This window comes from Rhodomicrobium udaipurense JA643 (genome assembly GCF_000636015.1).
Lineage (GTDB): Bacteria > Pseudomonadota > Alphaproteobacteria > Rhizobiales > Rhodomicrobiaceae > Rhodomicrobium > Rhodomicrobium udaipurense.
In genome coordinates this window covers 1-45,791 of the sequence record NZ_JFZJ01000012.1, presented here as the reverse complement: position 1 = coordinate 45,791, position 45,791 = coordinate 1, and the positions used below count along the sequence as shown (strand labels likewise).

47 protein-coding genes, 2 tRNA genes and 4 pseudogenes are annotated in these 45,791 nt (G+C 62.6%); 25 read left to right on the top strand and 28 right to left on the bottom strand.

Annotated elements, in window-relative coordinates:
- Positions 1-415: 415 nt before the first annotated feature.
- The 4 genes and pseudogenes from T281_RS19480 to T281_RS19720 all read right to left on the bottom strand — a co-directional run.
- A pseudogene (locus tag T281_RS19480) lies at positions 416-490 on the bottom strand (ATPase); the annotation flags it as partial.
- Positions 491-726: 236 nt separating this feature from the next.
- Positions 727-1,041, bottom strand: a pseudogene (locus T281_RS19835) (zeta toxin family protein); the annotation flags it as partial.
- A 131-nt stretch (positions 1,042-1,172) separates the two neighbouring features.
- Positions 1,173-1,379: a hypothetical protein gene (locus T281_RS03650; RefSeq protein ID WP_037234338.1), complete on the bottom strand. Its 207-nt coding sequence runs from the start codon at positions 1,377-1,379 to the stop codon at positions 1,173-1,175.
- Positions 1,380-1,567: 188 nt separating this feature from the next.
- Positions 1,568-1,702, bottom strand: coding sequence for a hypothetical protein (locus tag T281_RS19720; RefSeq protein ID WP_276324616.1), 135 nt, complete (start codon positions 1,700-1,702; stop codon positions 1,568-1,570).
- 82 nt (positions 1,703-1,784) lie between these two features.
- Here T281_RS19720 and T281_RS03645 point away from each other — a divergent pair, with 82 nt between their 5' ends.
- Entirely contained in the window at positions 1,785-1,955 is a 171-nt protein-coding gene (locus T281_RS03645; protein WP_013419498.1) for a hypothetical protein, read from the top strand.
- A gap of 1,221 nt (positions 1,956-3,176) precedes the next feature.
- Here the strand turns inward: T281_RS03645 and T281_RS19275 are convergent.
- Entirely contained in the window at positions 3,177-3,473 is a 297-nt protein-coding gene (locus tag T281_RS19275) for a toxin-antitoxin system HicB family antitoxin (protein WP_037234330.1), read from the bottom strand.
- Positions 3,470-4,096 carry a ParA family protein gene (locus T281_RS03630; protein WP_037234327.1) on the bottom strand — a complete coding sequence of 209 codons (627 nt, stop codon included), beginning with the start codon at positions 4,094-4,096 and terminating at the stop codon, positions 3,470-3,472. Before T281_RS03630 ends, T281_RS19275 begins: the two co-directional genes overlap by 4 nt.
- Before the next feature lie 344 nt (positions 4,097-4,440).
- Here T281_RS03630 and T281_RS03625 point away from each other — a divergent pair, with 344 nt between their 5' ends.
- Together T281_RS03625 and T281_RS19830 are read left to right on the top strand one after the other, a co-directional pair.
- A complete protein-coding gene (locus T281_RS03625) occupies positions 4,441-4,641 on the top strand; it encodes a hypothetical protein (RefSeq protein WP_037234324.1) in 201 nt (66 codons plus the stop codon).
- Between the two features lie 47 nt (positions 4,642-4,688).
- Positions 4,689-5,630, top strand: a pseudogene (locus T281_RS19830) (tyrosine-type recombinase/integrase); the annotation flags it as partial.
- Positions 5,631-5,798: 168 nt separating this feature from the next.
- On the opposite strand, the gene T281_RS03615 reads toward T281_RS19830, so the two are convergent.
- The 5 genes from T281_RS03615 to rfbC all read right to left on the bottom strand — a co-directional run bounded on the left by T281_RS03615 (position 5,799) and on the right by rfbC (position 10,021).
- A tRNA-Glu gene (locus T281_RS03615) sits at positions 5,799-5,873 on the bottom strand.
- Positions 5,874-6,583: 710 nt separating this feature from the next.
- A complete protein-coding gene (gene rfbA / locus T281_RS03610) occupies positions 6,584-7,477 on the bottom strand; it encodes a glucose-1-phosphate thymidylyltransferase RfbA (protein ID WP_037234318.1) in 894 nt (297 codons plus the stop codon).
- Positions 7,474-8,373, bottom strand: a complete 900-nt coding sequence (gene rfbD, locus T281_RS03605) for a dTDP-4-dehydrorhamnose reductase (RefSeq protein WP_037234314.1) — start codon at positions 8,371-8,373, stop codon at positions 7,474-7,476. Before rfbD ends, rfbA begins: the two co-directional genes overlap by 4 nt.
- Positions 8,370-9,434, bottom strand: a complete 1,065-nt coding sequence (rfbB, locus tag T281_RS03600) for a dTDP-glucose 4,6-dehydratase (RefSeq protein ID WP_037234308.1) — start codon at positions 9,432-9,434, stop codon at positions 8,370-8,372. Before rfbB ends, rfbD begins: the two co-directional genes overlap by 4 nt.
- Positions 9,431-10,021 carry a dTDP-4-dehydrorhamnose 3,5-epimerase gene (gene rfbC / locus T281_RS03595; RefSeq protein WP_037234305.1) on the bottom strand — a complete coding sequence of 197 codons (591 nt, stop codon included), beginning with the start codon at positions 10,019-10,021 and terminating at the stop codon, positions 9,431-9,433. The genes rfbB and rfbC overlap by 4 nt, the downstream gene beginning before the upstream one ends.
- 59 nt (positions 10,022-10,080) lie before the next feature.
- On the opposite strand from rfbC, the gene T281_RS03590 reads away from it, so the two are divergent.
- Positions 10,081-10,329, top strand: a complete 249-nt coding sequence (locus T281_RS03590; RefSeq protein WP_037234302.1) for a hypothetical protein — start codon at positions 10,081-10,083, stop codon at positions 10,327-10,329.
- 100 nt (positions 10,330-10,429) lie between these two features.
- Positions 10,430-10,837 carry an arsenate reductase (glutaredoxin) gene (gene arsC / locus T281_RS03585; protein ID WP_037234299.1) on the top strand — a complete coding sequence of 136 codons (408 nt, stop codon included), beginning with the start codon at positions 10,430-10,432 and terminating at the stop codon, positions 10,835-10,837.
- A 95-nt stretch (positions 10,838-10,932) separates the two neighbouring features.
- Here arsC and T281_RS03580 read toward each other — a convergent pair whose 3' ends face one another.
- From T281_RS03580 to T281_RS03570, 3 genes are read right to left on the bottom strand one after another with little or no spacing between them, the layout of a single operon-like run.
- On the bottom strand, positions 10,933-11,460 hold the full coding sequence (locus tag T281_RS03580; RefSeq protein WP_037234296.1) for an arsenate reductase ArsC: 528 nt from the start codon (positions 11,458-11,460) through the stop codon (positions 10,933-10,935).
- A 16-nt stretch (positions 11,461-11,476) separates the two neighbouring features.
- Positions 11,477-12,304: an arsenite methyltransferase gene (locus T281_RS03575; protein WP_037234292.1), complete on the bottom strand. Its 828-nt coding sequence runs from the start codon at positions 12,302-12,304 to the stop codon at positions 11,477-11,479.
- Entirely contained in the window at positions 12,301-12,657 is a 357-nt protein-coding gene (locus T281_RS03570) for an ArsR/SmtB family transcription factor (RefSeq protein ID WP_013421072.1), read from the bottom strand. Before T281_RS03570 ends, T281_RS03575 begins: the two co-directional genes overlap by 4 nt.
- 267 nt (positions 12,658-12,924) lie before the next feature.
- Here T281_RS03570 and T281_RS18625 point away from each other — a divergent pair, with 267 nt between their 5' ends.
- Positions 12,925-13,062 carry a hypothetical protein gene (locus T281_RS18625; protein ID WP_155955071.1) on the top strand — a complete coding sequence of 46 codons (138 nt, stop codon included), beginning with the start codon at positions 12,925-12,927 and terminating at the stop codon, positions 13,060-13,062.
- Here the strand turns inward: T281_RS18625 and T281_RS03565 are convergent.
- Positions 13,033-13,107 (bottom strand) — tRNA-Val (locus T281_RS03565). The two genes, T281_RS18625 and T281_RS03565, sit on opposite strands and share 30 nt — an antisense overlap.
- Before the next feature lie 187 nt (positions 13,108-13,294).
- Between T281_RS03565 and T281_RS03560 the strand changes: the two genes are divergently transcribed.
- The 3 genes from T281_RS03560 (at position 13,295) to cydB (ending at position 16,032) form a co-directional block, all read left to right on the top strand.
- On the top strand, positions 13,295-13,438 hold the full coding sequence (locus T281_RS03560) for a DUF3096 domain-containing protein (RefSeq protein WP_127077352.1): 144 nt from the start codon (positions 13,295-13,297) through the stop codon (positions 13,436-13,438).
- Between the two features lie 113 nt (positions 13,439-13,551).
- Entirely contained in the window at positions 13,552-14,946 is a 1,395-nt protein-coding gene (locus T281_RS03555; RefSeq protein ID WP_037234280.1) for a cytochrome ubiquinol oxidase subunit I, read from the top strand.
- Positions 14,947-15,018: 72 nt separating this feature from the next.
- Entirely contained in the window at positions 15,019-16,032 is a 1,014-nt protein-coding gene (gene cydB / locus T281_RS03550; RefSeq protein WP_037234277.1) for a cytochrome d ubiquinol oxidase subunit II, read from the top strand.
- Here the strand turns inward: cydB and T281_RS03545 are convergent.
- On the bottom strand, positions 16,026-16,637 hold the full coding sequence (locus tag T281_RS03545; RefSeq protein WP_037234274.1) for a cysteine hydrolase family protein: 612 nt from the start codon (positions 16,635-16,637) through the stop codon (positions 16,026-16,028). The two genes, cydB and T281_RS03545, sit on opposite strands and share 7 nt — an antisense overlap.
- Before the next feature lie 268 nt (positions 16,638-16,905).
- Between T281_RS03545 and T281_RS03540 the strand changes: the two genes are divergently transcribed.
- Positions 16,906-18,069: a site-2 protease family protein gene (locus T281_RS03540; protein ID WP_052036988.1), complete on the top strand. Its 1,164-nt coding sequence runs from the start codon at positions 16,906-16,908 to the stop codon at positions 18,067-18,069.
- 19 nt (positions 18,070-18,088) lie between these two features.
- Here T281_RS03540 and cpdR read toward each other — a convergent pair whose 3' ends face one another.
- Complete coding sequence (gene cpdR / locus T281_RS03535; RefSeq protein WP_037234271.1) at positions 18,089-18,448, bottom strand: cell cycle two-component system response regulator CpdR; 360 nt, start codon at positions 18,446-18,448, stop codon at positions 18,089-18,091.
- 663 nt (positions 18,449-19,111) lie between these two features.
- Between cpdR and T281_RS03530 the strand changes: the two genes are divergently transcribed.
- The 3 genes from T281_RS03530 (at position 19,112) to T281_RS03520 (ending at position 23,196) form a co-directional block, all read left to right on the top strand.
- Positions 19,112-21,352 (top strand): tetratricopeptide repeat protein, encoded by a 2,241-nt coding sequence (locus T281_RS03530; protein WP_037234268.1) that lies wholly within the window; start codon positions 19,112-19,114, stop codon positions 21,350-21,352.
- A gap of 121 nt (positions 21,353-21,473) precedes the next feature.
- Positions 21,474-22,388, top strand: coding sequence for a sulfite exporter TauE/SafE family protein (locus T281_RS03525; protein WP_037234265.1), 915 nt, complete (start codon positions 21,474-21,476; stop codon positions 22,386-22,388).
- Between the two features lies 1 nt (position 22,389).
- Positions 22,390-23,196, top strand: coding sequence for a TIGR02186 family protein (locus T281_RS03520; RefSeq protein WP_037234262.1), 807 nt, complete (start codon positions 22,390-22,392; stop codon positions 23,194-23,196).
- A 58-nt stretch (positions 23,197-23,254) separates the two neighbouring features.
- Here the strand turns inward: T281_RS03520 and T281_RS03515 are convergent, their stop codons facing one another.
- The 4 genes from T281_RS03515 to T281_RS03500 all read right to left on the bottom strand — a co-directional run bounded on the left by T281_RS03515 (position 23,255) and on the right by T281_RS03500 (position 30,125).
- The gene (locus T281_RS03515; protein WP_052036987.1) at positions 23,255-23,986 is read right to left on the bottom strand and encodes a metallophosphoesterase; all 732 of its coding nucleotides are present in this window, start codon (positions 23,984-23,986) and stop codon (positions 23,255-23,257) included.
- Between the two features lie 32 nt (positions 23,987-24,018).
- Positions 24,019-27,084, bottom strand: coding sequence for a hypothetical protein (locus T281_RS03510; protein WP_037234259.1), 3,066 nt, complete (start codon positions 27,082-27,084; stop codon positions 24,019-24,021).
- Between the two features lie 10 nt (positions 27,085-27,094).
- Positions 27,095-28,066, bottom strand: coding sequence for a hypothetical protein (locus T281_RS03505; RefSeq protein WP_037234256.1), 972 nt, complete (start codon positions 28,064-28,066; stop codon positions 27,095-27,097).
- Positions 28,067-28,193: 127 nt separating this feature from the next.
- Positions 28,194-30,125 (bottom strand): glycosyltransferase, encoded by a 1,932-nt coding sequence (locus tag T281_RS03500; protein ID WP_052036986.1) that lies wholly within the window; start codon positions 30,123-30,125, stop codon positions 28,194-28,196.
- Between the two features lie 86 nt (positions 30,126-30,211).
- Between T281_RS03500 and T281_RS03495 the strand changes: the two genes are divergently transcribed.
- Together T281_RS03495 and T281_RS03490 are read left to right on the top strand one after the other, a co-directional pair.
- A complete protein-coding gene (locus T281_RS03495; RefSeq protein ID WP_037234374.1) occupies positions 30,212-31,093 on the top strand; it encodes a transporter substrate-binding domain-containing protein in 882 nt (293 codons plus the stop codon).
- Positions 31,094-31,259: 166 nt separating this feature from the next.
- On the top strand, positions 31,260-32,036 hold the full coding sequence (locus T281_RS03490) for a 3-hydroxybutyrate dehydrogenase (protein WP_037234253.1): 777 nt from the start codon (positions 31,260-31,262) through the stop codon (positions 32,034-32,036).
- A gap of 35 nt (positions 32,037-32,071) precedes the next feature.
- On the opposite strand, the gene T281_RS19715 is transcribed toward T281_RS03490, so the two are convergent.
- Positions 32,072-32,398 carry a peptidoglycan-binding domain-containing protein gene (locus tag T281_RS19715; protein ID WP_276324617.1) on the bottom strand — a complete coding sequence of 109 codons (327 nt, stop codon included), beginning with the start codon at positions 32,396-32,398 and terminating at the stop codon, positions 32,072-32,074.
- Positions 32,399-33,293, bottom strand: a pseudogene (locus T281_RS18125) (lytic murein transglycosylase); the annotation flags it as partial.
- Between the two features lie 213 nt (positions 33,294-33,506).
- On the opposite strand from T281_RS18125, the gene T281_RS03480 reads away from it, so the two are divergent.
- The 5 genes from T281_RS03480 (at position 33,507) to T281_RS03460 (ending at position 38,710) form a co-directional block, all read left to right on the top strand.
- Positions 33,507-34,574: a type III polyketide synthase gene (locus tag T281_RS03480; RefSeq protein WP_037234250.1), complete on the top strand. Its 1,068-nt coding sequence runs from the start codon at positions 33,507-33,509 to the stop codon at positions 34,572-34,574.
- A gap of 5 nt (positions 34,575-34,579) precedes the next feature.
- A complete protein-coding gene (locus T281_RS03475) occupies positions 34,580-35,308 on the top strand; it encodes a class I SAM-dependent methyltransferase (RefSeq protein WP_037234372.1) in 729 nt (242 codons plus the stop codon).
- Entirely contained in the window at positions 35,257-36,423 is a 1,167-nt protein-coding gene (locus T281_RS03470; protein ID WP_052036983.1) for an NAD(P)/FAD-dependent oxidoreductase, read from the top strand. The genes T281_RS03475 and T281_RS03470 overlap by 52 nt, the downstream gene beginning before the upstream one ends.
- A 114-nt stretch (positions 36,424-36,537) precedes the next feature.
- Entirely contained in the window at positions 36,538-37,140 is a 603-nt protein-coding gene (locus T281_RS03465) for a GNAT family N-acetyltransferase (protein WP_081796569.1), read from the top strand.
- Between the two features lie 286 nt (positions 37,141-37,426).
- Positions 37,427-38,710 (top strand): O-acetylhomoserine aminocarboxypropyltransferase, encoded by a 1,284-nt coding sequence (locus tag T281_RS03460; RefSeq protein WP_037234247.1) that lies wholly within the window; start codon positions 37,427-37,429, stop codon positions 38,708-38,710.
- Between the two features lie 98 nt (positions 38,711-38,808).
- Here T281_RS03460 and T281_RS03455 read toward each other — a convergent pair whose 3' ends face one another.
- The gene (locus T281_RS03455) at positions 38,809-39,162 is read right to left on the bottom strand and encodes a hypothetical protein (RefSeq protein ID WP_155955067.1); all 354 of its coding nucleotides are present in this window, start codon (positions 39,160-39,162) and stop codon (positions 38,809-38,811) included.
- 157 nt (positions 39,163-39,319) lie between these two features.
- Positions 39,320-39,601 (bottom strand): hypothetical protein, encoded by a 282-nt coding sequence (locus T281_RS03450; RefSeq protein ID WP_037234242.1) that lies wholly within the window; start codon positions 39,599-39,601, stop codon positions 39,320-39,322.
- Between the two features lie 546 nt (positions 39,602-40,147).
- On the opposite strand from T281_RS03450, the gene T281_RS18620 reads away from it, so the two are divergent.
- Positions 40,148-40,642, top strand: coding sequence for a hypothetical protein (locus T281_RS18620; RefSeq protein ID WP_162173103.1), 495 nt, complete (start codon positions 40,148-40,150; stop codon positions 40,640-40,642).
- 257 nt (positions 40,643-40,899) lie between these two features.
- Positions 40,900-41,463: a hypothetical protein gene (locus tag T281_RS18615; protein WP_155955063.1), complete on the top strand. Its 564-nt coding sequence runs from the start codon at positions 40,900-40,902 to the stop codon at positions 41,461-41,463.
- 41 nt (positions 41,464-41,504) lie between these two features.
- Here T281_RS18615 and T281_RS03435 read toward each other — a convergent pair whose 3' ends face one another.
- Positions 41,505-41,741, bottom strand: a complete 237-nt coding sequence (locus T281_RS03435; protein ID WP_052036981.1) for a DUF2842 domain-containing protein — start codon at positions 41,739-41,741, stop codon at positions 41,505-41,507.
- 238 nt (positions 41,742-41,979) lie between these two features.
- On the opposite strand from T281_RS03435, the gene T281_RS03430 reads away from it, so the two are divergent.
- Together T281_RS03430 and T281_RS18610 are read left to right on the top strand one after the other, a co-directional pair.
- On the top strand, positions 41,980-42,660 hold the full coding sequence (locus T281_RS03430; RefSeq protein ID WP_052036980.1) for a hypothetical protein: 681 nt from the start codon (positions 41,980-41,982) through the stop codon (positions 42,658-42,660).
- Positions 42,661-42,671: 11 nt separating this feature from the next.
- Entirely contained in the window at positions 42,672-42,821 is a 150-nt protein-coding gene (locus T281_RS18610; protein ID WP_155955059.1) for a hypothetical protein, read from the top strand.
- Positions 42,822-42,838: 17 nt separating this feature from the next.
- On the opposite strand, the gene crtI is transcribed toward T281_RS18610, so the two are convergent.
- The gene (gene crtI, locus T281_RS03425) at positions 42,839-44,371 is read right to left on the bottom strand and encodes a phytoene desaturase family protein (protein WP_037234237.1); all 1,533 of its coding nucleotides are present in this window, start codon (positions 44,369-44,371) and stop codon (positions 42,839-42,841) included.
- Between the two features lie 18 nt (positions 44,372-44,389).
- Positions 44,390-44,683: a DUF1330 domain-containing protein gene (locus T281_RS03420; RefSeq protein WP_037234234.1), complete on the bottom strand. Its 294-nt coding sequence runs from the start codon at positions 44,681-44,683 to the stop codon at positions 44,390-44,392.
- 186 nt (positions 44,684-44,869) lie between these two features.
- Here T281_RS03420 and T281_RS03415 point away from each other — a divergent pair.
- A partial coding sequence (locus tag T281_RS03415) for a polyprenyl synthetase family protein (RefSeq protein ID WP_052036979.1) occupies positions 44,870-45,791 on the top strand: 922 nt, incomplete at its 3' end.

The window sequence follows — 45,791 nt, the reverse complement described above, 5'->3', positions numbered from 1 at the left end:
GGACACCCTTCGAGGCTATCCGGAAACTCAGCGAGGAAAAGCCAGACCTCTTCATCCGAAAGCCAGACCATCACAGTATGGGACTGAATAGCTAGATTTGCGCGTCCGTACATCTGGCGTTTGACGAGCTTGAGCTTGGTGATCTGGCCCTCAGTTTGGCCGTTGGACCATGACGAAGAGATTGCGGCACTGACTGCAGCTTTGTCATTGATGACGCCGTTGACGAAGGATGCGACGAGGCTGGTTCGAGCCATCTCGATGCGGTCGAGTTGGCCTCCGCCTTCTTGCGGACCATCGTATGGAATGTCGCAATGATCTCTCGCGCCTCGACGAGCAGAGGAACGTTTTTCTCTATCGCCGCCACGGTTACGGTCTCCGATTTCGAAAGCGTATCGCGGCCGGTGGTCATGAGCTGCGCCGTCGTCATCTTCGCGTCCCCGAACACGCTCAGCCATTCGCCGAAGGCGAGGTTCGTCGTCGAAAGAAACGAGAAGGCGCGGGGTTTGCTGCCGCATTCGCGAAGGTCGGCGCGGTTATGACAGCGTTCCTGTTTCCACTCCTTCTTGTGGATATCGGCACACAGGGCTGCTTTACATTCTCGTCGGAACGTCGCTTCTGGGCGCTTTGGTACCTGGCTCGCCCGTATCGAAACCACCGGCGTGAGCTTGGACAGCCGCGCTTTTCTTTTCCGGCCTCGTAGAGGTCTACGATCCGCGCTCGCGAGATCGATTCGGGGACTGCGATAGCCACAACCCTTGTGTCGTAATCGGCCTCGCGCGCCTGGCGGAGGACGTTGAGTGTCGCTTCCTGCCGCTTGAAAAACCCGTCGAGCACGATATTGCGGCGGCCCTCAATGGCGGCGAGAACAAGCCCTTCAGCCCATTTCTCCGCGTCGGCCTCCGTAGCCTGCATGAACGATTTTTCGTCCCTGGCGAGTAGCTCGGCCGCGTGAGGATGAAAGTGCCGCGCCTCCGCCTGACTGACGATGACGGGGGCTGGAGCCATGCCTTCTATTAATGCCGCACTTATTCTCCATCGCATCGCGCCCGGCTGGGCACCGATGATGGCGAGAACCGGCTTTGCGGCGGCTTGGGCGTTCGCGAGCGTATTGTGTTTTACGGTCTCGAAGATCTCGTCGTGGATCTCAGGAGAAAGCTTTTAAGAGCGGCTGTTCACGCATCCCTCCTGAAAGATTTTTTGAGCGCATCCAACTCAGCGACGCAGTGCTCAAAGACTTCCACGACCATGGAAGTGTAAAGAAGTTTTTGAAGCGTGATAGCCTCTTTTATTTTAGCTTCAAGAAATGCGATTTTATCCTGGTCGCCGCTACGCGTTACATCTTTATGCTTGAGATGCAGATCGTCTATATAGGAAAACATGTCGTCAAGAGCTTGTTCTCCCCTAACAAGACCCTCGCTGTTCCAACCGTCGTCCTAGCAGTCGGGCTCGCTCATGCCGGCTTTCCTCCCTGTCTGCGCCCCGGATGCTCATAACCTGCTCTCGATCTGACGCCAACCTATTTACTTAGGTATAAGTGGCATCCTTTCAAAAAGGTCCAAGCGAGTCCTCAAGACGACTGATCGGCCCGCTTCGGCTTCACCCCAGCTTCCCTGACCACTCTTTCCAGCCTCACAGCAAGAAACTGCAATCTGACGATGACCTCGACGAGATCGCTGGCGATCTGGCGGATTTCATTCTCCATCGGGCAACTCCGTGTTCACAACACTCTTATGATTATTTTGTACACGATGAATTCTTCGAGCACAATCGAATACAGCGTGCTCATGGACGAGAAGAAAACTGAAACCCTGACCATCCGCCTGACGCCTTCCCAGAAGGCGCTCCTCGTGCAGCTTGCCAAGGCTGACAAGAGACCGCCCGCTCAACTCGCGGCGATCGTCATCGAGGAATGGCTCGAGGCGAAGTCAGGGGTGCCGGACAAGACCGTTCGGTAGGCCTCTTTTCCGTCACCGAACAGCGGTTGCGGTATCCCGGCCGCGCCGCCCTCGCGGGCTGGATACGATGCTCAGCAGGCGTTCGAACAGGCCGGGATCGAGTTTCTGGACAACGAGGGGTTGCGGCTTAAGGGGTGAGGGCTGCGGCAGTCGCGAAAGGCAAAATGCCCGTCGAGGAGAGGCTTTGCTGACCTTCAGGAACGCCCAGCGCCGTCCTTTTTCAGGCGAACTTCGCGCCGCAAATAGCGCCGAACCTCGCCGAAATTTCGCGCATTACCGGACGGCGCTTTTGACATCTCAGCATGCTCAGTCGCCGACATGCAGACGCATGACCTGCACGTCAATTCGACGTCGTTCGCGTCTCCGCGTCGATCCGAAGGAGAGTAAGCGCGGCTGAAAGCGGCTCCCCTAGTGGGCCCGCTTTCACACATCTTGCCATCACTTTTGAGGGGAGGATGAGCGTTATCCCGACCACCCGTTTCGGGCGCAGAAAGGTGCTAGAACGCGTCTAGCATGTTGCTAGATCGAAATGACCCAAATTTCTAGCAAGATGCTAGACATTGGCTAGAACGGATCTATCACTTCAGCCTAACTTCCTTCTAGCAACATGCTAGAAGGAAGTTCATCCGAGGTGCTAGAACGAATTCGGCGTGAGGCGATAGAAGGAAGCGACGATTTTAGGGACCGCAAATGATCCTGGAATGAGGTCGACCTTTGCACCACCGGGATTGGCGCGGCCAAGCAAACTTGAGCATGCCTCCGGGGGTTGCAGCATGATGCGATCGCGAAAGTCTGCCACGCGTCGATCCACGCGCGCGAGACCGCTCACCACCGCTTGCGACGGATGGTGGCCCTTTTGCCGTCGATCCACGCGCGCAAGACCGCTCCCTTGATCGCATCGTTGCGTTCGGCCTCAGCAACGCCAAGCTCGATCAATCGCCGAGATGAACAGTTCCGCGCGCGTTGCGCCCGCCGCCTATGCAGTGAGCCCCGCGTTCGCCCGATCCGGTCGACGCAACTCCGAGAGGGCGTTGGTATCGAGGACGAACATCAGCCGAGGTCGGCAGGCGGCGCGAAGCCGTCGTCGAGGCGCGGCGGCTCGAAGACGGAATTGGCGTTCGGCCATCCTGTCGCAGGAGATGATCGAGAAGCGAGCCTTCATGCTCGCCGGAAAGGCTGCGGAACGCATCATATTTGATCAGGACGAAGGCCGCCGCCGCGTCAGCCGGATGCTTCTTCGTCGGCTTCGAGCGAGGCCCGGAAGCTCCGTTCGACCCACTCGACGAGGGACACGCCCTCTCGTTCGGCGGCCTTCGTCACAGCCTCCTTGAGGTCGAGCTCAATCCGCACATTGAACTGCGACAGCGGCCCCTTCGGCTTGGCGTCGCCCGCCCGCCTGATGAGACGGCCCGTTGCCTTCAGCGGCGTTTGAGCAGGCCTTCTCGGTGTCCCGAAGCCCTTGGCGAGCGTGATCTGCATCGCATCGCTCATCGTACGGCCGCTTTCACCCTCGCTCATTCCCCGCCTCCCCCAGCCGCAAGTTCCTTGACCTCGCACCAAAGCGCGGTCATTTCGGCTTGCGCCTTCGTATTCATCTCATGCCCGGCCTTGCCGTGGATCGGCGCTTCCATGAAGCAGCGGTCGAAGGTGATCTTCGTCCGGAAAACCGTTCCGAATGGAGACAGCGCGTCTTCGGTTTGCCGCGCAAGGTCATCGAGGCTCTTGTGGTAGCCGACGAAGACGAAGCCGAACGGCTTCTTGTGCTCGCGGCACAGATCGGACACCTGCTTTGCCGCCATCGCGTCGAAGAAACTCGTCCGTGTCGGGATCACGACGGCATCGGCGATTTTGATCGCCTCTTCGATAACGCCGAGGTCGTAGGGCGAGGTATCGATGAAGATCCAGTCGAAGATCGCCGCATAGCGCCTGACGTCGTCCGCAAGCGCGCCTTCCCGGCGAATGAGATAGGGGGCCGCCGGCTCGCCGCGAAGCGCCCACCACTGGCTCAAGGATCCGAGGCTGTCGTCGAGATCGACGATCCCGACCTGGCGCGTTTCCTGGGCGGCAAGCACCGATAGCCCTGCCGCAAGCGAGCTTTTTCCGACCCCTCCCTTTGTCGATGTGATCGTGATTGTCGTCATAGGTCTTTCCGGATCGCCGCACCGCAGATCGCACTCTTGCATCTGCTAGCAGATTTGATGCCTCTTGACCAGCGCGGGTCTTGTTCAACGGCGGGGCTTGACGTCAAAAGTCTGGGCTGCAATGGAGGTTGCCGAGGCTTTAGCCTTCCGCCGAGGTCGCCACCGAAAAAAAGGTGCTAGACAAGAAAGTGCTTGGCGCGACATGCGTGAACGCTATAATACATTTGATAGTCAGTATTATGCTAGCTAATAACGACGCATCACTCGGGGCACCCATGTCTCGGATCGGCGATTCCGCATCACCACTGGCGCTTCGAGCCAGCTAGGCAGCGGCGAGGCTCGGCGTGAGCGAAAGCCAGCTTCGCCAATGGGTGAGCGAAGGCAAGGTGCACAGGCCATATCGTCTCCGCAAAAACGTGGTCCTGTTCGACGCGGCGACCCTCGCGACCGATTGGGACCGGATGAAGGAAGAGGCGGAAGGCTCGTTTACGTTGAACCCTGCGCCGGAAATCGAACGCAATCCGTGGGATGAGGCGCTCGGATAAGGTGCCGGGAGCGGGAAACAGGGGATGTATTTCGAGGTTAGATAATTATGGCCTTTGTGAAATTCAGATATATTACGCGGGATCGTGATCGACACGGGACTGTGCGGTACTATTTTCGCCGCCCCGGAAAGCCAAAAATCCGACTTCGCGGGTTGCCCGGCTCGGAAGAATTTCTGTCCGCGTATAAGGCTGCTCTCGGCGAGCAAGGCCCCGCCTCCAAGGCCGAGAAGAGTTTTGAGTGGCTATGCGAGCGCTACTATAAATCGGCTGCTTTCCAGTCTCTCGAGGACGACACCAAGCGACGCAAGCGCACAGCCCTCACCGAAATCTGCGCCATCGTTGGCAGCAACGGCCAAAAACTCGGGGACGCCCCCTTCGCCGCCATGAAGAGAGCGCATGTCCGCAAGCTTCGAGACATGAAGGCAGATCTGCCGGAGGCGGCGAATTTCCGCCTTAAGCAACTCTCGGCCTTGTTCGCCTGGGCGCTGAAGAACGATCTCGTCGCGACCAACCCGGCTGAAAAGGTGGAAAAGCTGAAAAGCGGGTCGGACGGCTTTTACACCTGGACCGACGACGATGTGGACGCTTTCGAAGCGCATTGGCCCGTTGGCTCGAAGCCACGGCTCGCAATGGCGATCATGCTTTATCTTGGCGTGCGCCGCTCGGATGCCGTGCGGATTGGCAAGAAGCACGAGAGCAGGGACGGATTGTTTGTCACCTTCTCTCAGTTCAAGGGCCGGAAGAACGGCGCGAAAGTTCTGACGTTGCCGATCCTGCCGCCGCTGCGCGTCATCCTCGATGCGAGCGCGCTTGGGGCCGAGACGTGGCTTGAAACGGCCTACGGGAAGCCGCACAGCGCAGCGGGCTTTGGCAACATTTTCCGCGAATGGTGCAAAGGGGCGGGACTGCCGCAATGCTCGCCGCATGGGTTGAGGAAGATCGGCGCGGTGTGCGCGGCCAAAGCCGGGGCAAGCGAGCATGAATTGATGGCGATGTTCGGCTGGGACGACGCCAATATGGCGCGCATTTACACCCGCAAGGCCGCGCAAAAGAAGCTCGCCGCAAGCGGCGCGGCCAAGCTCAGCCTGGAGAGCATTGTCCCACCCTCTGCCCCACTGGACAGAAAGGGTAACAAAATCAATGACTTGGGAGAGTGTTGGCGCCCCCTAGGGGAGTCGAACCCCTCTTTCAAGATTGAAAATCTTGCGTCCTAACCGATAGACGAAGGGGGCGCTTTGCGGCCTTGCGGCCGGTTCGGCGATATAAAGCGGGTTTTGCACGGCTTGGCAAGGGCCAAGACGCATCTGGAAAGCGATTCCACGCAGGCAACCACGAAGGTTGCTAAAACAGGTTTCTGCCTCGAGAAGGCGGGGCGGTGCTCATGTGATTGGTGACACGAGGTGAAATTCGAGCGGGGCTTTCCCTGCTGAGCCCTGCGCCGTCGACCACAAGAACTGCTGCGTCTATCGCTTCCAGACTTTGTACTCGATAGGATTGCGGGCGAGCGCGAATGCTGATTCTCCGATTCCGGAAGGCTCGCCGCGTGTCGTAGAAGCAAAGCAATTACTGGCCTTCGGATGCGGTCGGTCGGCGATCGAACCGCATTTGCAGAGGGGACGTCGCGGGGTACATCGGGCGGAGGATCGCCGCATTATCGCCGACACCCGCACATAAGCTGAAGGATCGACCGCGGGAGCCGGCTTTTCGGGTTCGGTCAGCGCGAAACAGGGGCGGTGATCGTGAAGCAGCGTCGCGCGTCCATGCATAAATCCAATACCGCCCATCAAGGCGTCGGTTCCGGCAGGCGCGGCATTTGCGCGGAATGCATGGGCCCGGGCAAATTCGCGACGAGGCGGACGCCGTAAACGGAGGCGAGCAGACAGCCCCGACATGCCGTCGATCCGATCCGCGTTGAAGCCGAGGGGCGGCAGGGCCACAAGCCTCAGCTACCGAGTTTTCGCTCCCGAGTGGCTTCGCCCACGAGATCCGCGAGATAGAGACCGTATTCCACCTTGCCGAAGAGCCTGGCGCGCTCGGCGAGAGCGTCGAGCCCGATGAAGCCTTTCTGAAAGGCGATTTCTTCAAGGCAGGCGATGTGAAGCCCTTGGCGTTTTTGCAGCGTGCGTACGAATTCGGACGCCTCAAGGAGCGAGTGATGCGTGCCGGTGTCGAGCCAGGCATGGCCGCGGGTGAGACGCTGGACGTGCAGTTCGCCCCATTCGAGATATGTCCGATTGACATCGGTGATCTCGAGTTCGCCCCGTGGCGAGGGCCGAATGGATTTTGCTATGTCCACGACGCGATGGTCGTAAAAATATAGGCCGGTGACCGCCCAAGACGACGTCGGATTTTTCGGCTTTTCCACGATGTCGACGGGTTTGCCCTCCGCATCGAACACGATGACACCGTATCGCTCGGGGTCGTGCACAGGGTAAGCGAAAATGGTGGCGCCATTTCTTTTCGAAGCGGCGTCAGTCAGCAAGTCGGACAGGCCGCCGCCCACGAAGATATTATCGCCGAGGACGAGAGCTACATTGTCATGGCCTATGAATTTCTCGCCGATCAGGAAAGCTTGCGCCAGACCTTCCGGGCGCGCTTGTTCCGCATAGCTGAGGGATATTCCATAGGCATTGCCGTCGCCGAGAAGCTCCTTGAAGAGCGGCAGATGAGCAGGTGTCGAGATCAAAAGGATCTCTCGAATGCCGGCAAGCATAAGCACGGAAAGCGGATAGTATATCATCGGCTTGTCGTAGACCGGTAGCAGCTGCTTGCTTACCGATATCGTGGCGGGGTAAAGCCTCGTCCCCGAACCGCCGGCCAGAATAATGCCTTTCATGAAGTGCTTTCCTCCTCAAGACAGTGTTCGACGGTCTCCGCGACGGCGAGTTTCCATGGGCGCGGTGTGATTGCGTAGCTTTCGGTGAGGCGAGCAACGGACAGGCGCGAATTCGCCGGTCGGCGAGCCGGTGTTGGATACTCGGCGGTGGAGATTGGGGCCACGGCAGGTGCCGCATAGCCGTACCGGGTTGCCTGGGCGAAGACCTCGCAGGCAAGCGCGTACCACGTGGCCTCACCGCCGTTGACGAAATGGAACGTGCCCGTGGGTGCGGCAGGATCTTCGACAAGACGTATTGCGATCGTTTGCAGAGCGCTGGCGAGATCCGAGGCAGCCGTCGGGCACCCGAACTGATCCGCTACGACCCTGACGGAAGAACGCTCGCGCCCGATGCGAAGCATCGTCTTGACGAAATTGGTGCGATACGGGCTGAACAGCCATGCCGTGCGCACGATGACCGATCCGGGAAGAATGGCCCGGACCGCCTGCTCGCCGGCTTCCTTGCTGGCGCCGTAGACACCGAGCGGAGACACTGCATCGCTTTCATCATAAAAGCCGTCCCTGCTCCCGTCGAAAACGTAGTCGGTCGAGATGTGGATAAGACGGGAGCCATGGCGGCGGGCTGCTTCGGCAATGGCGGCCGGGCACATCGCATTCAGACCGAAGGCGGTGAGTGGGTCACTCTCGGCCCTGTCGACCTGCGTATAGGCACCCGCGTTTATGATCGCGAGTGGCCTGCAAGCATCAATGTAGGCGGCGATGCTCTCCGTGCTCGAAAGGTCGAGTTCCGATCTGTCCGGAGTCCGCAAACGCACGCCATCGGGCCACTGCAGCCGCGCCAGTTCGAGGCCCAACTGCCCGCTTCCTCCGGTGATGAGGATCTCCGCGGCGCTCATCCGTGGGCTCTCTTGAGGCCGAGCCGCTCACCCTTGTAATTTTGGGCGAGGATGTCCTCCCACCAATCTTCGTTTTCCAGATACCACTTCACCGTGGCTTCGATGCCGGCATCGAAACTCTGTTCAGGGCTCCAACCAAGCTCCGCGCGGATCTTGGAGGCATCGATTGCATACCGCGCGTCGTGGCCTGGGCGATCGGCAACAAATGAAATGAGGTCTGCATAATGCTTGCCGCCGTCTCTCGGCCGCAGAGTGTCGAGCACGGCGCAAATCCGGCGCACGACATCAATGTTACGCCGCTCTGCGTCGCCGCCGATGTTGTAGGTTTGGCAGGGGATGCCGCGCTCGAAGACTGTGGTCAGCGCGCGAACATGATCATCGACGTAAAGCCAGTCGCGAATATTCTCCCCTCGCCCGTAGATCGGCAGTTCTTCACCGGCAAGCGCCTTGATGATGCAAAGCGGAATGAGCTTTTCGGGGAATTGGTACGGGCCATAATTGTTGGAGCAGTTCGTGATCAGGATTGGGAGGCCGTATGTATGTCCCCAAGCCGAGACGAGATGATCGGACGCGGCTTTCGATGCGGAATAGGGCGAGCGCGGATCATAGGGCGTCGCTTCGTGAAATTTTCCGGTCTCACCGAGCGAGCCATAGACCTCGTCTGTGGAGACATGGAGGAAGCGAAAGCGGGCACGCCGATCGGTTGGAAGCCTTTCGACATGCGCTTGCGCAGCCTGAAGCAGCCGGAACGTGCCGTTGATATTCGTATCGATGAACGCGACGGGGCCGTCGATCGACCGGTCCACATGGGTTTCCGCCGCGAGATTGATAAAGCCATCGGGGTCGAACGTGGCCACCACCCGCTCCAGCAGAGCTGAATCGCAGATGCTGCCATGCACGAAGCTGTAGCGAGGATTGTGGGACACGCAAGCCAGCGACGCCAGCGACGCCGCATAGGTCAGCTTGTCAAGATTGAGAACGGTGTGCGTCGTCTCGTCGATGAGGTGTCGAACGAGCGCTGAGCCGATGAACCCGGCTCCTCCAGTGACGATGATTTTCATGGCCGCAATTCCCTGGGAGCCTCGGTGAGGGGCACATCGCCCGGTTGGAACATGAAGGGGCTGTCGATGGCGGCGAGCAGCGGAAGGCCGCGATCCTTGGCGGAAAGCGTGGGCGGCACGCCTTCGGGTAGCGGCCAGTTCACGGCAATTGCCGGGTCATCCCAACGAACGCCTGCGTCAGATGCCCCATCGTAGAAATCGGACACCTTGTAGATGACCTCGGCATCGGGCGTGAGCGTCAGAAAGCCGTGGAGAAAGCCAGCGGGGACAAAAAGTTGTTCGCCTCCCTCCGCTGATAGTTCGACCGAGGCCCACCCGCCGAAGCTTGGCGAGCCTGTGCGGATATCGACGGTGACGTCGAAGATTCGCCCTTTCGAGCAGCGCACCAGTTTTGCCTGCGCAAAAGGCGGCCTCTGGAAATGGAGCCCGCGCAGCGTGTATTTCTCGCGGGAAAGGGAGTGATTGTCCTGCACGAACCGCGATTGCATCCCTGCTTGCCGAAAATTCCGCTCGTTATAGGTTTCGGAAAACCAGCCCCGGTCATCCTCGAAGCGACGCGGCCTTATCAGAAGTACCTCGCCTGTCATTGCTGAATGACCTCAGTTGAAATGAGCCGTTATGGTAGCCTGCGGCATCGCCGAGCTGGATGCTGCTCTCCGTTGCTTGTGCCGGGCTGGCGTTGCGGTCGAGGTTCATCTCTGCGCTCTTGGGTGGCGCCGCCAAAGTCGGCAGGAACCCCGCTGCGGGCTCCGGCTACCGTTATTTCCGGGCGAGCCTGACCGTTCACGCGCTCGCGACCGTGGTGGGCGTGCTGATCGAGGTGCCGGTGATGTCGGTCGTGAAGATCGTGAACAGCTCAAAAGCGCGTGGAAGCCGACGCGGCCGCGGGAGATGAAGCGCCCCATCTCGCCAAAGCGCGTGGGTAAGAAGTGACCCCGGTTGCGGTCTTGGGTGCTCTTGAAAAGCACGCTCAACACAGCCTGGAGGCGCGTTAAATGAGCATCGTCATCTATCACAACCCCGCTTGCGGCACCTCGCGCAACACGCTGGCGATGATCCGCCAAAGCGGGGAGGAACCGGAGATCATCGAGTATCTGAAAACGCCGCCGTCACGCGAAAAGCTCAAGGAACTGATTGCGGCGATGGGTATTCCCCCGCGCGCGCTGTTGCGGGAAAAGGGCACGCCCCATCACGACCTCGGCCTCGACGATCCGAAATGGTCCGATGATGAACTGATCGAGGCGATGCTGGCGCATCCGATCCTCATCAACCGCCCGATCGTGGTGACGCCGAAGGGCGTCAAGCTCTGCCGTCCTTCCGAAGAGGTGCTGGTGATCCTGCCGAATCCCGACATCGGACCGTTCACGAAGGAGGATGGCGAAGTCATTGCGCCGAGGGGATAGCGCGCCTCGGCACCATCGCCTGACGAACCGCGATCAGGGGCCATCGGCAACTGATCGCGGTCATGGCGGTGGCAAACCCAAATCGGACGCGCCCGTCAGCTCGCCTGTTCGGTCTTCGAACTGGAGCCTTCCATGCGGCCGATTTCCCGCAACTTGTCGGAAAGCGCGAGCTTGCTGACAGTGCGAAGCGGCAGCGCCGTGAAAACCTGGATGCGGTTGCGCAGGAAGCGGAACCCATCGTTGAAGGCGCGCTGCTTTTCGATGTCCGTGCCTTCGACGGCCGCCGGATCTTCGATGCCCCAATGCGCGGTCATCGGTTGCCCCGGCCAGTAGGGACAGGTTTCGCCCGCCGCGTTGTCGCAAACGGTAAAGACGAAATCCATCTTCGGCGCATCGGGCGTGGCGAACTCGTCCCAGCTTTTTGAGCGGAAGCCGTCGGCGGGGTAGTCGTAGGCCGCCAGCGTCTTCAGCGCATACGGGTTCACGATGCCTTTCGGCTGGCTGCCCGCCGAGAAGGCGTTGAACCGGCCCGCGCCGTCCTTGCGCAGGATGCCTTCCGCCAGGATCGAGCGTGCCGTGTTGCCGGTGCAGAGAAACAGGACATTGTAAACGGGGTCGGTCATCTTCTCTCTCCTCCCTTTACGCGCAGCAGCGCGCCTTGGGCTTCACCGCGCGCACGAAGGCGCTCATCAGCTTGCCGTCGAGTTGCCCGGCGATGGCGTCCACATCGATGCCCTTGCCGCTCAGGAACTCGCGCGCGTCCTCGCCGCGATAGAGGCGCGTCGGCTCGATGCCGATGGCCTCGAAGCCTGCCGCCGCGAGCTTGCCCGCGTATTCGCCTTCTTCCAGCGCGCCCGCGATGCAGCCCGCCCAGGCGAGTACGTTCTTGCGGATGTCGTCGGGGATTTCGCCGCGCGTGACGATGTCGGACACGGCGAAGCGCCCGCCCGGCTTCAGCACGCGGAAAGCCTCGCGCAGCACTCTATCCTTGTCTCCCGACAGGTTGATGACGCAGTTCGAGATGATGACATCGACGGAATTGTCGGGCAGCGGGATCGCCTCGATCTCGCCTTTCAGAAACTCGACGTTCTCGACGCCCGCCTGCTTCTGGTTCTCGCGGGCGAGCGCCAGCATGTCGTCGGTCATGTCGAGGCCGTAAGCCTTGCCGGTCGGGCCGACGCGTCGCGCGGAGAGCAGCACGTCGATGCCGCCGCCCGAGCCCAGGTCGAGCACGGTTTCCCCGGGCGCGAGTTGCGCCAGCGCCGTGGGATTGCCGCAGCCGAGCGAAGCCAGCACCGCCGCTTCGGGCAGCATCCCCTTCTCGGACACGTCATAAAGGTTCGATGTGATCGGCTCGGAACCTTCGAGCGCCGCGTTGCCGCAACAGCTGGGACGCCCCTCACTCACGTGCCGCGCCGCTTGCGCATAACGCTCGCGCACGGCTTCCTTCACATTGGTGTCGCTCATGGTGTGTGCTCCTTACAGCAGGTGACTTCTTCCGGGCTGATGGCTCGGTTGCGCGTGCAGCATTCGGCGAAGAGGAAGGCGAGGATGTCTTGCAGCGCCTGCGTGTTCGCCGTGTAGCGAAGGAACGTGCTTTCGCGGCGGACCTTCACAAGGTCTTCGTTCTTCAGCTTTTCGAGATGATGGGAGAGCGTCGAGGCCGGGATGCCGAGTTCCGAGCCGATTTCGCCCACGACAAGGCCGTAAGGGTGCGCCGAAAGCAGAAGACGCACGATGCGAAGCCGCGTCTCGGTGCCCAGCGCCGCCATCATGTCGGCGAAGCGTGCGATGTCTTTTTCCTGCGGAGCGTCGGCCATTGGGCACCCCTTAATTTTATAATTCGAGTATTACAGAATTAAAGCTCTGTCAAGAAGTGGCCGCTGGCTTAGCCGAAAAGCTCTGGGGCTGGGATGACGTGATTTCCCTTATCGACGCCGCGAAGGATGAGACGAAGAAGCGCGGGCTGTACAAGAAGAACTGCGCATAGCCGCGACATATTGACGGGATCGCGATCGCCATGGTGCGCGCGACCGAAGCGGGCGCGACGAACATGAGTTGATGGCGATGTTCGGCTGGATGCCAAGATGACGCGCGTCTACATGCGCAAGGCGGCGAAAAAGAAGGTCGCGGCAAGCGGCGCGGCCAAGCTGCGCCTTGATCGCGAGGAGCTTGACAATGCGTGGGAGGCTGAATGGTGGACACGACAGGGATTGAACCTGTGACCCCTACGATGTCAACGTAGTGCTCTACCGCTGAGCTACGTGTCCGGACCGGTTTGCGGAGCGCCTGGAACCGCGTTTTGGTCCCGCCCCGCCTTTGGAGCCGCTCTCATAGCACGCACGAAATCGCGCTTCAAGCGGACAATCGCCGGAACATGAGCTTGTCTTGAGACTTTTTCATGCGACCCTATTTTCCCGGTCCATCCGGCATCGGACCACTACAGGAGGCATTTCAATGAACGGCATTCCCCTGCAACCCATTATCGCAATCCTCGCCGGCGTCCTTATCCTGCTCCGTCCCGCGCTCCTCAATTACGTCGTCGCTATCTATTTGATTCTCGTGGGTGTTCTGGGCCTCGTCGGCTCGCGGCGGTTCTGACGTCAGCGCCGCGCAGGCTGCGCGTGATTGCCTGACGGCGCCCGCCGGATTGCGACGCCGCGCCCCCGCGCGAGCGATGGTTTGCCGCCCGCCCGCATCGCAGGAGACCGCCGATGGACCTCGGATTAGACGCGACACTTCTGGCCCGCATCCAGTTCGCCTTCACGGTGACGTTTCACATCATCTTCCCGGCGTTCACCATCGGGCTTGCATCCTATATCGCGACGCTCGAAGGCATCTGGTATTTTCGCGGCGACGACCGCTATCATCGCCTCGCGCGTTTCTGGACCAAGATTTTCGCGGTGTCCTTCGCGATGGGCGTCGTGTCGGGGCTGCCGATGTCCTACCAGTTCGGCACGAACTGGAGCCGCTTTTCCGTAACCACGGGCAATGTCATCGGGCCGCTCCTCGGCTACGAGGTGATGACCGCCTTCTTCCTCGAAGCGACGTTCCTCGGCATCATGCTGTTCGGCTGGAACCGCGTGCCGCGCGGCCTGCACTTCTTCTCAAGCTGCATGGTGGCCTTCGGCACGCTGCTTTCCGCGTTCTGGATTCTGTCGGCCAACAGCTGGATGCAATATCCCACCGGCCATGAGGTGCGCGACGGCATCATGGTGCCGGTGGACTGGATCGCCGTGATCTTCAACCCGACCTTCCCGCATCGTTTCGCGCATATGGTGACGGCCGCCTACATCACGACCGCCATCGTGGTGCTCTCGGTCGGCGCACGCTACTGGCTCGCTAACCGTTACGCCGACGAAAGCCGCGTCATGGTGCGCATGGCGCTCGCGATGATCCTCGTGCTCGCGCCGCTTCAGGCGTTCATCGGCGACCAGCACGGCCTCAAGACGGCGCAATATCAGCCCGCGAAACTCGCCGCCATGGAGGCGCATTGGGACGGCACGAAGCCCGCCGCCCTCGTGTTGTTCGCACTGCCGAATGCGAAAACGGAGTCGAACGACTACGAAATCGCGATCCCCAATCTCGGCAGCTTCATCATCACGCATGACTGGAACGGCCTTTTTCCCGGCCTCAAGCAGTTCAAGCCCGCCGACCGCCCGCCCCTTTACATGCCGTTCTTCGGCTTCCGGCTCATGGTGGCCATCGGAATTTGGTTCATCGTGCTCGCATGCATAGGCGGGTTCCTCTGGTGGCGCGGGCGACTGTTCCAGAACCGCACCTACATGCGCGCCGCGAAATACTCGTGGCCGCTCGGCTTCGTCGCGGTCGTCGCGGGCTGGTTCACCACCGAAGTCGGCCGCCAGCCGTGGATCGCAACCGGCCTCGTGCGCACGTCGGAGGGCGTCTCGCCGGTGGCGTCGGGAGCGGTTGGAACCTCTCTCATCCTTTTCTTCTTCGTCTACCTGATCGTGTTTTCGGCGGGCATCGTCTACATCAACCGCCTAATTCACAAAGGCCCGGTGCTGCAAGCGCCGGAAGGGCTCGACGAAGGCACACCCGCGCGGCCCATCTCGGCGGCGACGGAAACAGGGCGCGGTCGGGGATGATGCGCAGGCCGCGCGAAAATCAGGATCGCGACAGGTCGCGATCCTTGCGCTCAATCAGGACGGGAGCAAGCCATGGGTGAAATCGCGTACTGGCTGCCGCTCGTCTGGGCCGCGCTTATCGGCATCGCCATCGTGATGTATGTGTTGCTCGACGGATTCGATCTCGGCATCGGCATGCTCTTCCTTTCCGGCACGAGCGAGGAAGAGCGCGACCACATGATGAATGCCATCGCGCCCTATTGGGACGGCAACGAGACATGGCTGGTGCTCGGCGGCGCTGGGCTGCTCGTCGCCTTTCCCCTCGCCTATGGCACGATCCTGCCCGCGCTTTACATCCCGATCTTCGTGATGTTGCTGGCGCTCGTCTTTCGCGGCGTGGCGTTCGAATTCCGCTTCGTGTCGAAGCCGCACCACCATTGGTGGGACCGCGCCTTCGCGCTCGGCTCGACGGTCGCCACCTTCGCGCAAGGCGTGGTGCTCGGCGGCTTCATGCAGGGCATCAACATCCAGAACCGCGAATTCGCGGGCAGCACGTTCGACTGGCTGACGCCGTTCTCGCTTCTTTGCGGCGTCGGGCTCATGGCGGGCTACATCCTGCTTGGGTCGGCGTGGGTGATGATGAAAACCGACGGCGATCTCGCGCGCCGCGCCCAACGCCACGCAGAATGGGCGCTCTATGCGACGCTGTTTTTCGTGGCGGCAGTGAGCCTGTGGACGCCGCTGATGTCGGATCACATCGCGGAACGCTGGTTTCGCGGCGAGCATATCGTCTGGCTCTGGCCGGTGCCATTCCTGACCGCGGTGACGGCGCTCGTCACCTATCGCGGCGCGCGCAAGGGCTCGGGCCTGCAAACCTTTCTCGGCGGGATGACGCTGTTCCTCCTGTGCTTCCTCGGGCTCGGCATCTCGGTCTTCCCGTATCTCGTCTTCCCGTCGATCACATTATGGGAAGCGGCCGCCGTGCCTGAATCACAAATCTTCTCGCTGATCGGCGCGCTTCTGTTCCTGCCGCTCGTGCTCGGCTACACCGCCTTCGTCTACTGGACATTCCGGGGCAAGGTCACCGAGGGCGAAGGCTATCACTGAGCGGCGATAATCTCGGCGACGGTCGCGATGCAGGCCTGCCGGTCGCCTAGCCCTGCGAGTTCGGCTTCATGCAGCACCTTTGCGGGAACCACCTCGCCGCCCAACGGCAGGTCGCGTGTCGCGCTGGCATCGGCTGCGATCGTGATTTCATAGCCATGATCGAATGCCGCACGCGCCGTGGATGACACGCAATTGTGCGTCATGAAACCCGCGACGACGATCTTTGCGCCCGCGCCGCCTATATGCTCCGCGAGGTTCGTCCCGTGAAAGCCGTTCGCGAGCGTTTTCTCCACGACCACCTCGCCCGGCAGCGGCGCAAGGTCCGGCATGAATGCCCCGCTTTCCGTCGCTCGGTCGAATGGGCTGCCCGCAGCCCCGCGATGGGCGATGTGCACGATCTTCGCGCCTGCCCGCCGTGCTTCGGCCAGCAGAACGCGCGCGCGCTCGACCGCCTCGTCGATGCCTGCGAGCCTGAGCGGCCCGGTTCGGTAGACATTCTGCGCGTCGATGAGGATGACAACGGCCTCGGACAGGCGCGGTGGCCTCGGCTTGAGTCCGGAAAGTTCGAAGAGCGTGAACGGCGCATTTGTGGCACGCGACGACATGACAAACCTCCTTTGCAGAGCTTAGGCTCATGATACGCTTGGTCGGAACTCTTTCAACCGCAGTTCTCGTGTTTTTCTCCGCCATTCTCTCGTTCGCAATCGAATAAATCCTCAGCGTGATCCTGAGCGTCCGAGCCCCAACACATAAGGTGAAGCGGCGATGCGCGATGGGTGCGCGCTCGAAACGCTTGAACTTCGCGGCACACCGTTTCACATATCGTAAGCGGGCGGTTACGGCTGCGCCGCCGATCCCCGCTTTGGAGCACACATGTTCGCGGCCCGGTTCAATCTTTTCACGCTTCTCGGCTTTCGCGTCGTCATCGACGTCACGTGGTTCTTCCTCGCCTTCTACCTCGTTGTGACGCTGGCATCGCGGTACTTTCCCGGCGTAGTGCCCCATCAGAACTCGTATCTGTACGTGGCCATGGGCATCGCGGGGGCGGCAGGGCTTTTCCTCTCCATCGTCCTCCACGAACTGGCACATGCCTACACAGCGCGCCGCTTCGGCCTCCCCGTCGGCGATATCACGCTGTTCATCTTCGGCGGTGTCGCGGAAATCCGTCAGGAACCGCAGACGCCCCGTGCCGAGTTCTGGGTGGCGCTCATGGGACCGGTCGCCAGCGTCGGCCTCGCGGCCTTGTTCTACGCCCTTATGGTTGAATCCGGGCCGGCTCATCCCGCCGCATCGGGCGTGTTCTCGTTTCTGGCGCTCGCGAATACTATGCTTGCGCTGTTCAACCTCGCACCCGCCTTCCCGCTCGACGGCGGCCGCATCCTGCGATCGCTCATCTGGTGGCGCACCGGCAATCTGCGGCGCGCGACACGTATCTCGGCGGCGGGCGGCTCGGTCTTCGGTGCCTTTCTTGTCGTGACCGGCCTCTTGCAGATCGTGAACGGCAATATGATGGGCGGGACGTGGCTGCTTCTGATCGGCCTGTTCGTGGCGGCGGCGGCCTCGCAGGCCCGCGGCGTCACCAACGCAGCGGAGAACCTGCGCGGCGTTCGCGTCGATGATCTCATGGAGCGCAACCCCGTGACGGTCGCCCCTGACCTCACCGTCGAGCGACTCGTCCGCGATACGATCTACCCGCAGAACCGGAAATTTGTCGTGGTTACGGAAGCCAGCCGCGCTTTCGGCTTCATCGGCCCCGAACAGATCCGCCGCGTGCCCGAGTCGCAGTGGTCGGAAACCTATGTCCGCGCCATCGCCGAGCCGTTCACCTTCGGCACCGTCGTTTCGCCGACAGCGACCGCATTCGAGGCGCTGCGCAAACTTCAGGCAAACAGCTGCCGCCATCTCGCCGTGCTCGAAGGCACCACGCTCCTCGGCACGGTGTCCGAAACCGATTTTCTGAATTACGTCACGCTCAGGGAGGAACTGGCTCTTCCCAAGAAGGTAGCCGCGCGGGAACCCGCAACCTCGGAGCGCTAAAGCGCCCCGAGCGCCCGCCTCAGGCAGCCAGCATGCGATCGACCTCGCGCACCAAATCCTTCAGATGGATCGGTTTCGACAGGATGCGCGCCTTCTCGGGCGCCTCGTTGTAGTGTTGCAAGGCCACCGCCGCGAAGCCCGTAATGAACATGATCTTCATTTCGGGGTCGAGTTCGGAGCCGCGCTTGGCAAGCTCGATCCCGTCCATCTCGGGCATGACGATGTCCGTCAAAAGGAGCGTGACGCGCTTCTCCTTCAGCCCCTTGAGAGCGTCCGCCCCATTGTCGTAGGACACCACCTCATAGCCCGCGCGTTCCAGAGCCTTCGACAGGAAACGCCGCATCGAATCGTCATCTTCCGCCAGCAATATTGTAAACATGACACCTGAACTCGAAACAAGACGCGTTCCGTTCGACCGTCACCTCAGCCGAACAGCTTTCAATCGAGGTTTATCTCATCTTGAGACAAATGCGATCCTCAACCTTGCCTTAACCTTACCAGATCGCAAACGGCTGCGGTGCAACGCTTTTCCGCCTCAGAAAAGCGCAATGGCGGCCCGAGCGTAAACCATTCGGGGCTGTCCCCAATGGATTGAAAGTGAGTGTTGCCCGACGGGAAGCCGTGCTTTGCCTGCGCCCCAGCGATAGGGACTACGCAGGCACGATCCCTCAGCGATTGGTCGCCGGCCAGAGCGTTGCTTTCGGGGCACAGCCTTCTCGCTCACGCTCTATGTGTGTGCGTGGTTGTATCGCAAACCTGCTCTGACCACCGCGCGCGCAGCGCCCATTTTTCGAGGCGTTGCATCCCGGGCGCGGTCGCCGGCCAATCGGCGCGAACGGTGCCTCCGTCGCTGGCAAACCTGCGGGAATCGGCGCAGAATCTCAGTTCGCTTTCTCGGCTGCGCCAGCGCGACAGAAGACCGTTTTGCGGCACGCTCACGAAAGCTTTCCGGGAAAATTTATCCTGTTTTAACCGTGCGTTTACCTCATGTTTGCAGTTCACCTGCTAGAGAGAGACGCATGCTCGTATCCTCTTGCGGTCAGTGATTTCACTTCGACGTACGTTTCAGGACCTCAAGGGCGACGAGCGCGTTTCCATCGATATGGCGGGACAGGACAACGTGAAAAAAGGCCGCTTGGAAAACGGCGACCTCGATGTCGAGAACACCCGCGACAAGCGCGCGGCGTGGGACATCGCGCTTGACGGCGATTCCTCTGCCACGTTCCGCGGCGACAACGCGACGTCGCCCGCCGAACGGTCTCCGAACCAGGAGCAAACCGCTCCATCCGCTCTGGACGACGGTGGGGACGCCGAAACGCAGCTTTACGCCTATCTCGAAAGGATGCGCGCGCCACGGCCGAAGGGCTTTCCGCCGATGGATGAGTTGACGTCCCGCCTCGGCGAGTTTTCCCTGCCCTACACCGCTGAAGCTGCACATTCGGAGCCGCACGCGCGCGCCGGTGCCACCTCCGCGCCGCGCCAGACAGCGGAACTCGCGTGGTTCGAGCAGAAATTCACGGAGCTGAAATCCGCCTTCGCCCGGCAGGAAGCCGACAAGAGCGAAATCGTCTCGATCAACGAAAAGCTCGCGGAGATCATTGCCCGCGTCGACCGGCTTGCCGACGCGATGCCCGGCGAGCAAACGATGGTCGCCGTCGAGACGAAGCTTCAGGATCTCTCGCGGTCGCTCGACGCAACGCGCAAGCAGACCGCATCCGACGCCGAGCGCATCGCGCGCGCCGCAAAGGAAATTCTCGCCGCAACCGGCCGCGCCGAAGTCGCTCGCCAAGGGTTCGAGGCGGCCGCGCGGCACACGGTCAAGGAACTCGGCCAGACGGTTGCCGTGGCCGCGTCGCGCGCCGCAGTCGTCACCGCCGAACACATCGCGGCCGCGCTTCATGAGACGGGCGACGTCGGCGGCATCGGTCGCGTGGAGAACGAGCTGCGCGCGCTCAACGCTCAGTCGCGCGAAACCGGCGATCGCACGGCGGCCGCGCTCGAACGCGTCCACGACACGCTCCGTATGTTCCTCGAACGCGATCAGCTGGGCGAGCGCATCCACGCCGGAATTACGGCGCCTGCCTCGACACCAGCATCGGCGCCCGCGCAAAAACGCCGGGCTGGCGTTCACATGCCCATCGCCTCCGGCGCGCCAGCTTATACGCGGCCCGGCGCCGAGTTCGGCACCGAGCCGACACAGAAGCCGCAACTCGGCTCCATCACAAGCCGCTCGGCTCCCCGGACCGACGCGAACCTGTTGCGATCGCTGGAGGAGGCGGATCGTCGTATGTTGGCGGGCGGATACCAAGCAGGCGCGGACGGAGATGCAAAGCAACCGCAACCCACCTCCAAGGCTCCGCTGTTCTCCGACGAAGACAAGACGTTGCCTCTGATCGGGCTTTCGATCGTCGCCATCGTGCTGCTGATCGCGAGCGCTGTACTCTATTATCTTCACTCGCAGGCAAAGCGCCCCGCCGCGCAAATGCCGGTCACCGAGCAGACGGACATCGCGCTGACCGCGACGCCACTGGAAACGCAGCCGCTGCTCGCGCCGAAGACAAGCAACGCGAACGCGCAGCACCGGGCCGCCGCGTCGAAATCCGCGGGCACCACGCACTTCCTCCCCTCGCTCCTCTCCGCCTCCGATCAGGATGGCGAGCCGTTGAAGAACGAAGACCTTCAGGAATTGACGAACGCGGCAAGCCGGGGAGATCGCGAAGCACAGTTCCGCATCGCAAGCCGTTTCCTGAGGGAAGAGAACGGCCAGAGCGACCCCGCAACGGCGTCCCGCTGGCTCGCGCGCGCCGCCGAACAGGGCCACGCCGAGTCGCAATTCGTGTTGGCCTCGCTGTACGAGCGCGGCGCGGGCGTGCCGAAGAATGAAGATCAGGCCGTGGGCCTCTATCGCCGCGCCGCCGCCGCAGGCCATGTTCGCGCCATGCACAACCTTGCGGTGCTGCTGACGGCGCACGAAACGCCCGAGGATTACAAGCAGGCTGCGGCCCTGTTCACCGCCGCCGCGCAAGCCGGTGTGACCGACAGCCAGTTCAATCTCGCGCTGCTTTACGAGCGCGGTCTCGGTCTCGCGAAGGATTATCAGAAAGCGTTCTTCTGGTACGAAGTTGCCTCGCGCGAGGGCGACAAGGATGCGATCCGCGCGGCAGAACGCGTCAAGCATCTGCTGTCGGCGGCGGAGATGCAGGCCGCGCAGGAGAAGGCGGGAACGTGGCAGCCGCTGGTGCAGCAATCGCCGCGCGTTGCAAACGGCGCCGGTCGCGGCTGAGGTCCGAATTCGACGCGCTCATGACGCCTGTCTCGGGTTCCGGCTTTTCGCGTGACGGCCCCCGCCCTCTCGTCTAAAACCGCCAGAACTTCCAGCCGCCTCGTGCCGGTTCCGATCTCTCATGCAGGTCTATCTGCCCATCGCCGAAATGCCGGTCAATGTGCTGCTCATGCTGGGGCTCGGCGGCGCTGTCGGCTTTTTGTCGGGCATGTTCGGCGTGGGCGGCGGCTTCCTCATGACGCCGCTTCTGATCTTCGCGGGCATACCGAGCGCGGTTGCTGTCGCGACGGGGGCGAACCCGCTCATCGCGTCCTCGATCACAGGCACCATCGCACAAGCGCGCCGCAAGAACCTCGACACCAAGCTCGGCCTCTATCTGCTCGGCGGCGGCGCGGTGGGGGCGTTCTGGGGTGTGCTCATCATCCGCTACTTGCGCCAGATCGGGCAGGTGGACCTGTTCGTTTCGCTGCTCTATGTGGTGTTCATGGGAGCGGTCGGCTCGATCATGCTGGTGGAGAGCCTGCGCGCGCTGCGCAAGGTGAGGCGCGGGCAGCCAGCCGCGAAGCGGACGGGGCGGCATGGCTGGATGCACGGCCTGCCCTTCAAGACGCGCTTTCCGGCGTCGAAACTCTATATCAGCGCCATCCCGCCCGTGGTGGCCGGCGTGCTCGTGGGGGTGATGTCGGGCGTGATGGGCGTCGGCGGCGGCTTCATCCTCGTGCCGATCCTGATCTATCTGCTGCATGTGCCGACGAATGTCGCGGTCGGCACCTCGCTGTTCCAGATCATCTTCGTAAGCGCCATCACGACGGTGCTTCAGGCCGCGATGAACCAGACGGTCGATATCGCGCTCGCTCTCCTGCTGATGCTCGGCGGCGCATTCGGCGCACAGGTTGGGGCGGCTGCGGGGCAGAAGCTTCGCGCGGAGGAACTGCGTCTGCTGCTCGCGCTGCTCGTGCTCGCCGTTGGCCTGAGACTTGGCGTCGATCTCGTCCTGCCGGGCGAAATTTTCAGCGTCAGGAGCGCCGGGTTCTGACATGTTTTCCCGAGTCGCCGCCATCGCCCGAAAGCTGACGCCGGCCGTCCTTGCTGGCACGCTCGCGCTGATCGCGTTCAGCAGCGACGCTTCGGCCTCGGCAAACATCATCGAGGCGGGCGCCGCTCAGAATCAGTTCTACATCGAGCCCAGCTATGACGGCACGAGCATCGTGCTGTTCGGTGCGGTGGACCGCGACCGCCTCAAGGGTGAGCCGTTCGACATCGCGGTGACGCTTCGCGGCCCGGTGCAGCCCGTGGTCGTCTGGAAGAAGGATCGCCGCGCCGGATTGTGGGTGAACTCGCAGCGCCTGATTTTCGACGGCGTGCCGAACTATTTCGCCGTCCTTTCCACCCGCCCGCTCGACGATATCGCGCCGCTCGCCGAACGCGACAGATACGAGCTGGGCATCGACGTGCTGAGCCTGCCGATCCGCGACGAGCAGAAGAACGCGCCGTCGAAGCTGGACCGGTCGGAGTTCGAGGCGGCGCTCGTGCGGCAGAAGAAAGCGGCGGGGCTGTTCGTGGAGGAAGCGCGCGCGATCGACTTTTTCGGCGTGAGCCTGTTCCGGACCAAGACTTTCCTGCCCGCCGCAGCCGGACCGGGGCTTTATGTGGCGCATTTCTATGTGTTACAGGGCGGCAAGGTCATCGGCGACGCGACGGCGCGCATACGCCTGCGCAAGATCGGCATCGAAGCGCGGCTTTCGTCCACCGCCTCGGAACATCCGTGGCTTTACGGGGTCATCGCGGTGGCGCTCGCTGCGTTCGTGGGGGGCGCCACGTCGTTTCTGACGCGGCGGACATGAAAAATCCCGGAAGCGCTGGCGCTCCCGGGATGGCATGCCCCCATGCATTCCAGAATTTTCAGGCCGCGCGATCTTCCATGAGCTGCGGCGACGCCACAGGATTCACGCGCTCGTGCGCGATGAACCAGACGTAAAGGCCACCCTGCCCGAGCAGCGGATCGAAAGCGGTATTCAGCACGTTGTTACCGGCAGAGTAATCGCCGAGCGACGGCAGTACCATGCGCATGCCGTTCGAAACGAAGCACCGTCCGCGCACGAGATGGCCGTATTGCGAGACCTGCGCCACCGGATGCAGACCGCCCGCGATCTCGTTCGCGATGGGCGCGCGCACCGGCTCGCCGCGAAACTTGACGCCGCCCAGCACGAGCTGCGGCACGAGCGTGCCGCCGACGTCGGGCGTTTCGGTGAGGTCGTTCGTCACCCAATACCAGTCGCGGCCCTCCATCATGTCCTGAAGCCAGTCGCGCTGATGAGGAGCGAGCGCACAGGACGAGTGAACCGCGAAGCTGTTGCCGAGCGCCACGACGCGAAGCGGGTCGTAGCGGTCGATCGCATCTTCGAGCTTTTCGAAAGCGGATGTCTGATCGTAGGGCGGGAGAACGACGTCTTCGCCCTCAAGATACGAGCACTGGGACAATTTGAGGTCTGCGACGATGAGCGTATTTTCCGCAGGCCAGTAAAGAGCGCCGGTCGGGTCGGCGACGAAAGATTTGCCGCCGAGAAGAATTCGCGAAGCGCCTGAATCGTGAAGTAACGCGGTTGCGTCGCGCGCAAGCGTTGCAGCAAGCATTCCTTTTAGCCCTCAGCAGGCCGGCGATAAACTCAAGCCGGAAACCCACACGCGCCGTCCGGAAATACGCCACACAACGGACATGCATTGACTGTGAAACAAGGAGGAATAGTGCAGTGCTGATTCTGGATCAGCCCCTCGAACTGCGTGAGCCGTTCCAGCACGCCATGGAGATGCGCCGCTTCTGGGCCGGAGTTTGCTCCGCACAGCGCCCGCACCACCGCCTTCTTGTGATCCGGCTGCTGGTTTTTCAGGTAAATCTTGGTGTCGAGCGCGCCGGACAAATCGGGCGGCAGATCGCCCGGATATTGCGTGCCGATGGCGATGCCTGCGCCGAACGCCCTGCCCTCGCGCGCGAGGCTTTCGAGATGCGACGAGTTCGCGACGCGCCATGCCTCGTCCACCACAAGAAGCCGCGTCAGCTTGCGCGGCTGGACGCGGCGCAGAAGCACGCCATGCAGACGGATGATGATGAGTTCAGCGAGCGCGGCCTTGATCTCGTCGGTCGGCAGCGCGAACAGCGACAGCACCAGCCGCTCGTCGAGCATCGCCTCGAACGGCACCGGCAGTTCGTCCGACTTCGGGAACAGCCCCAGTTCGAACAGCGGCGCGATGCGGTCGAGAAGGCTTATCGCCTGCGGGTTCTTCGCTTCCTTCTGTTCTTCGAGGATCGCCACAACGTCGTCGAAGCTCGGCGGGCGGATAGACTCGGCCTCGACCCAGCGCTGCGGATTGATGCCGCGCCGCTCGAAAGCTTCCTTCATCGCGTCGCGCAGGACGGCCGTTTGCCGGTCGCCCAGGCCGAAGACTCGCTTCAGCACGCCCGTGATGGTGAAGATGTGCTCGATTGGCTGCGCCAACCCGTCATCGCTGGGGGACGGCATCAGCGGGTTGAAAGGGATGCCGAAGCGGCGCACGTCGTGGACCTTCAGCCCGATGGCCTGCACGAAGCTGCGTTCGGAGTAGTCGTTCTTGAAGTCGAAGATGCAGATCGGGTAGCCGAGGCTCGCCACGCCGTCGATCAGCACGTTCAGCGTCTGCGTCTTGCCGGAGCCCGGATCGCCCGTGACGAGGATGCCGAAGTTCAGAAGCTTCGCCTCGGTCTCGAACGGCGCCCAGTGGATCGGGCCGCCATCCTCATGCGCGCCGAGCATGACGGCGGGCGCGGAAGGCTGACGGCGGCGCGGCACGGGCGGAGGCGGCGGAGGCGCGGCTTCCTTCGGCGCAGCCTTCTCCTTCTCGGCGGCGGACTCGTCCTCATCTTCGGCGGGCGCGCCAACATAGGGAAACTGCACAATGTCCCACAGCGAAATCGCCTTCGTCAGCGGGCGTGACTCCCGCTGCCAGTCCTCGAAGCCCGGCAGATCCTTGCACATGCGGAAGAAGTGGCGCGCGGAGTCGAGCCGCTCCCAGCACAGCATCTCGAACTGAGGCACCACAATGCCTTGCATGTCGTCGGCTTCTCGCAGAAGCGGCGCAATGAAACGGCCGGTCTTCGGCAGGCGTCCGCCGCGCGGTCGGACGATGACCGGACGCGCGCCGTTGACGCTGCGCAGAAAATTACGGATTTCCTCCGCCAGCGGAGCGCCGCGCCCCTCGTTGCACAGCGCGATCTCGCGGCGCTCGACGCTTTGCCCGTCCTTCTGGAAATCGGCCTCGATCACGACGGTGCCAGTCCGCCCGCGCACGCTGCGCCGCGTCTTGATGGCATCGACGCCCTCGATCTCGGGCGCGCAAGCCTGCACGGCCCATTCAAGGATTTCCGCCTGCTGAAGGCCGTTGCCGACCGACGGCTGAACCACGCGCGAGGTGAGTTCGCCATGCCACTTATCGTCGAAATTGATCGCGGGCGCGGCGGGTGCGAGCACGACCGGCGTTTCCAGGATCGGCGAGGGCGGCGGCGGCATGTCGTCGATATCGGGAACGCGCCCGATCTGGAGATAGACGCGGCGGAATTGCTGGATGAGTTCAAAGACGTAGCGCGGCGTTTGCGCGCCAAGCTCGTCGATCATCCACGCCGGGAACGGATAAAGCGGCTCGGCCGGATCGATCTTCGCGCCCGTGCGGGCAAAAAGCTCGCTGAGCCGACGGCGCAGCATCGATTCCGCCTGACGGCGTCCGAGCGGTTTCAGGCGCACGGGCATCGCGCCGAAACGCTCCAGCCGGTCGCGGATCGAACCGTCGATGCCGTCGGCGATCGTGTCGTAGAGCGCGGGCAGCACGGCATAGGCCACGGCGAGCGGCGGCAGCGTCTCGGCGAGGAGCGCACCTCGGCTGAAGAGATGGCGCAGGCGCTGCTCCCACCCGGCCACGCGGCTCTGTTCGAGTTGGTCGAACGCGAGGAAGAGCGTGCCCCCCGTCGCGCCGATGACGTTCACGAGCGCATCGATGTGGCCGCGCGGAACGTAATCCTCGACGCCTTGCATGAGGCGCACACCACCGACGCTGACATTCAACGGCTGGCCGCGCAGATAGGCGAAGGACTCGTCGTCGCCCGCCGCCGCGCCGAGCAGAGCCGTCACGAAGGCTTCGGACGGCACCGGCAGATGCGACTCGCGCTGGAGCGCGGCGCGGATCGAAACGATGAGCGGGCGCAGGTCGAAATCGCGGATGTCGCCGTGTTCGTCGAGCACCTCGCGGCAGAACTGGGTCACGAGCGCCGGGTCGCCACGCTGAAGGAGCGACGCCGCAAGGCGCGTCAGCGGCGACGGCGCGCCCGCATCCACGAGATAGCGCTCCGATAGCCGCGAGACGATGGCGCGGAGCAGCCACGCGTCGAGATCCTTCTCCGAGACAAGATCCACCATCGGGAACAGCGCCGCGTAGACCCCGCCCTTCTGGTGCATGCGGCGGATGGCGGTGAGAAGCGTATGCGTCTTGCCGGTGCCGGTCGCGCCCTTGATGAGCATCACGCGCGAGGCCGGATCCGGGTTCTGCCCGCGCGCCTGCGCGACAATGGACGAGAGGCCGGTGTCCGCATCGGTCTCGATTTCAGCCACGTCCAGCCGCTCTTCGTCCGCAGCCCCGGCGAGCGAGGCTACAGCGCTGAAAACGCGGTCGAATTCGGGGCTTTCGAAAGCCTTGAGGCGGAGGTCCATGATTGTCGCGTTACATCCATTGATTGACGATGAAGTGGCGTTCGTCGCGTCCGAGACGCAGGCGGGAGCGTTCCTTCAGGCTTGGGTCAAGGGGGCCGGCGATGTCGTAGCGTTCGAGGTCGAGGAGGCCCTCGCGCGCGGCCTCGGCGAGATGTTGCTTGAATTCGTCGAGCGTGCCAAGCGCGAGACCGGCGGCGAGACCGGCGTCGTAAACCTGTGCGATGGCAACGCGGCCGGTATAAGGCCGGGTTTCAAGGTGCAGGGCGAGCTTCCTGACCGAGTCGGCGAATCCGTCCAAGCGAAATGCCCCTTTCGTCTCGGCCGCCCCATTGTCTCCCGCTTTCAGCGCGCCTCGGATGAGCGTTGCGCTGAGTTCGGCGAGCGTCCCCGCCGGGCCTTTGAAGGCGTACGACAGGAGAGCGGCATCGGCTTCGAGCACTGTACCCGAGTCGAGGCCGGCGAAGGCGAGATAGATGCGGCGGCTCATCGGATCGAAGGAAAAGGACCGCTGAGGCCGCAGGAGGTGGATCGTGAAACGGTCGCCCAGTGCGAGGAGAATCTGGCGCAGAAGCTCACAGCGCACCTCGCCGCGCGATGGCGACACGGTGCGCATTTCGAGGCCGTAGAGTGTGCGAAGGGCCACAGCGCCAAGGTCGGCGCGCGCGCGGAGGCCCTTTTCGGTTTCGGCGGCGCCGAGCGCCTTGAGCGCGAGAGCACGTCTCGTTTCGGGCCAGGTCGCTGATGTGGGCTGGGCAGCGCGCAACACGCCGCTGTCTTCGGCAACGAGCCGCGCCTTGATGGTGTCATTCAGTGCGGGTTCGGCGAGGGAAAATTCGGCCAGCGCATCGAGCGCCTCGGCCTTCGGACAGCCATCGCGACGCGAAGCGACATAGCCCGCCACGACTTCGACCGGCAAGATCGGTCGAAGGCACTTCGGATTCGCCTGCGGCGGCAGTCGCGCGTCATTTCCCTCTATCGTCATAACGTGCGGCCCGCGTCGTTTGCGAAATCGTCCTCCGATACTCAACCCTTTGTTCAGATTAACTGATTCGTAACGATTAGGGAAGCCCGCACATGCACCCGGCGGCGTTTGCGCACGCTCTTTTGTCTCACGCCGGGAACGGTCGAGCGAGACGGCTCACGCCATGCTCGGTTTTCTCCCAATGGAACGGCGCGTGGAAAAGCTGCCACAAGGCGCGATAGGCCGCCGCCGACACGAACAGCCAGTAGACGGGTATGAAGAGGACATGCAGCATGAGATGTCTGTGCCGCGTGCCTGCAACGGCGAACGCCGAGAGCGCGATGTTCGCCGCATAGCCGCCGACGAAGTTCACCGCGGCGATCCAGAGCAGCAGGTTTTCCATCGCACCCTCTCCGGCAAACAGCCGTCCCTGAAGCACCTCGTAAAGCATCAGGATGTAAAACACGGGATGCGCCAGCGCCGAAACGATGATCCCCGCGAAATAGGCATGGAACGAGAGAAACCCCGCGACGCCAAGCTCGGACATCGCTTCGCGCGGCCGACGCATGTGCACGCCGAAGGTCTGCATCCAGCCCTTGAGCCAGCGCGTGCGCTGCTTGAGCCACGGCATCGGACGGCAGCAGGCCTCCTCCCACGTGGTGGATTCGAGCGTGCCCGTGCGATAGCCCGCCCGCGCGAGCCGCATGCCGAGGTCCGCATCCTCGGTCACGTTGTACGGGTCCCACGCGCCGATCTCGCGAAGCGCAGCCGCGCGGAAGTGGTTCGACGTGCCGCCGAGCGGCAGCGGCAGGCGGAAGCGCGCGAGCAGCGGCAGAAGCCCCCGGAAAAGGGTCGCATATTCGATGGTGAACTGGCGCGACAGCCAGTTTTCCCGCGCGTTGTAATAGTCGAGCCGCGCCTGAAGGCAGACGAGATCCGCGGGCGCTTGCGCGAAGACGGTCGCCGCCTTGCGCAGCTGGTCGGGCTCGGGCCGATCCTCCGCGTCGTAGATCACGACAAATTCGCCGGACGCGAAATGCAGCGCGTAATTCAGCGCCTTCGGCTTCGTACGCGGCTCGCGGTCGGGAACGACGACGAGATCGACATTACCGGGGAAGGCCAGCTTCTGGGCCGCTTCGATGGTGTCGCGGTCCGATGCTTCGAGCACGATCTTGATGTCGAGTTTGGCGGCGGGGTAGTCGAGGCTCGCGAGGGCATGCGCCAAATGCGGCAGGATCGCCGTCTCCCTGTAGAGCGGCACGAGCACCGTGTAACGGGGGAGTTCGGCATCGCCGAGAAGGCGCGCCTCCTTCGGCTTCGGGCGCGGCAGGGCGATGTTGATCGCGGCGGCGGCTCTGAGCGCGATGGTCAGCAGGAAGAAGATCGACAGCATCGCCGAGGCGAGCGTCAGCGTTTCGGCGGGCGCGAACGCGACCGCCCCGAGCACCAGCCCCACCGCCACCGTCGCGAAATAGAGCTGCCATACGGCGAGGCCCACCTTCGCGCTCCAGTCTGGCCGCGCCATGAGAAGCCCGCGTACGGCCGTTTCGACCATGGCGCTGCCATGCGAGCGCGTGACCGCATCGATCAGTTCCTGACGCGTCATCAGCATGACGCGCTCGCGCTTCGCCCCGAGGCGCCGGGCGAGAGCCGCAAGCGCGGTCGGCGAGTACGTCTCACCGTTGACGGCGATCATGCGACCGGCCCTGGCCGAAAGGCGAACGGGAGTATCGAAAAGCCGCCATGCCTCGTCGGGCGCTTCCGGCAAACGCGTCGCTTCTCCGGCTGCGGGCTCGGAGAGTTCGAGCGAGCGGGAAAGCCGCGCCGTCAGGTCGGAAGCCCTGATCGCGCCTTGCGCCACCGCCGCCTGCACAAGGCTGACGCGAGCGCGGGCGGCGTCGTTTTCAAGTCTGTGGATTTGGTCGGGGGATGCGCCGAGGTCGATGAGAAAATCGCGCTCGATGTCGATGACGGCGGCATCGGAATTCGTCCGGGTGCCGCTGCTGCCGCTTGCATGCCCAATTTCGGAAGGGGTATGCTTCCACTCGTACGGGACGAAGGCGTGGGGCGCGAGGTCCATTTTTTCACTTTACGCAAAACTCATACTACCGAATGAAGAAGAACTGTTTCGCGACTGCCCTGTCCACAAACCGAAGGTTGCGGCCGATGATTACTTTCAGACTGTTACCGCCGCGCCGGGCGCTCCGCCTTCTCGCGGTGTTTTTCTGCGTCGTTTTTGCGGTGACGGTGCTGGCTGCCGAGGGCGATCCCGAAGCGACCGAGAAGGCCGATAACGCACAGAAACTGCGCGACATCCAGGTCGGCCCGAAGCCCGACTGGTCGTGGCTGCCGCAACTCCGCGTGCTGACAGAGGCCGACTATCCGCCGTTCAACTATTATGACGAGGAAGGTCGCCTGATCGGCTTCAACATCGACCTCGCCCGCGCGATCTGCCGCGAGCTTTCCATCGATTGCGACATCTCCGCCGCCGAATGGTCGACGCTCGTGCCATCGCTCAAGGCGAACGAAGCGGACGCAGTGATCGCATCCATGGCCATCAATGGCAAGACGATCGCCGATGTGGACTTCACCAACCGCTATTACATGACGCCCGCGCGCTTCGTCGGCAGAACCGGCGCCTTGTTCCGCGAAGTTTCGGTCGAGGCGCTCAAGGGCGAGAAGGTCGCGGTCGTCAGGGGCTCCGCGCATGAGGCGTTCCTGCGAGACTTCTTCGACGGCGCGAAGATCATGTCCTTCGACACCGCCGCCGACGCGCGGGGCGCGCTGAAAGCGGGCGACGTGGACCTGCTCTTCGGCGACGGCATTTCGCTCATGTTCTGGATTCAGGGCACGGACGCGAACCGCTGCTGCGAGTTCAAGGGCGGCGGCTATACGGAGGCGCGCTATTTCGGCGACGGCATCGGCATCGCGGTGAAAAAAGGCAACACGCGCCTTCGCGAGGTGCTGGATTATGCGCTCGCCCGCGTCAAGGCGTCCGGCCGCTATGAAGAACTGATGCTGCGCTATTTTCCGCTGCCGCTTTATTGAGCATGATCCGCAAAAGTGGACGCCGGTTTTGCGATAAGATCATGCTCATAGAAACTCAGATATTCTAGCAAAAGCGATGACGCTTTAGCGCGGAGCGGCCGACGCCCTCTTGAGTTCTGTGTTTGCATTGCACCAATCCAACTCACTTTGAAAGCGGGAGGACAGCATGGGACTCGACGGAAAAATCGCCATCGTCACCGGCGCTGCGGGCGGCATCGGCCTTGCCATCGCGAAGCGCTACGTGGAAGCGGGCGCGCGCGTTGCCATCGCGGATGTGCGGCTCGATGCGGCGGAGCAGGCTGCGCGTTCGCTCGGCGGAGCGGACAAGGCGATTGCGCTCGAAATGGACGTGACGAGCGAGGACGCCGTGAATGCGGGCGTCGCGAAGACGGTGGAGACCTTCGGCACGGTCGACATCCTCGTGTCGAACGCGGGCGTGCAGATCGTGCATCCGGTAGAGGATTTCCCCTACGCCGACTGGAAGAAGATGCTCGCGATCCATCTCGACGGCGCGTTCCTCACCTCGAAGGCGTGCCTGCCGCACATGTACAAGCAAAACTCCGGCACGATCATTTTCATGGGCTCGGTGCACTCGAAAGCGCCGTCAGCGCTGAAATCGGCCTATGTCACGGCGAAGCACGGGCTTCAGGGCCTCGCACGCGTGATCGCGATGGAAGGCGCCGGCCATGGCGTGCGCACCAACGTCATCTGTCCGGGCTTCGTGAAGACGCCGCTCGTCGAAAAGCAGATCCCCGAGCAGGCCGCGCGCCTCAACATCTCCGAGAAGGAGGTTGTCGAGCGCATCATGCTCGGCCAGACGGTGGACAAGGAATTCACCACCATGGAAGACGTCGCCGAGGTGGCGCTGTTCTTCGCGGCCTTCCCGACTAACGCGCTGACGGGCCAGTCGCTCGTCGTCAGCCACGGCTGGTTCATGAATTGAGCGGCAGCAAGCGGCGCTTGCCGCCGCATCTCCGGCTACTGCCGTTCGTTCAGCGTGGCCTTGCCCGCGTTCGCCTTGACATGGGCGACGATGGCCTCGGTCGGCCAGCACGTCAGCGGCATCCCCGCCCGCTTCTGATACGCGCCGACAGCCGCGCGCGTGCGACCGCCCGCCTTGCCGTCCACCGTGTCGGCATAGAGGCCGAGGCCCGTCAGCCGCTTCTGCAAAAATTCTACATCGGAAGTGTGAACCTGCCGGATCGGCTCCCACGCCTTTGCAAACGGCCCCTGCCCGCGAATGCGGTCGGCGAGGTGGGCGACATACAGCGCGTAGAGGTCGCTCTTGTTGTATTCGCGGATCACCTGAAAATTATGTGTGGTGAGAAAGGCCGGGCCATAGACGCCAGCGGGCTGGAGCAACGACACCTCAACCCCGCGCAACGCGTCGGGGAACCGCTCGCCCTTCAGCGGGCGCACACCGAGGCGCTCCCATTCCGCGACGGGCTTCGTCACGTCGAGATAGCCGAGGCTGCAATCCACGCCGTCCGGCGCGCGCACCTCGAAGCCCCACGGCTGCTTCGCGTTCCAGCCGATGGCGTGCAGGTTGCGCGCCAGCGCCGTCAGCGCGTCCGGCACCTTGGTCCAGATGTCGAGCTTCCGTCCGTCCGGCTCGACCGCGTATTTCAGGTAATCGGTCGGCATGAACTGCACGAGGCCGAACGCGCCTGCCCACGAGGTCTTGAACCTCCGCCGCGCCGATGTAAGCCTGCGTCGCGAGCACGCGAAGGCCGCTATAGCCGTCGTGCTGGGTGCCGAACGCCGTCTCGCGGCCCCACAGGCCAAGCATGATATACGGGTCGACAGCGTAGCGGCTTTTCAGCTCGGACAGCGTTTTCTCGTGGCGCGCGGCAAGGTCGCGGCCTTTGACGAGCAGGTTCGCCATCTGTTTCTCGGACACATACTGCTCGGGCGTGCGCACGAACTCAGGCTGCTCGCCCTGCGACTTGCGATTGCCGATGTCGAGATCGGGGAGGCTGAAATCCGCCGTAAGCGGGCGCGTGGTGCGGTCGTAGACCTCGGGCTTCACGCCCGCATCGAGCGCCGACTGCCGGAACGACGCGATCCATGCGCGAAAACCGTCCTGTGTCGCTTCCGCGGCGCGCACCGGCAGCGCGACCGATACGGCTAAAAGGACGCAGAGCAATCCGCCGCAAAACGCGAAGAGAGAGGATATTTTGTGCGGTCGCCGATGTATCATCTTTTGTACCTCGTGGAACATGCGGCGAAACCGAGCTTTCCGCTCTGGTCGCCGACCCGTCTCGTCGGGGTTGATCGGGATCGCGCATCCCGTCGGGAGCGCGGCAGGCGGATGCGTTCTGCCATCCCGGAAGTTGGGCCATCATAGGAGGGACAATCTCAGCGGGTAAATTTTGTCTTTTTATGGTCAACGCCGATTTCTGGAAGGTTTACCTTGTCAGTAGCCCACATCAACAAGATCGCGACCGCAGTCCCGCCCCACCAGGTTCACAAGGCTTTCATTGAATTTCAGCGGCAAATACTGACGGACCCACGCAAGCGCTCGATTTTTGACCGACTTGTACAAATGGGGCAGATCGAAAATCGGTTCTCTTGCGTGGTGCCCTCCGAGGACCACGTCGGCGCGTCGATCAACGGCGAGGTTTTCTACGCTCCCGGCAATTTCCCGAGCACCGGGCAGCGCATGCGTCAGTACGAGATCGAAGCACCGCTTCTCGCCGAGCGCGCCGTGGCGCGGCTCGACCTTGGCGCGGCAACGGACGAGATCACCCACCTGATCGTCACATCCTGCACCGGCTTTTCCGCGCCCGGCGTCGACCTCGAACTCGTCAGCCGTCTCGGCCTCAACCCTGGCGTCGAGCGCACCATCGTCGGGTTCATGGGCTGCTATGCGGCCATCAACGCGCTGAAACTCGCGCACCACATCGTGCGCTCGGAACCATCCGCTAAGGTGCTTGTCGTCAGTATCGAGCTATGCACGCTGCATTTCCAGGAGACGCAGGAACTTGAGGAGATGATGCCGTTTCTCCTGTTCGCGGACGGCGCGGCGGCGGCGCTCATCAGCGGCGAGCAGAAGGGCCTGTCGATGGAGCGCTTCTACGCGACGGTGATGCCGGAGGCGGCGGATCAGATGGCGTGGCACATCCGCGATTTCGGTTTCGACATGGTGCTGTCGACGCGCATCCCGGCATCCGTCGGCGAGGCCATCAACCGCGCCGCCGACGCGATCCTCAACGGCTGGACGACGAAGGACATCGAGCTTTGGGCCGTGCATCCCGGCGGCCGCGCCATTCTCGACGCGGTGGAGAGCGCGTTCCGCCTGCCGATCGACGCGCTGGCGGCATCGCGGCAAACCCTGAAAGACTTCGGCAACATGTCTTCCGCCACAGTGCTGTTCGTGCTGAAGTCTGTGCTTGAAGATGCGCGGTCGGGCGCCAAAGGATGCGCGATGTCCTTCGGGCCGGGGCTGACGGCGGAGACGATGCTGTTCAAGGCGGTGTAAACTTGATGCCCGATTTCTCGAAGCGGGACACGACGCCGGAACTGATGGACCATGAGGAGGTGCCGTATGAGGAGCATCGCGCGGTCCTCCGGCAGCTGACGCGCGCCAATGAGTTGTCTCTCGCCTATCGCCCGACGCTTGCCTTTTTCCGGCGGATCAAGCGGGAAGGCCGCTGGCCGAAAGACCGGCCGCTCGTCGTCGTCGACGCCGCCAGCGGTTACGGTGACATGTCGCGAAAAGTTGATCTCTGGGCGCAAGAAAACGGCGTCCAGGCCCGCTTCATCGGGGTAGACATGAACCTGAGGGCTGCGCGGTCTGCCGCCGAAGCCACGCCGCCGGGCCGGCCAATCACATGGCTCACGGCAAATTTGTTCGACTTTCGCGCCGATTTCGATGTCGATATCGTCATGTCTTCGTTGTTCACCCATCATCTGCCGGGACCGGAACTCGTGCGTTTCATTCGCTGGATGGAGGATACGGCGCGTATCGGCTGGATCATCAACGATCTGGAGCGCCATCCGCTGCCCTATTATTTTCTCAAGGCTGCGTTCTTCGCGACGCGGCAGCATCGCTTCATGCGCCATGACGGCCCCGTTTCGGTCGCAAGCGCCTTCAAGCGCGAGGATTGGCAAAGGCTGCTCGACGAAGCGGGACTCGCGCCCGGCGCGGCGAGCATCGAGGCATGGACGCCGTTCAGGCTCTGCGTGACGCGGGTCAAGGGCGCGGCGGCATGAATTACGATGCTGCGGTGATCGGAGGGGGCCCGGCCGGGGCTGCCCTTGCCACTCATCTTGCGCGGGCGGGGCGTAGCGTCGTCGTGTTCGAGAAGGAAGCCGTCGCCCACGACAAGGTTTGCGGCGAATTCCTGAGCCACGAGGGCGTCGGCTATCTCGAGTCGCTGGGCCTTCCGGTGGACGAGCTGGGCGCGCTGACCCTCAGCCACGTGCGTCTCGCGGGGACGGGCGAGCCGGTGACGGCGCGGCTGCCTTTCGAGGCGCGAAGCCTATCCCGGCGCGTGCTCGACGAGGCGCTGCTGCGGCTCGCGTCAAGCGCGGGCGCGGAAATCCGGCGCGGCGTGCGTGTCAAGAGCGTGACCGGCACGATGAACGGCTTCGCCCTCCTGCCCGAACGCGGCAGCGAGGTGTTCGCAAACGCCGCGTTCCTCGCCAGCGGCAAGCACGACATCAAGGATTTCAAGCGCGAGCGCGGCGCGCACCCGGAGTGCCTCGCCTTCAAGACGTATTGGCGGCTTCAGCCCGAGGAAGCGGTGGCGCTATCCGGCCATATCGAGCTGATCCTGTTTCGCGGCGGTTATGCGGGCCTTCAGCCGGTCGAGGGCGGCCGCGCCAATCTGTGTCTCATCGTGCGCAAGGATGTCTACGCGGACCGCTATGGCTCATGGGAGGCGGTGCTCGACGCGCTTCGGCACGAGGCACCACACGCCGGACGTCGGCTTTCCGGCGCGGAGTGCCTCACCGAGAGGCCGCTCGCCATCGCGGGCCTTCCCTATGGCTTCCTCGCGCGCTCGAACGGCTGGCTGTGGCGCATCGGCGATCAGGCGGCGGTCATTCCGTCCTTTTCCGGCGACGGCATGTCGATTGCGTTGCACACCGCGCATCGCGCGGCGGGCATCTACCTTTCCGGCGAAGGCGCGGATGTCTTCCAGGCGGCACTTGCCCGCGATCTGTCCGCGCAGCTTCGCCGCGCCACGGCCTTGTCGCGCCTGCTCGTGAGCCCGATGGGACAGAAGCTGGCGATGAACGCCGCCTACATGCTTCCGCGGATGCTGTCGTTCGGCGCGGACTGGACGCGTATTCCGCCGCGCGCACTGGACCGGGCCGCCTCGTAGTTCCCTCGCGGCGATAGCCCGGCGGCGCAGAGCGGTCGAGCGCATTATTAAGTCTGTTCAAAACGGAGCGGCATCGGCGGCCGCCATAGTCTTTCGCTGTATTGCGTTTTATAGATGATGGCTCGTATCGACGAGACCGATCCGTTCAAGGTTGTCGCGATGATTCCGACCTTCGAAACGCCCCGCCTCATACTTCGTCCGACCAGGCTGGAAGATGCCAACGCAACGCAGGCGCTCTTTCCGCATTGGGAAATCGTGCGTTTTCTGAGCGATCGCGTGCCGTGGCCCTATCCGGCTGATGGGGCGCTCACCTATTATCGCGACGTTGTCCTCCCGGCCATGGAAGCTGGCAATCTTTGGGGCTGGACGATCTGGCTCAAAAGCGGCCCCGATCACCACATCGGCAGCGTCGAATTGCGGGATCTGAACGGCGATAATCGCGGCTTCTGGCTCGGACTTCCGTGGCATGGACGGGGCATCATGACCGAGGCCTGCGAGCCGGTGACGGACTACTGGTTCAACACGCTCGGCCGTGAAACGCTGAGGGTCGCGAAGGCCCCGGATAACACGGCTTCCCGCCGCGTCACCGAAAAGGAGGGCGCGCTCGTCATCGCCATCGAAGAACGCAGCTATGTAGGCGGAGTCTGCGCGGCCGAAATCTGGGAACTCACGCGCGAGGACTGGAACGCCTTTCGCGCGGCAACCCGAAGCGTGTAGGGGAAAGGCGCTTAATCGCGGCAGGATCGGCCGCGGTTGACCGGAAATCGAGCTTCGATCTGTCACCTCGTGGCGCGCATTACCCTGCAAAGCTCAAGCCACAAATTCGGCGTCACACCCCCGCAAAAGGCTCGCGCGCATCCCCTCGCTCACGCTTTGTGCATTGCGCCACAAGCCCAGCTTATCGCAATTATTTTGCGTTTCTTGGCGCATTTATTAATTACGAAGAAAAATGATTGCTTTTATCCGGGATTGGCGGTTGAATCTGCCAAACGGAGGATAATCGATGACCGAAATAACACCCGGCTTTGCCACCCTTTCCATCCATGCCGGCGCGCAACCCGATCCCGCTACCGGCGCGCGCATCACGCCGATCTACCAAACCGCGTCTTATGTGTTCGACAACGCCGAACATGCCGCCGCGCTGTTCGGTTTGCAGGCGTTCGGCAACATCTACACGCGCATCAACAACCCGACGCAAGCCGTGCTCGAAGCGCGCCTCGCAGCCCTCGAAGGCGGCACGGCAGCGCTCGCAGTCGCATCGGGCCACGCCGCGCAGTTTCTCATATTCCACGTGCTGCTTGAGCCGGGCGACGAATTCATCGCCTCTCGCCAGCTTTATGGCGGTTCCATCAACCAGTTCAACCACGCCTTCAAGAAGTTCGGCTGGAACGTGGTCTGGGCCGACGGCAACGACCCGGCAAGCTTTGAAGCCGCCGTCACGCCGAAGACGAAGGCCATTTTCATCGAATCCATCGCGAATCCCGGCGGCATTGTCCTCGATGTGCCCGCGATCGCGGCGGTGGCCAAGAAAGCCGGCGTGCCGCTCATCGTGGACAACACGCTCGCGACGCCCTACCTGTTCCGTCCGAAGGAGCACGGCGCGGACATCGTGGTGCATTCACTCACGAAGTTCCTCGGCGGTCAGGGCAACTCGATCGGCGGCGCCATCATCGACAGCGGCACATTCGATTGGCTGAAGAGCGGGCGCTATCCAGCGATCTCCGAGCCGAATCCGTCCTATCATGGCCTGAATATCGGCGAGACTTTCGGCAATTTCGCCTTCGCCATCGCGGCGCGCGTGCTCAGCCTCCGCGACCTCGGCCCCGCCATTTCGCCGTTCAACGCCTTCCTGATAATAAACGGCCTCGAAACGCTGCCGCTTCGCATCGAGCGTCATGTGCAAAATGCTGTGAAGGTCGCCGAGTGGCTCGAAAAGCACCCGAAGGTCGCGTGGGTCAACTATGCGGGCTTGCCGGGCAACCGCTATCATGAGCTGGCCCAGCGCCTCACGCCGAAAGGCGCGGGTGCCGTGTTCACCTTCGGCCTGAAGGGCGGCTATGAGGCTGGCGTCAACCTCATCTCGAACGTGAAGCTGTTCTCGCTTCTCGCCAATATCGGCGACGTGCGCAGCCTCATCATTCACCCGGCTTCCACAACCCATGCGCAGCTCACGCCGGAGCAGCGCGAATCGGCGGGCGCTGGCGACGACACAGTGCGTCTTTCCGTTGGCATCGAGGATGCGGCGGACATCATCGCCGACCTCGAACAGGCGCTTGCCTCTCAGTAAGCTTCGGGCAGAAGATCATCGCAAGGCCGGGGTTTGAGCCCCGGCCTTTTTGCGTGCGCGTCAGAAAATGAAGCGCAGAAGCCGCCGCGACGACTGCCTCAATACTGACGCTCAAACAGCCGCAGATATCCTGGGTTGGCCCGAGCAAGGATGTTATCCTGAATGCTCGCATCGGAATCCCAACGATAGCGGAAAGGCAGATCCTCGTCGTAGGGATACTGGCTGTAATGGTATCTGCCGTAGCAGCCGCCTTGCGCGCACGGGCTGACGCGATAGCAGTTATAGGCGCACCAGTTCGAGAACAGGTCGCCGCCTCCGTAGTGACGCCCGGTATCGGACACGCGGATCGCCTGCACCGGCGAAGCGGCGGGCGCATCGAACCTCGGCAGCGACTGGGCTTCCACCGCGAGAAACATCGACGCGGCGACGCAAAACAAAAATGACGCTCTCATGGCGTTCGATCCTGATTGGCGGTGAGCTTTAAAGCTGATCGGCAAAACTGGACGCCGATCCATGTTCTCGAAGGAGATATGGCGGCGGCGCGCAGGCTGCGTGGCAATGGACATGGCAATGGACAGGGAGGCTCGCGCCTCCCCTTTTTGCATTGGCCTAGAAAATGCCGAAAAAGCCGCCGCCGCCGAAGAGCCCGCCACCGCCACCGCCGCCGCAGCCACAGCCGCAGCCACACGGAGACACAACCTTCACGTAGGTCGTGGTGGTCGTACAGCAGCTGGTAGTCGTGACGACGCGCCTCTTGTAGCAACCAACCTTCACGATGGCGCTGGAAGCAGAGGCGTCGACGCCGGTGGGTGCGAGCGGGAGCGCGGAAGCACTGCCGGAAGCGAGAGTCGCGGCCGTAAGGGCGGCGATAGCAACGACAAGTTTCTTCATCTTATCCTCAACAGGATTACACGTACACGCAGCATCATAGCTGCACTTCATCCTATGGCTCGTCCGATAACAGTTCTGTTAAGCCGCGCAATACAACAACAGTTGGCGTATTATTATTTTATGATACACTCGCATTTTTTATGATTATATATTTTTATCGCTGTTTCCTAAAATATTTCAGCAATCACTACTTCCTGTAAACGATGAGTTCGACAATTTATGAGCTCGTAACTTTAATGGAACCCAAGCCGTAGCAAGGATATTTTCGGCGAGACGCCCGGAAAGCTCCGGCGCGGGCAATCGGGAACGGACGGATGTCCCGTGGTTTCGCCCGACAGTCGAACATACGGCCACAGTCAAGGGAGCGGGTTTGTCATGCGTTTCAGAGGATCGATTTTCACAGGTGTCCTGCTCGGACTAGCAGCCGTGGCCGCACCCGCGCTCGCGGCCACCCCGGGCTCGGGCGTCTCGGCAGCCACCACACAAGCGGCCGGCGTTGCGGATTCCACAACCCTCGTTAGAGATGGAGGCCGCGGAGGTGGCGGCATGGGTGGCGGCATGGGTGGCGGCATGGGCGGCGGCGGCATGGGACGCGGCGGCGGCGGCTTCGGCGGAGGACCGGGCATGGGCGGCGGCGGTTTCCGCGGCGGTGGCGGCGGAATGGGCGGCCGCCCCCGGTTCAGCGGACCGGGAGTCGGTGGCCCCCGCTACGGTGGACCAGGTCGGGGACCAGCCATGCGAGGTCCGGGATTCGCTGGCCCGCGCTATGGTGGGCCCGGTCGGGGACCGGCGATGCGAGGCCCGGGATTCGCCGGACCGCGCTACGGTGGTGGTCCCCGTTGGGCTGGCCCCGGCCCGCGTTACAGCCGCAACTACGGACGGCGCGGCGGATATTGGCGGGGCGGCCGCTGGATCTGGTATGGCGCGCCGCTGGTCGGACTTGGAGTCTACGGCTATGGCAGCAGTTGCTACAACAACTGTCTCGCCGCAGGATATGGCCCGGCCTATTGTTCGACCTACGCGTCCGATTTTTGTTACTGAGTGTCGGCAGTTTCGCGTCGCGAAGAACACGCTGTCGAAGCCGATAAAAGCAAATCTTGAGAAAGGGCCGCCGTAACTGGCGGCCTTTTTTTTGCGAGCGCGTCACACTTCGCCACAAGTTACAATTTTTGACAGAATGTCTTTATGATCGCTGCTTTCCGGGATTATACTCTTCCTTGTTGAGCTGCGGCGAGACGGGTTTGCCGCGCGCTTTTTCGCCCCGATTGGGCATCTCCGGGCACAAAAGAGGGACTGCCATGACGTTGAAAGGAACTATGATCGCGGTGATCGCCGCCATTGGTCTATGCGCGGGCACCGCTTCCGCCGCAACGATCGACGGCGGCGCGCAAAAAGCGATCGCGAAGAACGGAGTGAGCACGTTCACCCTGATCGGATCACATCACGGCCAAGGGGGTGGTGGCGGCGGAATGCGGCACCATAACGGCCCACCGCCCGGGTTCAAGTTTTCACCATCGCATAGGCCCTATAGTGGCCCTCCCGGTGGCTACAAGATTTACAAACATCCGAATTTCTCCGGAATACCGCATAACAAGCCTTACCCCTCTGGAATGAAACCGCCTTCTGGAAAGCCATATTACGGGGGCAAGCCGCCATTTGCGGGCGGCAAACATCCGTATCGCGCCGGGGGCTGGGGAAATCACCGTCGCCGCTACTGGCGTAACGGGCGCTGGTATTGGTATGGCGCGCCGGTGATCGGGTATGGCATCTACAGCGCCTATGACAGCTGCTACTGGAGCTGCATCAACGACGGTTACGGCCCCGCCTATTGCACGAACTACGCCACGAATTTCTGCTACTGACGCAAATCGAAGAGGGCCGCTTAACGCGGCCCTTTTGCATCTCAGACCTCGCCGGGGCGCGGCTTCAACATCCACCTTATAAGGATGCCCGCCCACACCACCCAGATCACCGTAATCACGAGATAGAACAGCAGGTGCCGCCAAAGCTCCGTGCCGGGTAGGCGCGCGAGCGCGATGGAGATGGTGAACAGGAAATATAAGACGGATCCGAAAACAAAAACAATCACGCCGATCAGTTTTCTCAATCTCGGGTTCATGCCTTTTCCGTCCTGTCCCATTCGCATGTGCAAAAGCCAACCGCGTTGATAGTCGAGGCTTGTGGCCTTCGCAAATTTTCTTTTTAGCTCAAGGCCAAGCTGGGAGCGCACTCCTGTCCGGGGGGAGGGAGGAGCGCACCCGGTGAATGACAGGCCGGCGTCCGCCGCATTTCCGGCGACGGACGTCGTTTTTCAATTCAACTCCGGTGGCTCGATGAAAAAGTTGTTTTTTGTACCAGTTGGCATCGCTGCTTTTGCCATGATCGCGAGCGTGAGCTATTCCGCCGATCCGTCCAAACCGAAGCCGGATGAGGTAAGCGCGGCACAGAACGGCGGCGCTTCGCAGGCATCGTCCGCGAAGGCAGCGCAGGACGAAAAGACCGTTCCCGCGAAGAGCGGGGGTACGACGCCCGCAGCCGCGGTGAAGCCCGCTGATCCTGAAAAAGCGGAGCCCGCCAAAGCCGCTCCCGCCGCGACGAAAGCAGCAGACGCAAAGCCTGCCGAAGCCAAGCCTGAAGTCAAGAAGCCAGTCGAGACGAAACCTGCGGCATCCGCCAAGCAGCCCGATGCGAAGTCCGCGGTGAAGCCTGCCGATAAGCAGCATGAAGTGAAGGCGGCGGCGAAGGCCGAGGACAAGAAGGCGGCCGCGACCGCGAACACCGTCGCAAAGCCCGTCGCCGCTGAAGCCAAGGATGCGAAGCCCGCCCCCACGAGCGCGACCGCTGCAAAGCCCGCCGTCGCGAAGAAGGCCACGGTCAAGAAGGCAAAAAAGAAGTCAGCCAAGCGCTATGGCAAACACCACGCAAAACGCATCCACCGCAAGCATCGCCATCTTCATCGCTCGCACAAGCGTCGTCACCGCGAGCACAATCACCGCAAATACAAGACGCATCACGCTTCGAACGCCGCGCAACCAGCTACGACGGCAGGCTCGATCTAAGCGGATTGAGCGTGAGGTCGCATTGCGTCAACCGGGCGAATGCGGACCATCTCGGCGAACTGCCGCCGTTCACCATGCTGGCGAGCCGCGAATCCCCGCGCCGGTTTTGCGGCACCATCACCGGCGCGTCGCTCTCGATTCCATCAAAAGCGACGCTCTAATTTGCTCGAAAAACGCTCTATGACCGCGCGTGCGGAATGAGCTTGTCGATCACTTTAGCCGAGCAGATCACGCCCGGAATACCCGCGCCCGGATGCGTGCCCGCCCCCGTGAGGAACAGGTTCTTGATGCCCTCCGCCTTGTTGTGGAAGCGGAAATAGGCCGACTGCGTGAAGTGCGGCGCGATCGAGAAACCCGCGCCCTCGTGGCTGAGATAGCCGTGCTTGAAGTCGCGCGGCGTCATGACCATCTCGGCGCGGATCGTCTCGGACAGGCCAGGCAGGATCGTGCGTTCGAGGCCCGCCACGATCCGGTCGCGCAGTTTCGGCCCCTCAACGCTCCAGTCGATGTTGCCCTTGAGGTTCGGCACCGGGCACAGCGCATAGAACGCATCGCAGCCTTCCGGCGCAAAGGTCGGGTCGGTCGCGGTCGGGCGGTGGACATAGAGCGAGAAGTCGTCCGCCAGCACCCTCTTGTTGAAGATGTCGTCGAGCAGCCCCCTGTAGCGCTTGCCGAGCCAGATCGTGTGGCGCGCAACGTCGGGATATTGCCGATCCGTGCCGAAATAGAGAACGAACAGGCCCATCGAGAGCCGCGCCGTCTTGCGCTTCAGGCGCGCGGAAAGCCCGATTTCGCTGTCGGGAATCATATCGCCGAAGAGATGCATCGGATCGACGTCCGAAACCACGATGTCGGCGGAGACCGTCTCGCCGTCCTTGAGGCGCACGCCCTTCGCCGTCCCGTTCTCGATGACGACGGAAGACACCGTCTCGCCGAGGCGAATGTCGACGCCTTCCTCTTCCATCAGCTTGCCCAGCGCTGACACGATCGCGCCCGTGCCGCCTTCGGCATAGAACACGCCCCATTTGCGTTCGAGGTAGTGGATCAGCCCGTAAATGCTTGTCGTGTTGAACGGGCTGCCGCCGACGAGCAGCGGCTGAATCGACAGAGCCTGCCGAAGCTTCGGGCTGTGGAAATATTTCGTCACGAAATCCCAGATCGTGCGGTAGCTGCCGAGCTGGACGAGGCGCGGGATCTGGCCGACCATCGTGAACGGGTTGTGGAACGGCTGGTCGGCGAGGTTGGTAAAGCCCGCGTCGAACAGCTGCCTCGAGTGCTCCAGCATGCGCAGATAACCGTCGCCGTCACGCGGATCTATGCGGTTCATCGCGGCGAGCGTCTCTTCGAGCGTGCCGCCGTAGTCGAACGTGGAGCCGTCCTCGTCGAAGAAGAAGCGATACCACGGCGTAAGCGGCTTAAGCGTGAGGTAGTCTTCGCTCTTCTTGCCGAACAGGTCGAACAGCTCCTCGATGAGGAACGGCGCGGTAATCACCGTCGGCCCGGCGTCGTGCTTGAAACCGTCCTTCTCGAACACCTGCGCGCGACCGCCAAGCATGCGGCCACGGTCGATCAGCGTCACGCGATAGCCCTTGGCCGCGAGCCGGAGCGCCGCCGCGATGCCGCCGAATCCTGCGCCGACAACGAGAGCTGTTTCGGCGCTTCCGGCGCGTGAGCGTGCGGGCGCTTCAGTGTTCGCGACGATCTGATCCATGGCTTTTCCTTATATATCTTACGGTTCGACGCCTTCGACGATGACGATCTCGCCTTCGGAAAAACCGGCGCGATGCGCGCGGGCGGCTTGATATTCCAGCGAGTTGTAGCAGTCCACCGCCGCCTCGAAGGACGGAAATTCGATGACGACATTACGCGCGCGGGCGGTGCCCTCCGCTGCGGTAAAGCGTCCTCCCCTGGCGAGGAAGCGCGCGCCGTGAGCTTTGAAAGCGTCAGCGGCGCCCGTGACATAAGCCTTGTACGCGTCGGCATCTTTCACATCGACGCGGGCGATCCAGTAAGCTTTCGGCATAAGTGTCAACCTCCCTGAACAGCTTGGCCCCGAATGCCGCAGTGTGTAAAGTTCAGTTTACAAGCCAAGGCTCATAGGCCATACCGTTTTGATGGCCAAGCTGTTTTTACGTAGTCTTTCAACGGGCATCGGACAGATAGAGGCCAACATCAAGCCATCGTCAAGTTACCACTACGGGAATCTTACATGGGCGGCCAGCTAGACGTTTACATGATGCTGCGGGCGAAAATCGAGTCGCGGCTTGCGGAACTGGTTCGGTTGGACGGGCCACTCGATCCATTGCAGGGCTCGCTGCGGCACAGCCTTCTCGCCCCCGCCAAACGTGTCCGCGCCGTGCTGACGCTCGTTGCCGCCCGCGAACTTGGCGGCCGTGAAAGTGACGCGCTCGACCTCGCCTGCGCGGTCGAGATGATCCACACCGCCTCGCTGATCCTCGACGATCTGCCCTGCATGGACAACGCAGCTACCCGGCGCGGCATTCCTTCAAATCACCGCGTCTTCGGTGAGGCGACGGCGATTCTCGCCTCGATCGGCCTCATGAACCGCGCCTATGGCGTCGCTGCCGCCTCGGCAAAGCTTTCGGCCGACCAGCGCGCCGAAGCCGTCGGCGTGCTCGAATGGTCCGTCGGCCTCGAAGGGCTGGTGCGCGGCCAGCATGACGACCTCGCGGACTACCGCGCGACCATGAACGAAGCACAGCTCGAAACCATGTATGCGCAGAAAACCGGCGCTCTTTTCGCCGCCGCAGCCGAATGCGGTGCGATAGTTGCGAATAATCAAGCCGCGCGCCCCGCAATGCGCAAATTCGGTCTTGATCTCGGCGTAGGATTCCAAATCTTAGATGACGTGCTCGACGCGCATGCGACGAGCGATCGCGCAGGCAAGGACACGTCCAAGGATTCCGGGCGCACCACATTCCCGAGCCTGCTCGGCGTGACGGAAGCGGCGGAAATTGGCCGCGCGAAGATCGAAGGCGGCGTGGGCGCGGCGGTTGCGGCGGCTCAGGCAGCCGGAAGCGACGGGCGTCTGTTCACGGCGTTCGCCTCGCGGCTGGCAGAAGCATTTTCCGAGCTGATGCCGGAGTTTCAGGGGAAGCTCGTCGTCAGCG

Excerpts from the sequence above, each read along its gene's own strand:
- T281_RS03650 (WP_037234338.1), bottom strand. The coding sequence starts at position 1,379 with ATGTTTTCCTATATAGACGATCTGCATCTCAAGCATAAAGATGTAACG.
- T281_RS19720 (WP_276324616.1), bottom strand. The coding sequence starts at position 1,702 with ATGGAGAATGAAATCCGCCAGATCGCCAGCGATCTCGTCGAGGTCATC.
- T281_RS03645 (WP_013419498.1), top strand. The coding sequence starts at position 1,785 with ATGGACGAGAAGAAAACTGAAACCCTGACCATCCGCCTGACGCCTTCC.
- T281_RS19275 (WP_037234330.1), bottom strand. The coding sequence starts at position 3,473 with ATGAGCGAGGGTGAAAGCGGCCGTACGATGAGCGATGCGATGCAGATC.
- T281_RS03630 (WP_037234327.1), bottom strand. The coding sequence starts at position 4,096 with ATGACGACAATCACGATCACATCGACAAAGGGAGGGGTCGGAAAAAGC.
- rfbA (WP_037234318.1), bottom strand. The coding sequence starts at position 7,477 with ATGAAAGGCATTATTCTGGCCGGCGGTTCGGGGACGAGGCTTTACCCC.
- rfbD (WP_037234314.1), bottom strand. The coding sequence starts at position 8,373 with ATGAGCGCCGCGGAGATCCTCATCACCGGAGGAAGCGGGCAGTTGGGC.
- rfbB (WP_037234308.1), bottom strand. The coding sequence starts at position 9,434 with ATGAAAATCATCGTCACTGGAGGAGCCGGGTTCATCGGCTCAGCGCTC.
- rfbC (WP_037234305.1), bottom strand. The coding sequence starts at position 10,021 with ATGACAGGCGAGGTACTTCTGATAAGGCCGCGTCGCTTCGAGGATGAC.
- T281_RS03590 (WP_037234302.1), top strand. The coding sequence starts at position 10,081 with ATGCTGCTCTCCGTTGCTTGTGCCGGGCTGGCGTTGCGGTCGAGGTTC.
- arsC (WP_037234299.1), top strand. The coding sequence starts at position 10,430 with ATGAGCATCGTCATCTATCACAACCCCGCTTGCGGCACCTCGCGCAAC.
- T281_RS03580 (WP_037234296.1), bottom strand. The coding sequence starts at position 11,460 with ATGACCGACCCCGTTTACAATGTCCTGTTTCTCTGCACCGGCAACACG.
- T281_RS03575 (WP_037234292.1), bottom strand. The coding sequence starts at position 12,304 with ATGAGCGACACCAATGTGAAGGAAGCCGTGCGCGAGCGTTATGCGCAA.
- T281_RS03570 (WP_013421072.1), bottom strand. The coding sequence starts at position 12,657 with ATGGCCGACGCTCCGCAGGAAAAAGACATCGCACGCTTCGCCGACATG.
- T281_RS18625 (WP_155955071.1), top strand. The coding sequence starts at position 12,925 with ATGACGCGCGTCTACATGCGCAAGGCGGCGAAAAAGAAGGTCGCGGCA.
- T281_RS03560 (WP_127077352.1), top strand. The coding sequence starts at position 13,295 with ATGAACGGCATTCCCCTGCAACCCATTATCGCAATCCTCGCCGGCGTC.
- T281_RS03555 (WP_037234280.1), top strand. The coding sequence starts at position 13,552 with ATGGACCTCGGATTAGACGCGACACTTCTGGCCCGCATCCAGTTCGCC.
- cydB (WP_037234277.1), top strand. The coding sequence starts at position 15,019 with ATGGGTGAAATCGCGTACTGGCTGCCGCTCGTCTGGGCCGCGCTTATC.
- T281_RS03545 (WP_037234274.1), bottom strand. The coding sequence starts at position 16,637 with ATGTCGTCGCGTGCCACAAATGCGCCGTTCACGCTCTTCGAACTTTCC.
- T281_RS03540 (WP_052036988.1), top strand. The coding sequence starts at position 16,906 with ATGTTCGCGGCCCGGTTCAATCTTTTCACGCTTCTCGGCTTTCGCGTC.
- cpdR (WP_037234271.1), bottom strand. The coding sequence starts at position 18,448 with ATGTTTACAATATTGCTGGCGGAAGATGACGATTCGATGCGGCGTTTC.
- T281_RS03525 (WP_037234265.1), top strand. The coding sequence starts at position 21,474 with ATGCAGGTCTATCTGCCCATCGCCGAAATGCCGGTCAATGTGCTGCTC.
- T281_RS03520 (WP_037234262.1), top strand. The coding sequence starts at position 22,390 with ATGTTTTCCCGAGTCGCCGCCATCGCCCGAAAGCTGACGCCGGCCGTC.
- T281_RS03515 (WP_052036987.1), bottom strand. The coding sequence starts at position 23,986 with ATGCTTGCTGCAACGCTTGCGCGCGACGCAACCGCGTTACTTCACGAT.
- T281_RS03510 (WP_037234259.1), bottom strand. The coding sequence starts at position 27,084 with ATGGACCTCCGCCTCAAGGCTTTCGAAAGCCCCGAATTCGACCGCGTT.
- T281_RS03505 (WP_037234256.1), bottom strand. The coding sequence starts at position 28,066 with ATGACGATAGAGGGAAATGACGCGCGACTGCCGCCGCAGGCGAATCCG.
- T281_RS03500 (WP_052036986.1), bottom strand. The coding sequence starts at position 30,125 with ATGGACCTCGCGCCCCACGCCTTCGTCCCGTACGAGTGGAAGCATACC.
- T281_RS03495 (WP_037234374.1), top strand. The coding sequence starts at position 30,212 with ATGATTACTTTCAGACTGTTACCGCCGCGCCGGGCGCTCCGCCTTCTC.
- T281_RS03490 (WP_037234253.1), top strand. The coding sequence starts at position 31,260 with ATGGGACTCGACGGAAAAATCGCCATCGTCACCGGCGCTGCGGGCGGC.
- T281_RS03475 (WP_037234372.1), top strand. The coding sequence starts at position 34,580 with ATGCCCGATTTCTCGAAGCGGGACACGACGCCGGAACTGATGGACCAT.
- T281_RS03470 (WP_052036983.1), top strand. The coding sequence starts at position 35,257 with ATGGACGCCGTTCAGGCTCTGCGTGACGCGGGTCAAGGGCGCGGCGGC.
- T281_RS03465 (WP_081796569.1), top strand. The coding sequence starts at position 36,538 with ATGATGGCTCGTATCGACGAGACCGATCCGTTCAAGGTTGTCGCGATG.
- T281_RS03460 (WP_037234247.1), top strand. The coding sequence starts at position 37,427 with ATGACCGAAATAACACCCGGCTTTGCCACCCTTTCCATCCATGCCGGC.
- T281_RS03455 (WP_155955067.1), bottom strand. The coding sequence starts at position 39,162 with ATGAGAGCGTCATTTTTGTTTTGCGTCGCCGCGTCGATGTTTCTCGCG.
- T281_RS03450 (WP_037234242.1), bottom strand. The coding sequence starts at position 39,601 with ATGAAGAAACTTGTCGTTGCTATCGCCGCCCTTACGGCCGCGACTCTC.
- T281_RS18620 (WP_162173103.1), top strand. The coding sequence starts at position 40,148 with ATGGGTGGCGGCATGGGTGGCGGCATGGGCGGCGGCGGCATGGGACGC.
- T281_RS18615 (WP_155955063.1), top strand. The coding sequence starts at position 40,900 with ATGACGTTGAAAGGAACTATGATCGCGGTGATCGCCGCCATTGGTCTA.
- T281_RS03435 (WP_052036981.1), bottom strand. The coding sequence starts at position 41,741 with ATGGGACAGGACGGAAAAGGCATGAACCCGAGATTGAGAAAACTGATC.
- T281_RS03430 (WP_052036980.1), top strand. The coding sequence starts at position 41,980 with ATGATCGCGAGCGTGAGCTATTCCGCCGATCCGTCCAAACCGAAGCCG.
- crtI (WP_037234237.1), bottom strand. The coding sequence starts at position 44,371 with ATGGATCAGATCGTCGCGAACACTGAAGCGCCCGCACGCTCACGCGCC.
- T281_RS03420 (WP_037234234.1), bottom strand. The coding sequence starts at position 44,683 with ATGCCGAAAGCTTACTGGATCGCCCGCGTCGATGTGAAAGATGCCGAC.